Origin of the sequence: Corynebacterium sp., from assembly GCF_030538285.1 — a bacterium.
Classification (GTDB): domain Bacteria; phylum Actinomycetota; class Actinomycetes; order Mycobacteriales; family Mycobacteriaceae; genus Corynebacterium.
Map to the genome: position 1 here is coordinate 55,499 of NZ_JAUNUG010000003.1, position 57,671 is coordinate 113,169.

The 57,671-nt window shown below is 65.2% G+C and carries 49 protein-coding genes (2 of these 49 running past the window's edge); 27 read left to right on the forward strand and 22 right to left on the reverse strand.

Features of this window, described 5'->3' with window-relative positions:
- Positions 1-844, forward strand: the 3' portion of a protein-coding gene (locus tag Q4G50_RS01895; RefSeq protein ID WP_303375946.1) for a hypothetical protein. 14 nt of this gene lie to the left of the window's left edge; only the last 844 of its 858 coding nucleotides appear in the window; its start codon lies off the left edge, out of view; it ends in the stop codon at positions 842-844.
- Positions 845-847: 3 nt separating this feature from the next.
- Here the strand turns inward: Q4G50_RS01895 and Q4G50_RS01900 are convergent, their stop codons facing one another.
- The 4 genes from Q4G50_RS01900 to Q4G50_RS01915 form a co-directional block, all read right to left on the reverse strand.
- Entirely contained in the window at positions 848-1,906 is a 1,059-nt protein-coding gene (locus Q4G50_RS01900) for a hypothetical protein (RefSeq protein ID WP_303375947.1), read from the reverse strand.
- Positions 1,907-1,908: 2 nt separating this feature from the next.
- Positions 1,909-3,687 carry a maltose alpha-D-glucosyltransferase gene (gene treS / locus Q4G50_RS01905; protein WP_303376009.1) on the reverse strand — a complete coding sequence of 593 codons (1,779 nt, stop codon included), beginning with the start codon at positions 3,685-3,687 and terminating at the stop codon, positions 1,909-1,911.
- Between the two features lie 85 nt (positions 3,688-3,772).
- Positions 3,773-4,894, reverse strand: a complete 1,122-nt coding sequence (locus tag Q4G50_RS01910) for a MalY/PatB family protein (RefSeq protein ID WP_303375948.1) — start codon at positions 4,892-4,894, stop codon at positions 3,773-3,775.
- A 10-nt stretch (positions 4,895-4,904) separates the two neighbouring features.
- Entirely contained in the window at positions 4,905-6,773 is a 1,869-nt protein-coding gene (locus tag Q4G50_RS01915) for an ABC transporter ATP-binding protein (RefSeq protein WP_303375949.1), read from the reverse strand.
- Between the two features lie 100 nt (positions 6,774-6,873).
- On the opposite strand from Q4G50_RS01915, the gene Q4G50_RS01920 reads away from it, so the two are divergent.
- The 4 genes from Q4G50_RS01920 to idi all read left to right on the forward strand — a co-directional run bounded on the left by Q4G50_RS01920 (position 6,874) and on the right by idi (position 10,653).
- On the forward strand, positions 6,874-7,392 hold the full coding sequence (locus Q4G50_RS01920; protein ID WP_303375950.1) for a hypothetical protein: 519 nt from the start codon (positions 6,874-6,876) through the stop codon (positions 7,390-7,392).
- Between the two features lie 466 nt (positions 7,393-7,858).
- Entirely contained in the window at positions 7,859-8,455 is a 597-nt protein-coding gene (locus tag Q4G50_RS01925) for a DUF3558 family protein (RefSeq protein WP_303375951.1), read from the forward strand.
- Positions 8,456-8,534: 79 nt separating this feature from the next.
- Positions 8,535-10,079, forward strand: a complete 1,545-nt coding sequence (locus tag Q4G50_RS01930) for a hypothetical protein (protein ID WP_303375952.1) — start codon at positions 8,535-8,537, stop codon at positions 10,077-10,079.
- A 19-nt stretch (positions 10,080-10,098) separates the two neighbouring features.
- The gene (gene idi / locus Q4G50_RS01935; RefSeq protein ID WP_303375953.1) at positions 10,099-10,653 is read left to right on the forward strand and encodes an isopentenyl-diphosphate Delta-isomerase; all 555 of its coding nucleotides are present in this window, start codon (positions 10,099-10,101) and stop codon (positions 10,651-10,653) included.
- Here idi and Q4G50_RS01940 read toward each other — a convergent pair.
- The 3 genes from Q4G50_RS01940 to Q4G50_RS01950 form a co-directional block, all read right to left on the reverse strand.
- Positions 10,642-11,856, reverse strand: a complete 1,215-nt coding sequence (locus tag Q4G50_RS01940) for a hypothetical protein (protein ID WP_303375954.1) — start codon at positions 11,854-11,856, stop codon at positions 10,642-10,644. The genes idi and Q4G50_RS01940 overlap by 12 nt on opposite strands.
- Positions 11,857-11,951: 95 nt before the next feature.
- Positions 11,952-13,136, reverse strand: coding sequence for a hypothetical protein (locus tag Q4G50_RS01945; protein WP_303375955.1), 1,185 nt, complete (start codon positions 13,134-13,136; stop codon positions 11,952-11,954).
- Between the two features lie 21 nt (positions 13,137-13,157).
- Positions 13,158-14,444 carry a carboxylesterase family protein gene (locus tag Q4G50_RS01950; protein ID WP_303375956.1) on the reverse strand — a complete coding sequence of 429 codons (1,287 nt, stop codon included), beginning with the start codon at positions 14,442-14,444 and terminating at the stop codon, positions 13,158-13,160.
- 28 nt (positions 14,445-14,472) lie between these two features.
- Between Q4G50_RS01950 and Q4G50_RS01955 the strand changes: the two genes are divergently transcribed.
- From Q4G50_RS01955 to Q4G50_RS01965, 3 genes are read left to right on the forward strand one after another with little or no spacing between them, the layout of a single operon-like run.
- Positions 14,473-16,467, forward strand: a complete 1,995-nt coding sequence (locus Q4G50_RS01955) for a M3 family metallopeptidase (protein WP_303375957.1) — start codon at positions 14,473-14,475, stop codon at positions 16,465-16,467.
- A gap of 11 nt (positions 16,468-16,478) precedes the next feature.
- Entirely contained in the window at positions 16,479-16,667 is a 189-nt protein-coding gene (locus Q4G50_RS01960; protein ID WP_303375958.1) for a hypothetical protein, read from the forward strand.
- 9 nt (positions 16,668-16,676) lie between these two features.
- Entirely contained in the window at positions 16,677-16,817 is a 141-nt protein-coding gene (locus tag Q4G50_RS01965) for a hypothetical protein (protein WP_303375959.1), read from the forward strand.
- 857 nt (positions 16,818-17,674) lie between these two features.
- Here the strand turns inward: Q4G50_RS01965 and malQ are convergent.
- Entirely contained in the window at positions 17,675-19,810 is a 2,136-nt protein-coding gene (gene malQ / locus Q4G50_RS01970) for a 4-alpha-glucanotransferase (protein WP_303375960.1), read from the reverse strand.
- A gap of 110 nt (positions 19,811-19,920) precedes the next feature.
- On the opposite strand from malQ, the gene Q4G50_RS01975 reads away from it, so the two are divergent.
- Positions 19,921-21,768 carry a long-chain fatty acid--CoA ligase gene (locus Q4G50_RS01975; RefSeq protein WP_303375961.1) on the forward strand — a complete coding sequence of 616 codons (1,848 nt, stop codon included), beginning with the start codon at positions 19,921-19,923 and terminating at the stop codon, positions 21,766-21,768.
- Between the two features lie 18 nt (positions 21,769-21,786).
- Positions 21,787-23,004 carry a hypothetical protein gene (locus Q4G50_RS01980; protein WP_303375962.1) on the forward strand — a complete coding sequence of 406 codons (1,218 nt, stop codon included), beginning with the start codon at positions 21,787-21,789 and terminating at the stop codon, positions 23,002-23,004.
- Here Q4G50_RS01980 and Q4G50_RS01985 read toward each other — a convergent pair.
- The 3 genes from Q4G50_RS01985 to Q4G50_RS01995 are packed head-to-tail and all read right to left on the reverse strand — an operon-like array spanning position 22,905 to position 24,624.
- Positions 22,905-23,609, reverse strand: a complete 705-nt coding sequence (locus Q4G50_RS01985; protein ID WP_303375963.1) for a hypothetical protein — start codon at positions 23,607-23,609, stop codon at positions 22,905-22,907. The two genes, Q4G50_RS01980 and Q4G50_RS01985, sit on opposite strands and share 100 nt — an antisense overlap.
- On the reverse strand, positions 23,606-24,091 hold the full coding sequence (locus Q4G50_RS01990; RefSeq protein ID WP_303375964.1) for a hypothetical protein: 486 nt from the start codon (positions 24,089-24,091) through the stop codon (positions 23,606-23,608). The genes Q4G50_RS01985 and Q4G50_RS01990 overlap by 4 nt, the downstream gene beginning before the upstream one ends.
- On the reverse strand, positions 24,088-24,624 hold the full coding sequence (locus tag Q4G50_RS01995) for a hypothetical protein (protein ID WP_303375965.1): 537 nt from the start codon (positions 24,622-24,624) through the stop codon (positions 24,088-24,090). The genes Q4G50_RS01990 and Q4G50_RS01995 overlap by 4 nt, the downstream gene beginning before the upstream one ends.
- A 98-nt stretch (positions 24,625-24,722) precedes the next feature.
- Here Q4G50_RS01995 and Q4G50_RS02000 point away from each other — a divergent pair, with 98 nt between their 5' ends.
- From Q4G50_RS02000 to Q4G50_RS02015, 4 genes are read left to right on the forward strand one after another with little or no spacing between them, the layout of a single operon-like run.
- Positions 24,723-25,367: a hypothetical protein gene (locus tag Q4G50_RS02000; protein WP_303375966.1), complete on the forward strand. Its 645-nt coding sequence runs from the start codon at positions 24,723-24,725 to the stop codon at positions 25,365-25,367.
- Positions 25,368-25,377: 10 nt separating this feature from the next.
- Positions 25,378-26,490 (forward strand): radical SAM family heme chaperone HemW, encoded by a 1,113-nt coding sequence (gene hemW, locus Q4G50_RS02005; protein ID WP_303375967.1) that lies wholly within the window; start codon positions 25,378-25,380, stop codon positions 26,488-26,490.
- Positions 26,487-27,164 (forward strand): hypothetical protein, encoded by a 678-nt coding sequence (locus tag Q4G50_RS02010; RefSeq protein ID WP_303375968.1) that lies wholly within the window; start codon positions 26,487-26,489, stop codon positions 27,162-27,164. The genes hemW and Q4G50_RS02010 overlap by 4 nt, the downstream gene beginning before the upstream one ends.
- Before the next feature lie 46 nt (positions 27,165-27,210).
- Entirely contained in the window at positions 27,211-28,542 is a 1,332-nt protein-coding gene (locus Q4G50_RS02015; protein ID WP_303375969.1) for a hypothetical protein, read from the forward strand.
- Here the strand turns inward: Q4G50_RS02015 and Q4G50_RS02020 are convergent.
- From Q4G50_RS02020 to Q4G50_RS02060, 9 genes are read right to left on the reverse strand one after another with little or no spacing between them, the layout of a single operon-like run.
- Positions 28,539-29,009 (reverse strand): hypothetical protein, encoded by a 471-nt coding sequence (locus Q4G50_RS02020; protein ID WP_303375970.1) that lies wholly within the window; start codon positions 29,007-29,009, stop codon positions 28,539-28,541. The two genes, Q4G50_RS02015 and Q4G50_RS02020, sit on opposite strands and share 4 nt — an antisense overlap.
- Positions 29,006-30,022: a hypothetical protein gene (locus Q4G50_RS02025; protein ID WP_303375971.1), complete on the reverse strand. Its 1,017-nt coding sequence runs from the start codon at positions 30,020-30,022 to the stop codon at positions 29,006-29,008. The genes Q4G50_RS02020 and Q4G50_RS02025 overlap by 4 nt, the downstream gene beginning before the upstream one ends.
- Positions 30,019-30,981 carry a hypothetical protein gene (locus tag Q4G50_RS02030; protein WP_303375972.1) on the reverse strand — a complete coding sequence of 321 codons (963 nt, stop codon included), beginning with the start codon at positions 30,979-30,981 and terminating at the stop codon, positions 30,019-30,021. The genes Q4G50_RS02025 and Q4G50_RS02030 overlap by 4 nt, the downstream gene beginning before the upstream one ends.
- 3 nt (positions 30,982-30,984) lie before the next feature.
- Complete coding sequence (locus tag Q4G50_RS02035; RefSeq protein ID WP_303375973.1) at positions 30,985-32,373, reverse strand: hypothetical protein; 1,389 nt, start codon at positions 32,371-32,373, stop codon at positions 30,985-30,987.
- Positions 32,370-34,469, reverse strand: coding sequence for a hypothetical protein (locus tag Q4G50_RS02040; RefSeq protein ID WP_303375974.1), 2,100 nt, complete (start codon positions 34,467-34,469; stop codon positions 32,370-32,372). The genes Q4G50_RS02035 and Q4G50_RS02040 overlap by 4 nt, the downstream gene beginning before the upstream one ends.
- A 10-nt stretch (positions 34,470-34,479) precedes the next feature.
- On the reverse strand, positions 34,480-37,224 hold the full coding sequence (locus tag Q4G50_RS02045; RefSeq protein WP_303375975.1) for a hypothetical protein: 2,745 nt from the start codon (positions 37,222-37,224) through the stop codon (positions 34,480-34,482).
- Complete coding sequence (locus Q4G50_RS02050) at positions 37,224-40,853, reverse strand: tubulin-like doman-containing protein (protein WP_303375976.1); 3,630 nt, start codon at positions 40,851-40,853, stop codon at positions 37,224-37,226. Before Q4G50_RS02050 ends, Q4G50_RS02045 begins: the two co-directional genes overlap by 1 nt.
- 32 nt (positions 40,854-40,885) lie before the next feature.
- Complete coding sequence (locus tag Q4G50_RS02055) at positions 40,886-43,354, reverse strand: vWA domain-containing protein (protein WP_303375977.1); 2,469 nt, start codon at positions 43,352-43,354, stop codon at positions 40,886-40,888.
- A gap of 1 nt (position 43,355) precedes the next feature.
- Complete coding sequence (locus tag Q4G50_RS02060; protein WP_303375978.1) at positions 43,356-43,703, reverse strand: hypothetical protein; 348 nt, start codon at positions 43,701-43,703, stop codon at positions 43,356-43,358.
- Between the two features lie 321 nt (positions 43,704-44,024).
- On the opposite strand from Q4G50_RS02060, the gene hrcA reads away from it, so the two are divergent.
- From hrcA to Q4G50_RS02120, 12 genes are all read left to right on the forward strand, one after another.
- Entirely contained in the window at positions 44,025-45,032 is a 1,008-nt protein-coding gene (gene hrcA / locus Q4G50_RS02065; RefSeq protein ID WP_303375979.1) for a heat-inducible transcriptional repressor HrcA, read from the forward strand.
- A gap of 46 nt (positions 45,033-45,078) precedes the next feature.
- Complete coding sequence (gene dnaJ, locus Q4G50_RS02070) at positions 45,079-46,206, forward strand: molecular chaperone DnaJ (RefSeq protein WP_303375980.1); 1,128 nt, start codon at positions 45,079-45,081, stop codon at positions 46,204-46,206.
- On the forward strand, positions 46,203-46,916 hold the full coding sequence (locus Q4G50_RS02075; protein WP_303375981.1) for a 16S rRNA (uracil(1498)-N(3))-methyltransferase: 714 nt from the start codon (positions 46,203-46,205) through the stop codon (positions 46,914-46,916). The genes dnaJ and Q4G50_RS02075 overlap by 4 nt, the downstream gene beginning before the upstream one ends.
- A gap of 34 nt (positions 46,917-46,950) precedes the next feature.
- Positions 46,951-47,913 carry a PhoH family protein gene (locus tag Q4G50_RS02080; RefSeq protein ID WP_303375982.1) on the forward strand — a complete coding sequence of 321 codons (963 nt, stop codon included), beginning with the start codon at positions 46,951-46,953 and terminating at the stop codon, positions 47,911-47,913.
- The gene (ybeY, locus tag Q4G50_RS02085) at positions 47,910-48,470 is read left to right on the forward strand and encodes an rRNA maturation RNase YbeY (RefSeq protein ID WP_303375983.1); all 561 of its coding nucleotides are present in this window, start codon (positions 47,910-47,912) and stop codon (positions 48,468-48,470) included. The genes Q4G50_RS02080 and ybeY overlap by 4 nt, the downstream gene beginning before the upstream one ends.
- Entirely contained in the window at positions 48,470-49,798 is a 1,329-nt protein-coding gene (locus tag Q4G50_RS02090) for a hemolysin family protein (RefSeq protein ID WP_303375984.1), read from the forward strand. Before ybeY ends, Q4G50_RS02090 begins: the two co-directional genes overlap by 1 nt.
- Positions 49,799-49,835: 37 nt before the next feature.
- Positions 49,836-50,687 carry a pyridoxal kinase PdxY gene (gene pdxY, locus Q4G50_RS02095; protein ID WP_303375985.1) on the forward strand — a complete coding sequence of 284 codons (852 nt, stop codon included), beginning with the start codon at positions 49,836-49,838 and terminating at the stop codon, positions 50,685-50,687.
- A gap of 31 nt (positions 50,688-50,718) precedes the next feature.
- Positions 50,719-51,630, forward strand: coding sequence for a GTPase Era (era, locus tag Q4G50_RS02100; RefSeq protein WP_303376010.1), 912 nt, complete (start codon positions 50,719-50,721; stop codon positions 51,628-51,630).
- 1 nt (position 51,631) lies between these two features.
- Positions 51,632-52,372 (forward strand): DNA repair protein RecO, encoded by a 741-nt coding sequence (gene recO, locus Q4G50_RS02105; RefSeq protein ID WP_303375986.1) that lies wholly within the window; start codon positions 51,632-51,634, stop codon positions 52,370-52,372.
- A gap of 1 nt (position 52,373) precedes the next feature.
- Positions 52,374-53,111: an isoprenyl transferase gene (locus tag Q4G50_RS02110; protein ID WP_303376011.1), complete on the forward strand. Its 738-nt coding sequence runs from the start codon at positions 52,374-52,376 to the stop codon at positions 53,109-53,111.
- Positions 53,111-54,217 carry a VIT1/CCC1 transporter family protein gene (locus Q4G50_RS02115; protein WP_303375987.1) on the forward strand — a complete coding sequence of 369 codons (1,107 nt, stop codon included), beginning with the start codon at positions 53,111-53,113 and terminating at the stop codon, positions 54,215-54,217. The genes Q4G50_RS02110 and Q4G50_RS02115 overlap by 1 nt, the downstream gene beginning before the upstream one ends.
- An 88-nt stretch (positions 54,218-54,305) precedes the next feature.
- Positions 54,306-55,598 carry an HNH endonuclease signature motif containing protein gene (locus tag Q4G50_RS02120; RefSeq protein ID WP_303375988.1) on the forward strand — a complete coding sequence of 431 codons (1,293 nt, stop codon included), beginning with the start codon at positions 54,306-54,308 and terminating at the stop codon, positions 55,596-55,598.
- On the opposite strand, the gene Q4G50_RS02125 is transcribed toward Q4G50_RS02120, so the two are convergent.
- Positions 55,595-56,011, reverse strand: coding sequence for a Fur family transcriptional regulator (locus Q4G50_RS02125; protein WP_303375989.1), 417 nt, complete (start codon positions 56,009-56,011; stop codon positions 55,595-55,597). The two genes, Q4G50_RS02120 and Q4G50_RS02125, sit on opposite strands and share 4 nt — an antisense overlap.
- Positions 56,012-56,093: 82 nt before the next feature.
- Complete coding sequence (locus tag Q4G50_RS02130) at positions 56,094-56,573, reverse strand: helix-turn-helix transcriptional regulator (RefSeq protein WP_303375990.1); 480 nt, start codon at positions 56,571-56,573, stop codon at positions 56,094-56,096.
- A 290-nt stretch (positions 56,574-56,863) separates the two neighbouring features.
- On the opposite strand from Q4G50_RS02130, the gene Q4G50_RS02135 reads away from it, so the two are divergent.
- Positions 56,864-57,671, forward strand: the 5' portion of a protein-coding gene (locus tag Q4G50_RS02135) for a glycine--tRNA ligase (RefSeq protein ID WP_303375991.1). Its footprint extends 572 nt past the window's final position; the window shows 808 of its 1,380 coding nt (coding positions 1-808); it begins with the start codon at positions 56,864-56,866; its stop codon lies off the right edge, out of view.

Consider the following 57,671-nt stretch of genomic DNA (forward strand, 5'->3'; position numbering starts at 1 on the left):
CATCGAGGCCGCCTCTCTGGCGCCGTCCGCTCACAACGCTCAGCCCTGGCAGCCCCGCATCATCGATGAGCACACCGTGGAGCTCGGCGTCGACCCGCAGCGTCGCCTTCCCGTCGCCGACCCCCACGACCACGACCTGCTTCTCGGGCTGGGCTGTTGGGTGGAGGCTTTCGCCATCGGTGTGGGCCGCGCGGTGGAGGTGGAGGGGACCACGGTGCGGATTACAGCCGAACCATACCCCTGGCCATATACCGTGGATGACCTGCGCCACCGGCAGGTTGACCGCGGGCGACTCACCCCCGACCGCCTGGCCGTGGAGGAGGTGATGCGCGCAGAGGAGGAGTTGCGCGTGATCCCGGAGGCTTTGTGGCGGAGCCTGGCTCCCCGCGCCACGGCACATATGGCCAGCTCGCGGGAAATGCTGGCCGAAACCTTCGGGTGGCTGCGTCTGAACCCGCGCGATCCCCGCTACCGGCAGGACGGACTGACGGCGGAGTGCCTACGTATCCCGCGACCCGTGGCATGGATGCTGCATCACCTCCAGCCATCTCTGCTGCGCAGCAGGAGGGTGTGGCGGCCCCTGCTCAACATCACCTGGCCTGCCGGGGAATCACCGACCAGACTGGTGCTGGCCGGCGAACCTGGCATTGCCAAGGGGCGGCAGTTGCTGCGGATCTGGCTGGCGCTGGATGCCCGCGGCCTGCGAGTGGCCGTACACTCAGAGTTCAAGGACCAGCCGGAGTGCGCGGCGCAGCTGGCTCAGTGGTTGGGCGACACACCGTGTGCGGTGTTCTCCGCCGGCCGTTCGACGTCGGCGACGGTGCCGCGGGCGGGGCGTCGATAAGCGTTAATCCAGGATCCGCCGCACGGCCGCCAGAGGAATCTCGACCCAGTCGGGGCGGTTATTCGACTCGTACACCACCTCGTAGAGGGCCTTGTCGAGGACGTAGGCGTCGAGAAGCGGCGAGCGCTTCACCCCGTAGCCATCGAGGAAGGCATCCCCGGCGGCCTCCGCCCACTCCGGATCAGCCCCGGCGACGGCCGCGGCGTAGTCGAGGGAGCGCAGGATACCCGCCACATCACGCAGCGGCGAATCCGGGCGGCGCCGTTCGGACAGCGGTCGGGCGGGCTCACCCTCGAAGTCGATGAGGATGTAAGTGTCCGGGGTGCGCAGCACCTGCCCCAGGTGCAGATCACCGTGGACACGCTGCACCTCTACCTCCTCTCCCAGGCCCTCATAGAAAGCACGCGCCCGGTCGGCGAACTCCTCCAGCACCGGCGCGCGGGCCACCAGGTCATCCAGGGAAGCCAGGAAAGAAGGCTTATCGACGCCCCGCTCAAAAGCCCCCGCCAATGCCTCATGCACGCAGCGCGTCGACTCGCCCAAAAGTGAGGCCTCCGGCCCGAAGGAAGCTGCGTGCTCGGCGAAACCGAGGGCGTAGCGCCAACCGTCGTCGGCATCGGGCACAAAGTCCTGGACCATCGCCAAGGTGTGCTCCTCACCGTCGATCGTCTCCGACACCCAGTTGCGCACCGGGGCAATGTTGGGGCAGTCCGCGATCTGCGAGAGCAGCTCCACGTCCGGGTTCAACCCCGGCTCCAGGTGGCGGAAGACCTTCACCATCTGGTCGCCGACGATGAGTGAGGTGTTTGACTGCTCCCCGTCGATCGCCTTCGTCTCACCTTGCGGCAGGTCGCGGGCCGCCAGGTAGAGCTCCGGTGAGTCGGTGAGGACGTCGCGGCCGTCGGCATCGACAAGCACCTGGTAGAGGTGCCGACCATTGACCCGCAGGATCAGCAGCCGGGCCTCGCCCGCCGGGGTCTCGGAAACTATGTCGACCGCATCGATGGGCTCGGACTTGGCGCCGTAGAAACGGGCGTCGGCAAGCATGTGTGCCAGATCCATGATCACTCCTTCGAGATGTCGAACCAGAAGTAACCGTGCGGTGCGAGGGTGACCACCCACGGGTAATGCTTGATTGGCGGGAAGGACTCACCACCGGAAAGCTCGCGCGGGATGACACCGGAGAACTCCGACAGGTCCAGAGCCACAGCCTGCGGGCGATCCGAGAGGTTGTTCACGCACAGGATCGTCTCGTCCTTGTACTCACGCAGGTAGGTGAGCACGGCCTCGTTCTCCGAGTCGATCTCCCGGTAGGTGCCCAGGCCGAAGGCCTTGTACTGCTGGCGCACCTTGATCTGGCTGCGCACCCAGTGCAGCAGCGAGTTGTCCCGCTTCATGGCGTTCTCGACGTTGACCGTCTGATAACCGTACTGGTCATTCTGGATCGCCGGCAGGTACAGACGCTCCGGATCAGCCTTGGAGAAACCACCGTTGCGGTCATTCGACCACTGCATCGGGGTGCGCACGCCATCGCGATCGTAGAGCCAGATGTTGTCGCCCATGCCGATCTCATCGCCGTAGTAGAGCACCGGCGAGCCGGGCAGCGACAGCAGGAGGCCATGAACCAGCTCCAGCTTGTTGCGGTCACCGCCCAGCAGGGGAGCGAGGCGACGGCGGATGCCCACGTTGGCGCGCATCCGCGGCTCTCGCGCGAAATGCTTGTACATGTACGCGCGCTCCTCATCGGTGACCATCTCCAGGGTCAGCTCATCGTGGTTGCGCAGGAAGATGCCCCACTGGGCGGTCTTCGGGATCGGCGGGGTGTCCGCCAGGATCTCCGAGATCGGGGCGCGCGACTGCTGGTGCACACCCATGAAAATGCGCGGCATGACCGGGAAGTGGAAGGCCATGTGACACTCGTCGCCGACCTCCGGCTCCCCGAAGTACTCGACGACATCATCGGGGAGCTGATTCGCCTCCGCGAGCAGCACACGACCCGGGTACTCATCCTCGATGACACCACGGACCTGCTTGAGGAACTCATGGGTCTCGGCCAGGTTCTCGCAGTTCGTGCCCTCCCGCTCATAGAGGTAGGGCACCGCGTCCAGGCGGAAACCGTCCAGGCCCAGGTCCAGCCAGAAACGCATGACATCCAGCATCGCGGCGCGCACCGGCGGATGGTCGTAGTTGAGGTCCGGCTGGTGGGAGAAGAAACGATGCCAGAAGTACTGCTTGCGCACCGGGTCGTAGGTCCAGTTGGACTCTTCGGTGTCGATGAAGATGATGCGGGCGTCCGAGTACTCGTCGTCGTTGTCGCGCCACACATAGAAATCGCCGTAGGGGCCCTCCGGGTCGCGGCGGGACTCCTGGAACCAGGCGTGCTGGTCGGAGGTGTGGTTCATCACCAGATCGGTGATGACACGGATGCCCCGCTTGTGGGCCTCGTCCATGAGCTCGACGAAATCATCGACCGTGCCGAACTCCGGCAGCACCTCACGGAAATTGCGGATGTCATAGCCGCCGTCGCGCAGCGGGGAATCATAGAAAGGCGGCAGCCAGATGCAGTCGATGCCCAACCACTGCAGGTAGTCGAGCTTCTCCGTCACGCCCCTGAGGCAACCTGAGCCGGTGCCCTCCGGATCATAGAAGGCACGGACCAGCACCTCGTAGAAGACGGCCTCTTTGTACCACTCGGGTTCCGGGCGCTCCCAGGGGGCATCACCGGGAGCCGGGGTCGGGGTCTCGAACTCCTCGGACTCCGGCTCGACGAGATAGCCCTCGGCGTCAGTCCTCGGGCGCTCGGGGTTCTGGTCAGGTTCGGGGCCAGCACCCAGCGGGCCCATGGACAAGCCGGGGCCGGGCGGTGCGGTCGGGGTCACGGGTAGGTCGTCGTGTCGCTCTTCTGTCATGCATTCCAGGTTAGGGAAATCACAGGGAGAGTGCAGACTCCAGCCTGCGGACCGCCTCCTGCAGGATCTCCCGCGAGGTGGCGAAGTTCAACCGCGCGTGGTGCAGACCCCCGGGCCCGAAGTGCAGACCGTCGTTGAAAGCCACTTTCGCGTGCTCCCGCAGCCAGATCGCCGGGCGTTCCTGATCACCGATCTTGGTGTCCGAGAAATCCAGCCACATAAGGTACGTAGCTTCCGGGTTGGTCACGCGGATACCGGGGATGCGCTTGGGCAACTCCTCCACCAGCCAGTCGCGGTTGGACTTGAGGTAGGCGACCTGCTCATCGAGGAACTCCCCGCCCTCGCGGTAGCAGGCGATCGCCGCCCAGATCCCCAGGGTGGAGGTGCCGTCCTTGGCTACCCCGGTCATCTTCTTCCACGTGTCCATGTCGGCCGGGTTGCTGAAGATCATCTGCGCGCATTTGAGGCCCGCGATGTTCCACGCCTTCGACGTGGCGGTGACGGTGACACACACGTCCGGGTTTATGGCCGCCGCGCACACGTGGGTGCCCTCGTAGACCAGCGGAGCGTGGATCTCATCGACCAGCACGCGGGCGTCATAACGTGCGGCCAGGTCGCACAGCTGCTCCAGGAACTGGGCATCCAGGGTGTAGCCGAGCGGGTTGTTGGGGGCGCAGAGCAGGATTGATCCGGCACCGTCCGAAAAGTGCTTCTCGACGTCGCCTAAGTCAATGCCACCATATGCGTCAATGTGATGCATGCGGCGGCGCGTGGCTTCCGGCAGTTCCAGGAAGGGCGGGTAGGCCGGCACCGGCACAATGACGCCCGAGTCGGGGCGGGTCAGGTACTCAATCGCCAGGGCCAGGCCGCGCACCACATCCGGAACCGCGACGATCATCGCCGGGTCCGGGCGCCAGCCGTAGCGCTCGGCATAGAAATCCGACACCGCATCCGGCAGGTCGGAGGTGGCCGGGGTGTAGCCGAAGGACTCCCGGTCGATGGCATCGGCGATGGCCTGCTTCACCGGCGGGCAGGTGAAGAAATCGCTCTCCGCGATCCACAGGGGCAAAACGTCATCGTCGTAGACCGTCCACTTGCGGGTGCGACGGTCCTTGAGCTGGTCGAGGGTGGGGAACTGCATGCCAGACAGATTAGTCCCCTTCCTCTTCCTCGTGGCCATCCACGACGAGTCCGTAGCGCTTCAGGCGGGCCCGGTCGGCGGCCGAGGAGGAGGCCGTGAGCTGCAGAAGCTCGGCGTAGATACCGCCCGAGGAGGCCAGCTCGTCCGGTGAACCTATTTCATCGATCTCGCCCTCGCGGAGGGTGACGATGGTGTCCACGTTCGCGATCGTCGACAAGCGGTGCGCGATAATCAGCGTCGTGCGGTCCTTCATCAACTCGTCCAAACCCGCCTGGACGGCACGCTCGGCCTTGGTGTCGAGGGCGGAGGTCGCTTCGTCGAGAAGCAAAATCGGGGCATCTTTGAGCATGGCGCGCGCCACGGCGACGCGCTGCTTCTGCCCGCCCGATAAGCGCAGGCCGCGCTCACCGATGACGGTGTCGTAGCCGTCGGGGAAGCGCATGATGAAATCGTGCGCGTTCGCGCGGCGGGCGACCTCGACGATCTCCTCCGCGCTCGCGCCGGGGCGGCCGTAGGCGATGTTCTCGCGCACCGTTCCGGAGAACAGAGCGGCCTCCTGGAAGACGACGCCGACGCTGGCGCGCAGCTGCGCCGCCGAGAGATCGCGGATGTCGCGGCCACACACCTGCAGGGTGCCCTCGTTAATGGGGTAGAGCCCCAGCAGCAAGTTGACCAGCGTGGACTTGCCGCCGCCTGACTCGCCGACCAGCGCGATCTTCTCGCCTTCCCGCGCTTCGAAGGAGACGTCGCGGATCACCGGATCTCCCTCGGTGTAGGCGAAGGTGACATCGTCGAAACGCACGACGGGGGCGTCGGCGCGCAGCGGTCGAGCAGGGGTGAGATCAAGGACAGGCACTCCCGAAGCCTCCGTGGCGGCGACGAGCTCAGCATTGGCCGTCGGCTCGAACTCCTCCTCCATGACCTTGAAGTAGTCCTTCGATCCCGCCATGGCGCGCTGTGCAGCGTCGACGATCCAACTCATCATATGCACCGGCTGCTTGGCCATGTTCACCAGCTGAATGAGCATAACCATGTCACCGAGTGAGAACTGACCGTTCAGGGTACGGAAGAACAACACCAGATAGATACCAAAGAAGATGAGGTTGAGAGCAGCGCCGCGGGCGGTGTCCATAGAGTGCCACCAGCGGGACTGCGGGCGAGTGATCTCCACCGTCTTGCCGTAGCGGCTGCCGAAATCATTGAGCTCACGGACCTCAGAGACGAAGGACTTGACCACCTTCACCTGGCCGATGACCTCCGCGAAACGGCCGTTCGCCAGGTCGATCTGCTCGTTCTTCTCACCTTCGAGCTTCTGCCAGCGTTTCGACGTCAGCGTCGTCAGCCACATGTACACCGGGAACAACAGGGCCAGCAGAATCGTCAGCGGCCAGTAGTACCAGGCCGTGATCGCCAGCACCGCCACCACCTGGATGAGCATGGGGAAAAAGCTGTTGGAGAAAGACTGCAGGAACTGTGTGATCGACGTGATCGAACGGTCCAACCGCGCAATGACCGTGCCCGTGACCTGGTTATCGAAGTAACGCTGCGGCAAAGCCAGCAGCTTCGCGTAATAGCGGGTGGACAGGATCTGGCGCATACGCATCGCCATGACATCACCGATGTAACCGCCGACATTGGTCATCGCGGTGTTGAGGAGATCCGCCACAAACAGGCCGATAGCCAGCCACAACAGGATCATCGTGACATCCGGGACCGGGACATCCCCATGCACCGCCGAGACAATCGTGTCCGTCGCCTCCCGGAGAATGAACGGCGAAACCAGGGCCAATGCAGCAGCAGCGGTGGAAATGAGCACCACGCCGAGGTAGTACGGCCACAGAGCCGAAGCGCTGCGGATGATGCGGGTGAGAGAGTTCAACGTTCTCCAATACCTTGGTGTGAAGACAGGGCAGTCACGTTCACGGCTAGACTATGAGAGCTACCCCGAACATCTTAGGCCGGTACGAAAGGCAGGCATCGTGTCACGACTACGCCCCGCCCTTGTCATCCTCTCATCCGCACTTCTTCTCACCGCCTGCGGGACAGACGAAACGGAATCTCCTGAGGAGGGCCTCGTCGTCACCACCTCCCAAACCCCCGAGGCCCAGCCCGAGGCAGTCGACCCCGTCCAGGCCGAGTCGCTCCGTGGCTCCACCGAAGACCCCGGTTTGGGCGTCGAATGGATTTACCAGGGCGTTCGCTCGGCCCCGACCGGCGGCAGTGTGGTGACCGTGCTGGTGACCAACCTCAACGATGAGCCGCTCCCGCCCTCCGCCATCCCCCAACCCACCCTGCGCTATAACTCCGGCGGCGGCACCATGGTCGACGCCGACCCCGTCGCCAACGAGGACACTGATCTTCCCCTCGGCCTTGATCTCCCGCTCGGTCCCGGCGCTTCGACTAACCTGCGCTACGCCTTCAGCGTCAGCCCCGGCAACATGTGGGACGCCGAACTCCAGGTGGGCAACGTCATCTGGGAGGGCAACCTCAACTTCTAGGGGTGTGGGGTGGGGCTGTGGGGTCTGTTGCCTGATTCCCTGATGTAGCACCATTTCTGACCTGGGGTTTTGTGCGGGCGAGGTGTTCCTGTCCGCTTAGTGGCGGGCGGGCCTGGGTCTGGTGGGCTCGCGGGGGGTTGCTGTGAGGGGTGTCGCCTGATTCTCTGACATAGCACCATTTCTGACCTGGGGTTTTGTGAGGGCGAGGTGTTCCAGGTGTGAGAGAATCAGGCGGGCCTGGGTCTGGTGGGTTCGCGGGGGTTGCTGCGAGGGGTGTCGCCTGATTCTCTGACGTAGTACCATTTTTGACCTGGGGTTATGTAGAGGTGAGGACTTCCTGACGTAAGAGAATCAGGGCCCTAGAAAAAATCTTTGGAAACCAGGGAACCTTTCGGTCATTTTCGGAGTCTAAGTGTGTCGGGTGCGGAATTCCTCCGCGCCCTCGACCACCACAAGAGGGGACTCCATGCCCGTCCGCCGCATTCTGCCCTGCGCCCTCGCAGCACTTCTGCTCGCCGCCTGCACTGACAGCGACACACAACCCATCGCCAGCACTGTCCCCGCCACGACCGCTACATCGGCCGCAGCGGAACCAGTGATCGAACTTGGGGACTTTGACCCCGAGGGCGATTTCACCGTGTTCGACCCGTGCACCGAAATCCCGGCGGAAGTACTCGCGGAAGCGGGGCTGGGTGAACCGGTCGGGGAGCCCTACTACGACGGGAACATGTCAGTGTTGTGTTCCGGGAGGTTGACCACTCCCGATCACTCAGGTGTTGTCGGGCTTTCCGGCGATAGGTTCTCGAAGGAAAGAATTGAGGAGCTCAATCTCATCCTTGGGGAGGCTTCTGGCACTGACCTTGATGGGGCATATCTGCATGCACTTCCTGGCGATGCTGGAAACGACTGTTCCGCGGCCATTAGCACGACCCGCGGCCGGTTCGTCGTTAACTACAACGAACCTCTATTCAGTGGCGATCGTCAAGAATTATGCTCCGTCGCGTTGTCCAAACTCGAAATCATCGTCAAGAAAATGGGGGAAATTAATGGAAATCTATCTTGATCAAGGGTCAGTTCTACGAGGGGTTGATCAGCTGCGAGAAATCGGAACAGATGCCGTTGAAGTAGCGCATGCTGCGCGGATGGCAACACTTAACGCCAGCTTTTCGGGTGTGTCCGGGCTGGATCAGCTCGGGGGCAGTCATGGTGGGGTTATTAATGGGGGACCGGGGTCGGCGATCACGGTGATGCAGTCGTATGCGGAGCAGGTGGAGTGGCTGAGTGGGGCGCTGGCGGCGAGCTATGAGGCGTTGACGGGGCAGAATGCTTTCGTGACGCGGGGGATGGATATCGCTGATGAGGGTGGTGTTGTCGGTGATGGTGGGGTGAGTTTTCCGCCGCGGCCGCGTCCTCGTTTTGAGAGCTTTACGTTCACTCCGCCGATGGTGATGCCGGCGTTGTCGATCAACCAGTTGAACAACGATTTCATGGGGACGCGGATCGGGGAGTTGATTCAGGCGTCGCAGATGTGGCACAAGATGTCGGCGGATGTGGCGGGTATTGCGGGGCGTCTGCAGTCGGTGGTGTCGGATTTGTCGGCGCGGAATCGGGGGGACGTGATTGAGGCGGCGATCGGGAAGATTTCCGAGGTGGCTCAGGCGGGGGAGACGTTCGCGGCGAATTCGACGACGATGGGTAACACGGTGCAGACGATCAATGTCATTCAGCAGCAGGGGGCGGTTACCGTTGCTGCGGCGATGCCGGTGATCAATGCGATTCCGAATCCGTTGGCGCGGGCGGCGGCGGAGCGTTCTTTCCTGGCGTCGTTCCCTGCGAGCTATAACCCGGCGGTGGCGATGGGTGTGCCGCCGATCCGCAATCTCATGGTGATGGATCCGGCGCCGGACGGTGGTGGTGAGGTCGCTATGGGGATGGGGTCCGTCGAGGGGCAGGGCCGCAAGCATGATGCGACGGGCCTGCGCGCGCCGGGTGCGCCGCTGGAGATCCTCGGTGGTCTGCAGCGTGCGGTCGAAGCCGGCAGCTTCAACACTGTGCAGGAGGGTGTGCATCAGTTGGCGGGAGTTGATGGGGCTGGTCTGGTGCAGGCCGGGGATGTGGGGACGTTGGCTGCGGGGCATACGCCGGTGTCGATGCCTGCGGGGCTCGGGTCGATGGGCATGCCGGCGACAGGTGGTGTGCCCTCCGCGGGTACGGCTATCGCACCGGGTTCTTTGGGTTCACCGGCGCTGTCCACCCCGATGCCGGGGATGCCGGTGTCTTTGGGGCAGTCGCAGACCACGGCGGCAGGTGCGGGGCGTTCCGCTTCTGGGCTGGGCAGCACTATGGGAGGTGTGCCTGTCGGTGGCATGGGCCCCATCGGGGCTGGTCAGATGGCCCGTGGACGGGGTGTCGGCAGCGGGGCTGCGGAGCTCGCGGCCCCGGTGGCAACGGCAGCCCCGGTTACGGGGGCTGGAATTGGGGCTGGTGGGACGTCGAGAAGCACGGGCGGAATGGGACGCGGAATGATGCCCATGATGGGTGCCCCGATGGGCGCGCAACAGCAGTCGAAGTCCGCGAAGGTGAAGACGGTGACGTCGGCGGTGGAGGAGGATGCGAATGTGTCCGCGCTGCTCGGTGAGCGCCAGCCTGTGGTACCCGGCGTGATCGGAGCGTGGGCCCGCGGTTGACCCTGGGTAGGGTGGTGGCATGACAAACGACGTTGAACTGGTGGTCCTGGCCGACGAGCACGGTGAGGCCACCGGCACCGCGCCGAAGGCCACCATCCACTCCGGGGACACCCCACTGCATTTCGCTTTCTCCTGCTGGGTACTCAACGCGGAGGGCAAGCTGCTGGTGACCCGACGGGCCCTGTCGAAAAAGACCTGGCCTGGGGTATGGACGAATAGCTTCTGCGGGCACCCTGGCCCCGGGGAATCTAACGAGGAGGCGGTGGCTCGCCGCAGCGTCGAGGAACTCGGTTTCGTGCCGGGAGCCCTCACAGACATCACGGTGGTGTTACCGGAGTTCCGTTACCGGGCGGTGGATTCTAGTGGGATCGTCGAGAATGAGTTTTGCCCCGTGTTCGTCGCCCGCCTGGGGGAGGGGGAGCAGCCGGATCCGCGACCGGAAGAGATCGATTCTCTGGCGTGGGTGAACCCTGCCGAGCTGATCGCCGCGGCGGACGCCACCCCCTTCGCATTCAGTCCCTGGCTGGTGGAGGAGCTGGCTGATCAGCGTCTGCGAGACGCGTTACTCCTTTAGCCGGAGGAACTCCGACTGGGTGTTGTTCATGGTGAACGGCGGTGCAGTCGCGCGGAAGAACTCGAGGAACTCAAGGGGAACGAGGGGCTGCCCACCGGTGCGGTGTGTCTCGATGTAAACCTCTTCGCAGATTTTGTCGAGGACATAGACGAACAACAGTGGCGAAATCAGAGGGTGTTCGTAGCCCTCCATAATCGATTTCATCATTTCGGTGCACCAGGCCAAGTTGCCTTCGGAGGCCCAGAACAAGGACCGCTGGAGGGAGGCCAGATCTTCGAGTGCGCAACCGGGCACGATGCGCTCCGGCACTGACAAGCGAATGTCACCCTCCCAACCGCCGATCAGCCAAGCGTCATCCTCCTCCAACCACAGTTGCTCGAGGCAGATGTTGCCGTGGGTTCGTTGGACGAGCACCTCGCCGTCGAGAAGCCGGTACCATTCGCGAATCATTGGGGCGAAGGGAATGAGGACGGGGGTTGATTCGGCGAAACGATCCAGACGCTCACTGAGGCGCTCGGTGACACAGGCGGCGGGAATCCAGTCATATCCGAAGGCCATGAGCATGGAGTCGTGGATGAGCCGCAGGGTCTTGCCAAGCTGGAAGCCATCAGCATAGGAGTACATATTGGCGGCCGCGTGGTTGCGGACCTGATTCCAGGCATTCATCCCGCTGGGCAGGCGACGTAGCGTGCCCAGGATGTAAGTGCGGTCCTGCGTGGTGAGTTCGATGCGGCCGATGAGGTCAGGGGAGTAGCTGCCGATGAGGGTGGACAGCAATTCCACCTCAGGGGGCACGCCGGGCCAGACCCGTCGATAGAAGGTGAAGGCGTACTTCTCGATCTCGGGCCACTGCTCGTCATCCGTGAGGAAAATATCGATGCGATTCTCGTCCCGCGTGCTGCGGACGAAACAGAGCGATTCGGGCATGGAGCCGAGATAGGTGCCGATGCCAACGAAGTCTCCACTGCTCACACCGCGAGCGATGTCGAAACCCGTGGCGAGGGCGTCGTCTTTGACCATCTGAAAGTTCTCGTCGAGCAAGAACTGGTACAGGGTGGGGTCGTCCGGGTCAGGCGAAAAACCGGCGACATGGCGCGCACCCGGAACATTAGAGCTAGCGACAATTTTCAGGTCATCGGGCGAGGGAATATCCGACGTCAACTGCTCTACGGAACGCGCTGGGTCGAGCTGGTCGGTGGGCACGGAGGAAGACCTTTCGGGCGGTGAGATAGATGCCAGAACCTTATCAGAAGCTGAGCGGCAATTAAGGTAATGATGCGGAAAAGTTATTGTTTTGCTTACCGCATAAACTCGGATGGCGCCATCTGGGGACGTGTCTCCAGGGCGTTTTCGCGGAACCATTCGAGGAACGCCAGCGGCAATTCGGGCTTGCCATCCTCGCCGTCCTTCTCGCGAACCAGCTCTTCGCAGGCGCGGTCCAGGACGAAAGCGCTAAACGGCACTGACATCATCGGTTCGCCGTAGCCGTCGAAAATGGCTCCCATTGCCTGGATACACCACGCCTTGTTGCCGCCACAGGCCCAGAACATGGAGCGCTGCAAAGTGGCCAGATCCTCCAGCGGGGAGCCGCTGAGCGTGCGTTGCTCGATGGGTAGGCGCACGTCACCTTCCCAGCCCCCGATAAACCAACTGCTGTCTTCCTCGATCCACATCTCCCGCAGGTTGATGTTGCCGTGCAGTCGCTGCACCAGCATTGATCCGCTGAGGTGTTCATACCATTCGCGGATCCACGACTCATAGGGGGCAAGTTCCGGGGCCGCGGCCACAAAAATATCCAGGCGATCGATCAGCCGCAGGGCCACCGTCTCGGCCGGAACCCACTCGTAGGGGAAGGCCATGAGGAAGGAATCGTGAATGTAGCGCAGCGTCTGCCCGAGATTGGAGCATTGGGAATGGGAGATGACCTGTGCGGCCACCTCCTGTTTGGTCTGCTCGAAGGCATTGACGCCCTGGGGGAGTCGGCGCAAGGTGCCCAGGACGTAGGTCCGATTCTTGTGCCGATACTCGAAGTGGCCGAGCAGGTCGGGGCTATAGGGGCCGGTGAGGGTGCGCAGAGCCTCCACCTCAACGGGCAATCCCGGCCAGATATGACGATAGAGCGAAACGACATACTTTGCGACGTCCGCTCGCTCACTGTCGTCAGTGACATACAGGTCGATGCGGTAGGTATCGCGCGAATGGTCAACGTAGAACAGTTCCCCGGGGGCGTGGCCGACGAAGACTCCGCCGCCGACCGTTTTTCCATTGTGCAGAACCGTGAGGAGCTTGGACTCATCGAAGCTGGTGGCGTCGATGTAGCCGCCGTTATCGTCCACTAGGAACTGGTAGAGGGATTCGTCATCCTCATCTTCAAGCTCCATAACTACGTGGTTACCTTCGGGGAAGCGGTGGATACTCACCTGCCGGAGATCTTCGTAGTCCGGGATCCAGTCGCCGAAGGAGTGGCCCGCGGGGAGTCCCATCGGCCGCACCTTTCCATCTTTTTAGGGGTTGAACGCCTCCCGCACCATACGGAGCGGATCTATAGACAATCTTACGCGAGCGGAGTCGAGCGAGAGCTCCCGGGTCTGTCTATCTGTCGTTTGATCGTATTCCGCCCAATCGGGGGTATATCCCCTGGCGAATGCGACAAGCAGCTCTCGAATCTTATCCGATTTAGTTTCTGACACACCAAACATAGGGGAGATTTCCGCACAATGCACGGCGGTGCCCTCATCAGCGGTGAACTCCACCATCCACACTGGTCCGGGCACCTCGTCGCCGGCCTGGGACACCCACCGGCGGTTGGCTGCATCGCCTATCAGTCGTCCCATCGGGCGCTGCGGGTCGATTGACGCGACCTCCTTGAGATAGTCCGCGACGGATCCCCGCACCCCCATGCGGCGTGCCAACAGTCGGGCTGCGGCCGAACCCAGGCCACGCTGGTCGATCTTTCTTCCCGCTGGCATGTCATAGTGCTCGTCGCGAGTGGAGCCCAGTATGAGGGGCATGTCGGAGAGCTCGGCGCCGTCGAAACCCGTCGGCCCGAGCGCCATATCCATGCCGTGTATGCTGCGGAAACGTGCATACGCCTTGGCCAGGGCGGTGGGGTTGTCCTCTGCCAACTGGGTCAGGGAGGTGCGGGTGACGGGCTTGCCCAGCACCATTCTCAAGGAAGCTTTGCGGCGCTCAAAGCTCTCCCGCGGAAAGCAGGGGGAAAGGGCGATGACACGTCGGAAAGCGCCGCGGTAGTGATCGCGCCGCATCAGCCACAAGGCGGTGGTAGCCCCGGCGGACTGGCCGATGAGGGTGACATTGGTCGGATCGCCGCCGAAGGCCTCGATGTTGCGCTGGACCCATTCGAGGGCCAGCTGGCAGTCATCGATGCCGCGGAAGTGATCGGGTTCATCATCGTGGAAACGCGCGAAGCCCTGCAGCTTGGTGCGGTAGCCGATGTGCACGGTGATGATGCCGTCGCGGGCGTTGGCGGTGCCGTCAGCGCGGCGGTCGCCGTGGGTTCCATTTTCGAAACGACCGCCGTGGATATAGACCACAACGGGGAGGTCGGCGAGTTCCCGCGCATTATCCGGGGTGACAATCGACAGGGCGATGGTGTCGGGGCGGTAGACGGTGGCGTCGATAAGCTGCTTTTGCTCGATGCGGCGCGCATCCTCGAAAGGCCCCGGGATGTGGGAGTAGGGGATGGAATGGAAGCGCTTGATCTCCCCGTCGTGGACGCCGGTGATCTTCCCGGCTGGGCAGGTCACGGTCACACGTGCTGGATCGCTCATGGGGCCCACGGTACTAGGCTGATGTGCCATGACCTCCAATCCGTTGCTCGTTCCTTCCGCACTGCCTTATGAACTGCCCGATTTTCAGGCGATTCGCCTGGAGCATGCGGTCGAGGCGATGGACATCGCGTTGGCTGAGCAACAGGCGGAAATAGAGGCCATCGTCACTAACGAAGCCACCCCCACCTGGGAGAACACCGTCGAAGCACTGGAGATCTCCGGCGCCACCCTCGACCGCGTCACCGCCTGGTTGTTCAACCTGCAGGGCACGGATGCGGACGAGGAGATGGACGCCGCCATCGCCGAGATCGTCCCGCGCCTGTCCGCGCATTCGGACGCGATCTACCAGAATAAGGCCCTCTACCAGCGGCTTCTTCGCGCCCCCGCCCCCGCCGACCCCGAGTCCGCCCGCCTCCACGATCTCCTGGTCAGGCGCTTCGAGCGCCGCGGCGCGCGCCTCGATCGGGCCGGCAAGCAGCGCCTCGCGGAGATCAATCAGCGCCTGAGTTCGCTTTCGGAGGCCTTTGGTCGCCAGCTGCTGGCTGATACCCGTCGCCTGGCTGTCCGCTTCGACGATGAGGAGCTCCTGCAGGGGCTGTCGCAGTCGCGTAAGGATTCCGCGGCCGACGGCGAGGGCTGGGTACTGCCCATCGAGCTGCCCACCGTCCAGTCCGATCAGCTCGTGCTTGAACGCCCCGAGGCCCGCGCCGCCCTCTACAAGGCTTCCCAGGCCCGGGGTGCCGAATCCAACCGCGAGAACCTCCTGGAGCAGGTACGTCTGCGCGCCGAGCGCGCCCGCCTGCTCGGTTTTGAGACCCACGCCGATTACGTCATCGCCGAGGAGACCGCTGGCACCGCCGACGCCGCCCGCCAACTGCTCTTTGACCTGGCCCCGGCTGCCGCCGCCAACGCCGATGCCGAGCGCAAACTCGCCGCTGAGCTCGCCGACACCGAGTTGAGCGCCGCGGACTGGCCCTATTGGCAGGCGAAGGTCCGCGAGCGGGACTACTCCCTCGACGAGGAAGAGCTCTCCCAGTACTTCCCCCTGCGCCAGGTGCTCGTGGACGGCGTTTTCCATGCCGCTCACCTGCTCTACGGAATCACGGTCACCCAGCGCCCGGACCTGCAGGGTTATGCCGAGGGTGTCGACGTCTGGGAGGTCCTGGATACCGACGGCACCGGCCTCGGCCTGCTACTCACCGACTATCGGGCGCGCCCCTCCAAACGGGGTGGTGCCTGGATGAGCTCCTTCGTCGGCCAGTCCGGGCTGCAGAATCGGCGCCCCGTCGTGGTCAACGTCATGTCGATTACCCACCCCGTCGACGGCTCGCAACCGCTGCTCACCATCGACCAGGTGACCACGCTGTTCCATGAGTTCGGCCACGCCCTCCACGGCCTGCTCTCCGACGTGCGTTATCCCACGCTGGCCGGCACCAACGTGCCGCGCGACTGGGTCGAGTTCCCCTCCCAGATCAATGAGAATTGGGCTTTCGACCCGGACATCGCTCGCAATTACGCCCGCCATGTCGACAGCGGTGAAGTTATCCCGCAGAAGCTTCTCGACGCCGTCCTCGCCGCCCGCCAGTTCGGCCAGGGCTTCGCCACCTCCGAGTACCTCGCCGCCGCCATCATCGACCTGGCATGGCACTCGCTGACGGTGGAGGAGGCGGGGAAGATGGCGTCGATAAGCGAATTCGAACAGAAAGCACTTGAAGACGCGGGTCTCGTGGTGGATGACCTCGCGCCCCGCTACCGCTCCACCTACTTCAACCACATCTTCGGTGGCGGTTACTCCGCCGGCTACTACTCCTACCTGTGGGCTGAAGCGCTCGATGCTGACGGATTCGACTGGTTCAGCGCCGCGCCGGATAAGCGCGCCGCTGGGCAGGCTTTCCGCGAGCACATCCTCTCGCGCGGCGCGTCCCTCGACTACACAGATGCTTTCCGACGCCTACGCGGCCGCGACAAGGACGTCACCCCGCTGTTGCGACGCCGTGGACTCGCCGGCGTTGAACTGGGGTAGATTGATCCGACATGGACGCCATCACCCAGTTTCTGCTCAGCGCCCCGCTGTGGCTGCAGATCCCTCTGGTGATGGCCAGCGCCGTCCCGCTGGCGACGATCGGTGCGGTCGTTCTCGTGCGTGTCATCGACATGATCGCGCTGGCGGGGGAGCGGGTATGGCGGGCAACCGTCGGCACCACAAATGACACAAGCGAGTAGAGGAGAACCATGGCTAACCCTGAGGAACTGCGCAAAGAGGACCAGAAGCTGCCCAAGGCGCGCCGCAAGTACCCGCAGTCGCGGGTCACGCAGTCACTGTGGGTTCTGCTGGCGATCGTGCTGATCGCCTGGTTGATCTCCCTGCTCTAGGCTACTACCACGCAGTTTGCCTAGAGTGCCTCCGCTGCCATTTCAGGCGGGGATCAGCGTTCGTGACCTGGCGGACACGACTTCCGTAGAGAGCCCAGTTCGGATGACCTGGTCCGAGGGCAGTGAGGACAGCGATCATGTCCATCAGTCGATTCTTGCCCTTGACTTCCAAGAGGTTTTCGTGGTGAGACACGCGATTCCTTAGCTCCCGTAGGCGTTCAAGTCGCTGACCCACATAGATGCGGCCGTTGTCATTCTGGAAAGCACCTGGGAAAGCGAATCTCAATGCGTCATTCCAGAGAACTTGGGAGTTCTGAACGGCACTGGGAGCCATGTTCTTACGGCATCCTAGAAGTGAGGTCCAGTTTCCGAAAGTCAGTTGTGCCAACACGTCGTCGTGGGTAACGGCCGAATTCTGTCTTGGGTGGCCCGGTCGCCTATTACTCATATTCTGTTTGGCAAGTTTGCGGGCTTGCTTCAGGCTATGCCCCATAGAATTGAACAGTAGTTGTCCTGCGCATCCTGAAAGCGACCAGCCGGAAGGCATGCCCTGACCGACATTCCATGAGGTTAGTGCTCGATCGATTCTGTTGCGGCACATAATCTCTACGTATGAAAGCTGGGAATGCAGAGCTCCCGCGAAATCTGCGTTCCAGCGGTAGAGCTCTACCGCGCGATCGAGATCAGCGCTGGCGGCCTCGAGATAAGGTGCCAGTCGAGGGGCACTGATGAAATCTTCAATGAGGGACGCGTGAGCATTTGTCCGGTGCTAGTCTAGGTTCGCGTGCAGCAATGTAGATTGCTGCTCTTCCATTTCGGGTGCCCCTGGCGATTGTCGCCAGGGGCACCTTGCTGATTTAACGCTTACTCGCCTGCGCGATGCGGTGGAACAGCTCCACCTGTGGCAGATCCTCGACGAGAACCGGGGTGCCCTCGGCGTCGCACAGCGGGATACACCAGTTCGGGTACTGGTCCTTCGTGGTGCCCGGCTGATTCTGGGAGCGGACGTCACCGACCATGTCCACCAAGGAAATGCAGGTCAGGGCGGAGGGAGTGCCGGCGATGAAGCGGTGGATGCCCTCCATGAGCTCGCCGACATCACCACGTTCTGCACGCTCCAGACCCTCGAACTCGGTCTCGGCGAGCTCCGAGCCCGCGAAGCAGCCGGTCTCCCGGATCCGGTCGAGCACCTTGGCCTGCCAGGCCAAGTCCTCGGCGTCCTCGTCGGCGGCGTCGCGGGTGAACAGGCCCAGGCGGTCACGCAGCTCGATGTGCTCGCCGGCGAGGAAGCCCGCGGTCGGCGGCAGATCGTGGGTGGTCACTGAGCTCAGCGCCAGCTGACGATACTCATGCTGCAGGCGCGGGCCCTCCACGGTGGGGGAGCCCTCGAACCACAGGATGGAGGTGCCCATGACGCCCTTCGCGGCGAGCACATCCTGCACCCACGACTCGAAGGTGCCCAGGTCCTCGCCGACGACGACGGCTCCGGCCCGCTCGGCCTCCAGCGCCAGGATGCCCACCAGCGCCTCGTGATCGAAGCGGACATAGGTGCCGGTGGTCGGCGGCTTCATGCGCTCCATGACGAAAAGGCGGAACAGCCCGAGAACGTGGTCGACGCGGATACCACCGGAGTGGCGCAGCACCGTCGACAACAGGTTGCGCCACGGCAGGTAACCGGCCTCAGCGAGCTTGGCCGGGTGCCACGGCGGCTGGGACCAGTCCTGGCCCTGCTGGTTATAGCCGTCCGGCGGGGCGCCGACGGAGACATCCGGCGCCAGCCACGGGGCCAGGTTGTGGGCGTCCGCGCCACCGGGGTGGACGCCGACGGCCAGGTCAGCCATGATGCCGATCTGCATGCCAGCGGCCTTCGCGCGGGCCTGCGCAGCGGCGAGCTGCTCGTCGCACAGGAACTGCAGCCACATGTAGAAGTTGATCGCATCGTCCATACCCGGGGCGATGCCGTGGGCCCGCTTATCGTGGATCTGCTCGTACTCGCGCTGCGCACACCAGGCGGCGAAGTCGACCAGGCCCTGGCCCTCGCGTTCGATGTAGGCGCGGAAGGCCTCCTCCCGCTCCGGGGTGCGGCCGTGGTGGTGCATCTCGTGCAGCACATCCAGCTTCGCCTGGTAGACGGGGTTGCGTTCGATAATCTCATTGGAGCGGTTGAGCTCGCGCAGTTCCGCGGCCAGCTCGGCGATGTCGGCGTGGGTGGCCTCATCCAGCTGCGCCATCTCCGGGATATCCTCGATGCGCAGGTAGATCGGGTTGATGAAACGGCGCGTGGTCGGTAGATAGGGGGAATCCTCCGCCGGGGGGAAGGGCTCCGCCGCGTGCATCGGGTTGACCAGCAGGAAGTCCGCGCCGGCCTCCTTCGCCAGCACCTCCGCCAGAAGGCCCATGTCGTGGAAGTCACCGAGGCCCCAGGAGTTCTCGGAACGCACCGAGTACATCTGTGCCATGACACCGGTCACCGGGTTGTCTACGTAGCGGTCCGTGGTGGACAGGCGGGCCGGGGTGATGATGAGCGCACACTCGTGGCGGATATCACCGGAGAGCAGCTCGAGGCGGTGCCACCCCAGAGGCAAATCCCCCGGCAGGCGGAAGGTGGCCTCGCCCCACGGCTGGCCGTCGACGTTCACCGGGGCGTTCCAGTTCTCCTCCTGGTACACCTCGCGCTGCGAGCCGTCCTCCAACAGGATGCTCACCTCGGCCGGGGCGCCGTCGTGGACATGGACGTTGAAGGTGCGTTCATCGCCGGCCACGGCGACCACGCAGGCCGGCAGCGGGCGGATCGACTCCGCCACCCGGTGGGACTCGAGCACCGATGCGAGTTCGTCCTCGTCGGGGGCGTCGGAAAGCGCGACACCGAACGCACGCAATGTTGTCAGCAGCGTGTCGTCGGTGACCACCACCTCCTCGCCGTCGCTTGCGGTGTAATGCGTTGCGACGCCGTGCGCGTCCGCGAGTTCTCTCAGCACGTCCTGGTAAGTCACACCCGTTATCCTGCCATCTTGGTCCCGGCTTTGCTGCCAGCACAGGGGGTGTGGCCCACATCTGATGTGGTTGCAGGGGTAACGTTTAGAGGAAACCTTCATATACCCCGATGCGAGAGGACGCACCCGTGCAGGAGTTCCACACCCCGGCCGACTATGAGATCGCCCCCGGCGAGACCTGCCTGACCGCCATGCTCGACACCGCACGCAGGTACCCGCATGGCGTCATGTTCACCCGCCCCGCCAACTTTGAGTGGGTCAACGTCACTTCCGCGGAGTTCGTCGCGGAGGTCTACGAGGTGGCCAAGGGACTCATCGCCTCCGGGGTGGAGGCCGGCGACCGCGTGGCGCTGATCTCTGCCACCCGCTATGAGTGGTCGCTGATGGACTTCGCCATCTGGGCCGCCGGAGCCGTTAGCGTGCCCGTCTACCCCTCATCCTCGCTGTCGCAGATGCAGTGGATCATCGAGGACTCCGGTGCGGTGCTCGCCATCTCCGAGACCCGCGATCACACCGAGCTCATCTCCCACCTGGTCCTCGCCGAGGATGGCTCCCCGCGCCTGCAGGGCTCGCCGTCGCAGCTGCGCCGCGTGCTGGAGATTAACTCCTCCGCCATCGCCACCCTGAAGTTCGAGGGCCGCGAGATTCCATCCGAGGAGGTCGATAACCGTATCGCCCACACCTCCACCGATGATCTGGCCTCCCTGGTCTACACCTCCGGTACCACCGGCCAGCCCAAGGGCTGCAAGATCACCCACCGCAATTGGCTCGCCGAGGTCCGCGGCGTGCTCAGTCACCCCATTGGCGGGATCGCCGTGCCCGGCACCCGGGTGCTCACCTTCCTGCCCATGGCTCATGTCCTCTCCCGCGCGGTGTCCCTGGCCGTGGTCATCGGTGGTGCCACCCAGAACCACTGGTCGGACTTCTCCACCCTGTCGGTTGAGTTCGCTCGCTCCCGCCCGAACCTCATCCTCGGTGTGCCCCGCGTCTTTGAGAAGGTGCGCAACTCCGCAGCCGCCAACGCCGCCGACGGGGGGCCCGTCAAGGAGCGTATTTTCGCCGGCGCCGAGAAGACCGCCATCGAATACTCCCGTGCCCTGGATACCCCCGAGGGCCCCTCCCGCGCACTCCTGGCCAAGCGCAGGGTCTTCGACAAGCTCGTCTACTCCAAGATCCGTTCCGCCATCGGTGACTCCGTGAAGTACTGCATCACCGGTGGCTCCGCCATGAGCCACGAGCTGCTGCACTTCTTCCGCGGCATCGGCGTGCCCGTCTACGAGGGTTACGGCCTGACCGAGACCGCCGCGGCGGCCGCCGTCGACTTTGACGATCAGAAGATCGGCACCGTCGGCCGCCCGCTGGGTGGGGTGACGATCCGCATTAACGACGCCGGCGAAATCCTGGTCAAGGGCCCGATCCTCTTCGACGGTTACTGGAAGAACGACGAGGCCACCGCCGAGTCGATGGAAGGCGAGTGGTACAACACCGGTGACCTCGGCGAACTGCTCGAGTCCGGGCACCTGGTGATCACCGGCCGTAAAAAGGACCTCATCGTCACCGCCGGAGGCAAGAATGTCTCGCCCGGCCCGATGGAGGATTCGCTGCGCGCCCACCCGCTTATCTCCCAGGCGATGGTCGTCGGCGACGGCAAGCCTTTCATCGGTCTGCTGGTCACCCTCGACGAGGATGCGCTCAACCGTTGGAAGCTCAACCGCAACATCGACGAGGACACCTCCGTCAAGGACCTGGCCATGGATCCGTCCCTGCGGGCGGAGATCCAGGACGCCGTCAACACCGTCAACGCCACCGTCTCTCAGGCGGAGGGCATCCGGAAGTTCTACATCCTCGACCGGGATCTCACGGAGGAGGAGAACGAGCTCACCCCGACGATGAAGGTCAAGCGCAACGTCGTCGCCCAGCGCTACGCGGATGCGATCAGCCACCTGTACAAGCGCTGATGCCGATATAATCCGCCTGTGGACTATGTGATCTCGGCGGTTCGACGCACCGCGGCCATCCCCCTGGATGCGCTGCGGTTGCTGGCCCGCCATTGGGCCGCTCTACTGACTGTCATCGCCCTCGGCCTGGGGCTGCGCGCCCTGGTGATCTGGGCGGCGGTCATTGTCTCCGGGTGGTCTTCGCTGGCGGCGGTGTTTCTCATCCCGCTCGCCCCGATCGCGGTGATGACCTCGCTGATCACTGCCCTGTGGCTCCTGCGGCCCTCGCTGCCATATCTCTCAAGGGCTGTGAGCGACCCCACGCAAGGGTCCACCCATGTCCGCTTGCTCACCATCGGCGGGCTGCTCATCCCTTTCCTCACGGTGTATTCTTCCAACGGACTGCTAAGGGAGGACACCCGCGCCTACATCCACGACGCCACTCTGACGGAGACCTCCCGCAACCTGTTCACCGCCGATTTCGGGCGCTCCAACTTCGAGATCACCTGGGTGCTCATCAGCCTCATCGTGGTGGCCCTCGTGCTGCGCAAGATCATCGGCGTGTTCGCCCTGGGGGAGCGCTCGGTCGGTTGGGCGGGGGCCTCGGCCTACCTGGAGGTGCTGTGGATGGTGACTTTCTCGGTCATCCTCACCGGCGGCATCGCCTGGGTGCGGGACTGGGTGTTCTCCCGCGCGGTTCTGGCCCCGGTGATCGGCGGGTGGGACGTGATTCGAGGTTTTTCCGGGCCCGTGGGGGACGTCTTCTCCTGGTTGGTAGCCCTGGTGTCGCGGGCCGATGACGTCATCATCATCCCCGTCGCCTGGCTGACTCTGGGAGCCACGATTTATGGGGCGCAGCTGGCGGCGAAGGGGGCGTCGGCAAGCAATAGTCCCCGTAACCGCCTACAGGTAGAAGCCCGGAAGGCACTCGACGAAGCCGCGCAACCGCTGCTGGGGCCGGTGAAATCCACCATGGCGTCCCTGGGCCGGATCGCCGCCGCCGGCCTGGGGCCGATGGTCATGTTCTGCCTGCTGTTCACGCTGGCCAAGAGCACCGAGATAGGGGTGCTCTACCTTGGCCGCGCCATCGTCGGCCCGCTGGACCGGTGGGATGCGGTGGCCGTCGACCCCTACATCCTCGTCATCGCCCGCCTCGTCTACTTCGCGGCGGCGCTGGTGTTCATCGCCCCCGCGCTGGACAGGCTGCTCAGGGCGAGCTCCGCGGAGTCGAGCGAGACGCCGGTGAATTCCAGGTAGGTGGGGGTCTGCCAGATCACCTCGACGGATCCGGGGCGGGTGCCCGCCGGGACCACGAAATAGACGGTGGTCGACCAGGATTCCGGGCGTGGGGGATCTTGGTAGTCACTGACCCCGAGATCAACACCCATGTCCATGAACGGGCCCGGGGTGTCCTCGGGGGCGCAGTAATAGGTGTTGGTGAGCTCAGGTGGGGCCCCGCTCAGTCGGGCGCCCAGACGCGGGGCGGGCAGATACGGGGTGCCATCTTCGGTCAGCAGTCGCATATCGCAGGTGCGCAGCGGCGATTCCGGGGGCGCCGACCAGTCGAAGTCGACGGCGATGACATCGATCTCCGTATCGCCCAGGGAAGGCGTGTCTTCGGCGCGCACCAGGGCCGCGTGGGTGAGGGTGACATCGGCGACGATGAGGTTATCCACCCCCTCCACCTCCGCGGTCTGCTCGATGTGCAGCGTCTCACCGGCCGCCCCGGAGATCGGGTCGCTGGGTGAATTGGGCAGAGCGATGTCCACGTAGCGGAAGGAGGAGGCCGCCAGGGCAAAGGCGATGGCCGGGACCACCGCCGCATACCAGTGCCAGGAGCGGTGGCGCGCATGGTGGCTCATAGGACCTCCTCGAGCAACGCGTCCAGATCGGCGACGATGAATTCGCGCTCGGCCAACACATTGTCGCGCGCGATGTGCAGCGTGGAGCCGGCCAGCGCAGTGGGGTCCATCTCGAAGGCCAGGATGCACGGGAATTCCAGGCCCGGCTGCTGGATGCCGCATTGGCTCATGGAGTGGCGTTGTACGTCGCGCCCGGCGCCGTCGATAAGTGTGGCGTCCAGGGTAAGCGGTTCCGGGACGTCCGTCGCCTGCAGCGTCACCACCAGGAAAATGCCCTGTGTGGGCTGTTCGCGGTAGACCTCGTGGGCAGCCACATCTGAGACTGTGACCGTGCCGATCCGCTCCGCGCTGCCCGTGCGCAGGTAGGGGCGATCGAGGACGGACTGTGGCGCGGGGAACAGACCGGAGATCCAGGTGCCCAGGGAAATTGCCACGAGGATGAACACGAACAGCACCGACTGCTGTGTGGTGGGCAGCCTCATAGAACCACCTCCGCCACGGGCGTGGGATCGAAGAACTGCATCGAACCGTCGAGGTTACTGGCCCGCCAGGTCATCGAATTGATCACCAGCACCGCCGCACCATCCGGCAGCTGCACGCTGATGTCCACCGGTACCCCCGGATTGAGCACTCCCACCGAGGATCCGTCGGTGCGCAGGGTGGTGGCGAAGGTGGACTCCTCCTGCCCCTCCCACCCCAGAATCTGGCCGAGTGTGAGGGCATCGACGGGGCGCGTGCCGGCATTGGTCACCGTCAGGTTGACGGTGTCGATCTCCCCGCCGAAAAAGTCGGTGATCGGCCCGGTGCCGTGGACGACGACGTCGACGGGGGCGGCGGTGATGGGGGAGGGGGCGTCGATAAGCGGGTAGCGCGGTGTGTCACTGTCGGCGGCCTGGAAACCGCCGAATAGGCCTAGTACGCCGACCAGCGCGAGACCCGCGAGGATCTTGAGGTTCGACCTGCTCAGCAGATCAGCGCGGAGGGCGTCGGCCACCCGCCGGACAGGGGTGCTCATGAGAGACAAGAATAGTGCACGGCGAGTCCTCCCGACCGGCTTCGGGAACTGGCCTAAAGTCAGGCTCGATCCAGGAAAAAGACAGGGGGTAGCCCACGATGCAGAAGATCGCCGCTGAGCTGCGCCATCGCGAGCTCACCCAGGAGATCTACAACATCGGCGATGAGGTCGCCGAGTACATCGAGCACCTCCTGCAGTCCATCCGCGACTGGGACGGCGAACTCACGGTTGACTGCCTCGCGGAATTCGACGAGATCCTCGCCGACGCCCGCCGCGATTCCCGCCACATCATCGGCGAACTTCTCGGCCTGCGCCAGGCACTGACGTCCGGACTGCGTTCGGGGGTGCTGTCGGCTGCTGCCACGCGTTCTTCGCAGCTGGTGGAACCGGAGCTTCTCGACGCCGCCTCCCTCGAGGAGCTTTTCGACAACTCCGAGCTGGATTCCCGCACCGCGCTCGTCGTGGAGCATCTCGGGGAAATCGTCGAATGGGTCCTCGCGCAGACGGACATGGTCGCCCACAACCTCGATGCGGTGAGCCTGCCGCATCTTTATGCCCGCGTCGGCACGCATGTCACCATCGCCGTGGAGGGCTGGCTGATCACGGTCGCGCAAGCTTTCCCGGGCTACACCCGCTCCATGCGCGGGGACAATCCGCCGGAGTTCCTCGTTGAGCGCGCGCGTATCGACGCCGTCGTCGCCCGCGTCGCCGCCAAGCGTGCCCGCCGCGGTGCCGCCAGCTAATCTGGCTGGAATGTTCGGCGTTTACCTTCACGTCCCCTTCTGCAGCACCCGGTGCGGCTACTGCGACTTCAACACCTACACCCCGGGTGAGCTTGACATGGCACCCGTCGCCTACCTCGATTCCCTGGCCCGGGAGCTCGAACTCGCTGAGGGCCCGCCGGCGGACACCGTCTTCATCGGCGGGGGCACCCCCTCCCTGCTGGGGGCGGAGGGATTAACGCGCATCCTGGAGTTGGTGCGCGAGAATTTCGGCCTGGCGCCCGACGCCGAGATCACCACCGAGTCCAACCCGGAGTCCACCTCGCCCGAGTTTTTTTCGCAGCTTCTCGACGCCGGCTTCACCCGCATCTCCCTCGGCATGCAGTCCGCCTCCCCCGCCGTGCTGCGGGTGCTGGACCGCACGCACACCCCCGGCCGGGCCGTCGAGGCAGCGCAGGAGGCCCGCGCCGCCGGTTTCGAACACGTCAACCTCGACATGATCTACGGCACTCCCACCGAAACCGACCAGGATGTGGCTGACACTCTCGACGCCGTACTCTCCGCGGGGGTGGACCACGTCTCCGCCTACTCCCTCATCGTCGAGGACGGCACCGCCATGGCCCGCAAGGTCCGCCGCGGGGAGCTGCCCGCCCCTGACGACGACGTCTACGCCCACCGCTACGAGATGATCGCCGACCGCCTGGCCGCCGCCGGTTTCGACTGGTACGAGGTGTCCAACTGGGCCAAGCCAGGGGGGCAGTGCCGCCACAACGAGATCTACTGGCGCGACGGCGACTGGTGGGGGGCTGGCCCCGGGGCGCATTCCCATATCGGCAACCGCCGCTTCCACAACGTCAAACACCCCGCCCGCTATGCCAGGATGCTCGCCGAGGGCCAGCTGCCGATCGCCGGGGAGGAAACACTCAGCGACGATGACCGGCACACCGAGAAGATCATGCTCGGCCTGCGCCTGCGCGAAGGCATCCCCTTCGCCTCGATTCGGCAGGGGGGACACGGGGTCGTGATCAAGCACATCGACGGTGGATTGCTGCAATGTGTCGGAGACCGCATCGCGTTGACCGACGCCGGGCGTCTGTTGGCCGACGGCATCATCACGGACATTCTGGTGGCGGAGGAGACATGATCAAGAAACTGCGTGCCGCAGCCGATGTGCGCACCTCGGGGATCGACCCGGGAGAACTCCTCGCCTACCTGCACGCTCAGACCCCTCAGCACCCGGAGCTCGGGCGGGAGGTCATGGCTTTCGGGCTCGGCAGCGGGGACCCGGACCTGGTGCAGAAAGGCCGGCGGTGGGCGGCGACGGCCCATTACGCCCGGGCCCGCGACGAGACCCTGCCCGCCCGGCAGCGGATCACCCACGCCCTCGAGGTGGCGCTCCTAGAGAGCGGGAACGAATTCGCCCACCAGGCCCGCCTGCTGGCCGGTGAACTGGAGATGACCGATGGTGACCCCGACCATGCGACCGAGCATCTGGAGGCGGTGTACCGGGAGGCGGACTGGAATCGTTCCTTGCCCACGGTGGTGTCAGCGGCGATCGGTTTGTCGAACTTGTACCGGAAGCAGGAGCGACGTCGAGAAGCGGCGGAACTGTTCGTGCAGATCCTCGGGCAGGTGGATCCGGATCGAATCCAGGAAACCACAGCGCAGATCGCCTACGCCTATGCACTGGTGGAGCTGGCGGCGATGCACCGGGAGGCAGGACGCACCGACCTGCAGCGGCAACTGATCCGCCGGGCCGCCGACTATCTGCGCCAACACGGGGAAGAAGAATTGGCTGTGTGGGCGGAAAACCGCTGAAGAAACTATGCTGGGGGAAGTTTTCCACGCTGAAGAAGGATGAGAAGTGCAGGACACCGAAAAACTGCGGAGCCTGGTCTCCGGAATGCGCCAGAACCGGCACGCCGGATATATGCACAGCGTGGGACCCAGCGTCGATGCGAACCTCCGCGGCTACGACACCCTCGCCGCCGTCCAGGACGACGCGGACCTCCTCCTCGAGGCCGCCCGCCTCATGCAGGCCACCGAACTGGCAGAGATCTCCGGGGACGGGGCGCTGCAGTACCCCTTCGCCCGCATCCACGCGGAAAACCTCACGGCTCTCGGGCTGGCCGCCGGGGACCCGGAGATGGTGTTCCTGGGAAAGGTGAACCTGCTGGTCACCGAGATCCTGCAGACGAAGGACCGCAGCCGCGTCAACCAGCTCATGGAAAGGGCGGACTGGCTGGTCAACCACCCTTTACGCCAGGAGAATGAATCCCTCAACTCCCGTATCTTCCAGGCCCTGGACCACGTGGAGTCTCTCCTGCCGGATCCGGTGGACCCCCAGCTGGCCGCCATTGACGCCGAGGTGGCCGAGTGGGTGGCGTCCCGGTCGATCGGGCGGAGCCAAATCGACCACGTCGTGGAAGTCATCGGCGATCTGGGGGCGGAACTGAACTTCGACTCCATGCAGTATCTCTATGACGCGGTGAGCGGGGTTATCGATCCGGAGGATAAGACCTTGGGCACCCTGGTTGACCGGTTCCGGATGGCCTATGAGTATTATGCGGCCCTGCGGTTCGTCAACCGCGGTCGAGCCCTGCAGGAACTGGCATCCGCCGCTGGCCCCTTGGCCGATGCGGAGGAGGCCGACGTGCGAGTGATCCTCGGTGCGGAAGGCGCGGCCTTGCTGCACATCGGCCAGGCGGGGCGCCAAGCGGTGATCAACTCACCGCAGTGGCGCGCACCCCTGGCCCGGGCCAAAGAGCTTCTCGACGGCGAAGACGCCCGCGCCGACTACATCGACGCCCTCATCCACGAGGGCGAGTTCCTCATGCGGGAGAATGATCCCCGCGAGGCCTTCGCCACCCTCAACCAGGCTTATACCCTCGCGATGGCCGAGGAGTACCTGCCGGCCCTGGTCGTGGCGAGTATCGATCTGGCCAGCCTGTATTTCCTCCGTGACATGCATCGGGAGGCGGCGGCGCTGTTCCTCAACCTGCTGCAGGCCCACCCGCTGGAGAGACAGGAGGAGCGCAGCGATATCCTCGCGGTCGCCTTAGCCGAGGCGGAGTTGGCCCTGATGTATCGCTTCGCCGGTGACCAGGCCACCTACGAGACCATGCTGGGCCGATCGACGCGCGCTTTGCGGGAGCTGGGCCTGCATTCCCTGGCGAACCAGGCCGCGGAGCGTTAGAAACCGAACCAGGCGTGGCCGCGCGGCAACCACAGCGCAATCACGGCACCAAGCCCGAGCAGGGTGGCCGGCCACATGCCGGGCATGATCACCACGAGGATGCCGATGACGGAGACCACCGTCAGCCCGTAGCGCCCCCACGGCTGGGCCAGCAACATCGCGCCGACCAGCACCAGGATCCCCGCCAGCGCCACCACCTTGAGCACCACCATCTCCCAGAAGAAGTCGTGGCGGGTGAGCTCGGTGGTGGAGTTGATATCGACGATGATGAGGTACGCCAGGTACAACACCGCGATAAGGTACAGGGCGCCCGCGATGAGCAGGTTCCACGGGGCCTGCAGCGGGTTAGTGCCGCGGGCGGAGACCTGGAAGCGCTCCGGGAGAGCGCCGGGGCGGCCGTAGACGTAGCTTTCCCCACCGCCGGTCGGCTGCTCGGTTGGTTCGTCCCACCCGATCTTCTCGGTCATGACCACTCACTCACCTGCGGTTGTTCGAAGACTCCGTGCTGTTGGAAGTGCCAGCGCAGCGGATCGGTCGTGCGGAACGGGGCGATGCCCTGGCGGCTGAGGTGCTCGCCGGTGGGGGATTCGCCCAGCGCGGAGACCGCGAAGAAGTGGCGGCGGTGCGCATCGGGGTAGAGCTGCTCGATCTGGTTGAGCAGGTTATCGGCCTTGATGTGGCGCAGGAGGGCCTCGATCTCCATGTTGAGCATGATCTGGTCGTGTTCCTCGTAGTCCCAGCCGGTGTCACGGCGGAAGCTGGATCCCTCGTTGCCCATGATGGCGCGCCACTCGCCATCGGGGAGCGAGGCCAGCTTCTGCAGCGTGTCGAACTTGGAGATCGTCACCGCCAGCGCCGGGCGGGCAGTGCCGAGCACCCGCTGGAGGTTGTCCAGCACGTCCTGCGGGTTGCCGCCGAGGCTGGCCTGATGGGGGATGAGTCCGGAGAGGTATGTGCTGATCTGCGGCACCTTCAGCGGATCGAAAAGGAAGATCACCAGGTCGGCGTAACGGAAGAAATCGAGGTCCTCGACGGGGGTCTGGAAGTTCTCCAGGTCCTCCCCGGCGACGTCGCGCAGCACCAGGTAGTGGGGTCGGGTGACGCCGTCGGGGGCGGGCCAGTCACCGAGGGTGAAAATCAGCGGGTCGCGCTGGTAGGCGTCGGTGCTCGAACTGGTCGGGGTGGGCGCCATGTGGCGCATTTCGACATACAGCGGGGTTTCGTAGTGGGTGGTGTAGCGCTCGCGGGTCGATTCGTCGAGCGGCCGGATCTGCTTCTTGAAACGGTGGGCCAGCAGCTCGAGCTGCTTGATCACCACGGCCGTGTACAGCGACTTTCCGGACGCGCGGGCGCCGGCCATCGCGAAGCAGTGGGTCACGCCCTCGGACCAGCCGGCGGGCAGTTCCAGCCCGGTGTGGGGGCTGACGGTGGTGCCGGGGTCGAGGGGGCGGAAGGTGTGCGGGCAGCGTGCATAGCTCATGCATTGCCTCCTGTGCTGGTCAGGACATCCGCGAGGGTGTCGGCGGGGGAGGAGATGGCGGCGGCGTTGCCGTCCTCGAGGGCTTGGAGGAGGTCGTCGTCCAGGGCGATGTAGCCGGCCCGTGCGCCGTGGGTGTTGAGTTCGAACAGCTGCTTCTCGACGCCCGCCGTCGGCCCATACGCCAGCACCAGGCTGGGATGGTCCGGGTCGACCATGGACGCGCGCGGCGCGGGGGTGAGGTGGATGACGAGGGTGTCGTCGCTGACCCGCGGCAGCCGGCCCGACCCGATGCGGGTGGCCCCGCCCGCGAGCTCCTCACTGAGCAGGTCGGACAGTCGGTCGAAGGTGGCGGGCTGCTGGCCGACACGCACCTCATCGAGGGCCAGGGCAGTGGCCAGGCCGACGATCATGTTCGCCGCCCCGGAGAGCACTCGGGGGTCGGCGAGGCGGGTGGCCGTTGCGGAGGCGTCCGCGCACACCAGAACTGAGGACACCCCGCTCGCGCCGGCCATGCGGCTGCGCAGTGAGGACAACACGACCATGGACTCGCGGCCCAGGTTGGTGGATTCATCCGAGCCGTAGGCGGTGAGCAGGTACTGCTCGCCGGAGTTGCTGATCTCGCCGATGATCTTCTCGCTGACACCGTCGACACGCACGAGCGGGAACTCGATGGTGACGTTGTGCTGGTCGCTCGCCCCGCTGCGGGTGATGGTCACGCGCAGCGACTGGTCCGGCCCGAATTCTCCACCCGCCGCCGGGGCGACGATGATGCTGGCGCGTTGTGGACACGACATCAGGAAGACGCAAGCGTCGCTAGCGGTGTTGACCTGTAGTTGTTCACCGGTGACGCTGACCCGGACCGGCTGGGCGCCCGCGCCGACGGCGAAAGCGTCGATGCGCAGGTACCCACCCAGCGGGATCGCGTGGGTGTCATTGGCGCTGAGAGTGATGATGGACATGGCTTAGTTCCTCACCTGGTTCTTGTGCGTGTGCATCCAGCTGGTCTGGGCCAGCACCTGGTCATTATGCTTCGCGACGATCCGTTCCAGCAGGTCATTCACCGGCAGGCTCGTGTCCTGGGGGACGGCGAATCGTCGATTGGTGGGCAGCTGCGCGGCCGCGTCGGCGCAGATCTGCTCCTCGATGTCTGCGGGGGCGTCGAAAAGCCAGCCGAAAACGGTGACGACGTGGCTGCACCCGGGTTTGAGCGCCTCCGCGGCGAGCACCATCGCCCGGGTCCGCGCCCCGATGAACGACGTCGGGGGGAACAGGAGGAAACCGAGGATATCCGGCACGGTGAGCGGATCCTCCTCCTCGCCGGACAGGGTATGCACCCAGCGGGTCACCTCCCCGCGGCGGAGGAATTCCGCCTGCCGCGGGCTCGGGCTCAGCGCCAGACCAACCGTGAGGTGGGAATCGGGCCCTTGCTGAGCGAGGAACGCCGAGACCTCCTCCCACTGCTCCGCCAGGTCGGCGCGCAGGGGCGCCGGCTCCGGCGCTTCGCTGGCGAAGGGGTTGGCCAGCGCGGTCCCCAGGTCGGGGACCTTAGGCTCCGGGACAGGAGCGGCAGGCACCTCGTCGGTGGTGGCCAGGACGGTGAGATCGGCGTGCTGGGCGCGCACCCGCTCCAGATCCTGTGGCGGGATGATGACCAGCCGGGCGCCGCGGGCGAGGGTGTCGGCGACGGAGGTGGTGCGTTCGATCGTCGAGAAGCAGAAGTCGATGCCTGCGGCGGCGACCGCGGCCACCCACAGGGTGGATTCCGCGGACGGCGCCGCCAGGACCACCGACTGCCCGGAACCGAGCGCGGCCGCCAGGTAGGCAACCATGTCGCGGCGGCGGGAGTTGGAGATCCCGGTGAAGGCCTCCGGCAGGGGGGACTCCTCGTCATCCCAACCATCGAGGAACACAGGAATCAGCTCGGCGACCGGGCCGGAGGCCTGCGGCCACTCCGGGATGCGGGCGGCCTCGGTCTCGCGCGGGCCGAAAGGCGTCGGGATATCCGGGCTGTGCAGCGCGGCGACCGGCATGCGGGTGTCCGCGGTGACGGCCACATAGGTGAAGACGTTGCCCGGGCGGCCCGTCGCATCCGGACCGGCCGGCACGGAGGCGAAGAATACCCGCAGCCGCGGATCCCACGGGGCGGGCAGCCATGCGTAACGACGCACCAGGTGTGCCCGCTGCGAGCGGTCCGGGTACGAGGGGATGGCGGTACCGTCACCCAGCTGGGTGGGCACGGCCTCCAGCAGGGAACGCACCTGCTCCTCGCTCAAGGAACCGAGCTTTTCACCGATCTGCCAGCCACCCTGACCGCGGGTGAAGGAGGCGAAACTCAACGCTGCGGTGGTCACCAGGAACCTCCCCGGGAGTTGCGGACCCGCAGGCGGGACGCCACGTCCTTCTCCACGACCACCTTGCCGGCGACGGTGTCGTCCGTCTCCTGCTCATCGTCGAGAAGGAACAGCCGGACGTAACCGCCTACCTCCGGCGGCTGCTGCACCCACCAGGTGTACGGGTTCTCGTCCTCCTGGGCGGGCTTGCCGTTGGGCAGGCCGTGCGAGGGGACGATGACCGGCCCCTGGGTGTTGCGATTCTCCTCAATGTCCCGCACGTTCGAGCACTGCAGCGCCGTGCCGTCGTGGGAGTGCAGCGGCAGGGCCCGCGGGTTGTACACCATGGTAAAACGCGGTGGGTTACGGTCCTCCGACTCGTTGCGCCACACCGTCAGCCTCATCCCGCCCTCATCGGGGCGCAGATCATAGGAGTAGCTCTTCAGACCGCGGTACCGCAGGTGGGTGGGCTCGGCGGTGGTGTCCCGGCCCGCGTACCAGGACTTCGGGGTGAGCGTGATGTCCTCGCCCGTGTGCTCCAGGTTGACGCGGATGCCACCCTGGCGGCGGTAATCCTCCTCCAACAGCTCCTGCACCGTCGGGTTGTTCGACGTCTCGATCTGCACCATCGTCGCGCCCGACGGCCAGTCGAAGGTGATCAGCTGGCTCGACAGACGCTCCACCAGGCGCACATCCGAGATCGGGGACACCCGTTGCAGCACCTCACTGGGGCCAGCCCACGCCTTCTCACCGTCGATGTTGACGGCCGTGATGTAGACCTCGTGCCACCCCTCCGGCCACGTCATCGTCGTGTCGGCGGTGGTGCCCGCGGGCGCCTCGCTGGTGTCGGTGGGGATCTCCCCGATGAACGCCGGATCGTCCTCGATCCACGTGTACTCCACCGGCTCGACCATCAGACCCGGGCGTGGCGGGATCTGGGACAAGAAGATCTTCACGCTGCCCGTCGGTGGGGCCGTCCAGGAGATGAGGATGCGCTCGTTCTTGCCGTCGTTGAACTGCTGCGGGGTGTTGAGCTGCACCTGCTTGATGTCCGCGCTCGTCGACTGGGTGAGTACCTCCGAGCCCTTGCCCAGTACCTGCGAGCCCCGGAACTGGGCGGCCGGCACCAGCTGGAACTGGTAGCGGCGACCGCGCTCGGAGGCCTCGAAGATGAAACGGCGGTCGCGGACGTCGTTGATCAGCTGGTTCGCTGGGGTGCGCAGCTCCACGGGGGACTGCTCGAGCTTCGCGTACACGCGCATCTCCGTGTGCCCCGGCAGCGGATCCCACGTACCCGTGATCGTGCCCTTCGACTCGACCAGCTGGAAATTCTCCGGCGGGAACACCACCATCTGCTCACCCACCAGTGTCGGCTGCTCACGCAACGCCTGGGCGAGGGAGGAGGCGTGGACATTCGCCCACACCATGTAGTGGCGGACACCGTTGAGACCGAGCTGGTCGTCGAGGAACGCGGTACCCAGCGTGGTCACCAGCGTCTGCAGATTGTCCGGGGAGGCGGTGACCTCGCGGTCGGCGGCGACGACACGGTAGATGACGTGATAGCCGGCCGGAACCTCCAGCGGGCGCCAGGAGATGAGCACCGAATCCTCCCCGGTCGGCTCGCCGTTCTCGTCGACGGGCGCCGACAGGTGCTCCACCGACATGCCCGGCGGGGTGTGATCCGGGGACATTCCGAACTGGTACGCCGCGAACAGCGAAGGATCGATGTCGAGGAAGAGCGACGGGTCGACCTGCTGCCGGGCGGTCTCCGCGGCGGTCTTGCCCTTGAGCTCCTCCTCCAGGGCGCGCGCCAGATCCGCCAGGGACTGCGCGGCGGGTGCAGGTTCGGGCTCGGGCTCGGGATCCCGGGAGGACAGTGCGCTGAAAGGGTTCGACCTACGTGGCTCAGGTTCAGGTTCGGGCACAGGCTCGGGCTGACGTTCGGGAAACGCGGGGGAGCTGGCGGGCTGGCCGCTCAGCAGGGCGAGGATGTCATCGGTGAGGTGCCGGGCGTTGTCCGGCAGGAGGGCTGCGACAGAATCCCGGTCGGGGTTATGCAGGGCGGCGATCTCGCGGAGCGCCGGCAGCGGGATCTCGCTGAGTGTCAGGTTGGTCATCGGATTCGTCCTAGATCAGGGAGTCCCAGTCGGGGGTGTTATTCGTTTCCTGCTGGGTCGGCGGGGTGCCGGGGGACGCCGGCTCCTGCCAGGTGGGGGACGCCGGGGCGGCGGCCTGCTGGTCGGCGAGATTCTCCAAGCGGGTGAAGTTGCCGAACTGGACCACGCTCACTGAGCTGGTCAGGGTGCCGGCGGTCTGGGCATCAGCCGGGGCGGTGAAGGTACCGCTGATTGCCGGGTCGACTGCGGTGGCACCCGCGTTCACGCCTTCGTTGTTGAGCGAACGGTTGGAGAAGTGGTGGCTGCCGTGGTCTGCGTCGCGCAGATCAGACCGGAAATCCTCCCGGCTGACGCTGACGCGTTGGCCGTCGCGGTAGAGCTCGATGGCGGCGTCACGCTGGTCGAAACGCGAGGCGATGCCATGGCCGCTGATGGCCTTCGCCCAGACCCGATCGGCGTGGCTGCGGTCATCCGCCCCACCCTCCGCGACGAGGGTGGACAGCTTATCCAGCGGGGATCGGGAACCGGTGCCCGCCTGGCCGTGCAGTTCGTTGACGGAGGCAATGCGGGTGCCGTCGACGTGCTGGAGCTCGGCGGCGGCGTCGTCGACAAGCTGGGTGAGTGCGCGGTCTGCCCAGTCCCGCGGGAAGGCGGCGCGGCGCAGGTCGTTGACCATGCGCTGCTGCTCCTCAGACGGCAGGATCGCACGCCCCAGGCGGGTCGTGCGCGGCAGCCCGGAACTCGGGATGGTGACGGCGCTGTGATCGTGGTCGACCCGGCCCAGCGGCTGGGAGATCGCGCGCCCTAGCAGCTTCGACCAGGACAGGAACTGGTGGTAGGAGCGGGCGAGCCGCTCGACGTCATTGAGCGCCGAGTTGGAGTTGTGGCGGGCGATCTCTTCGTTGGCCACGAGCAGTCGCATCTGTTCCATGTCCTGGAGCACCCCGCGGCGGGCCCGCGCGAAGACGAGCATCTGTATACCCATGATGATCACCGTGGTGAGGAATACCAGCAGCAACGTCCACCTCCAGTCGATGCCGCTCAGCCAGTCAGCGAAACGGTATTTCGGCTGGTAATGCGCCAAGGTGAGGTATCCGATGACCAGCATGAGCACGGCCCACAAGGCAGTGAACATGCGCAGGGTACGGGTGAGGCGACGGTTCTCGGAGTTGTAGTCGCGGCCTTCATAACCTTGGAGCGAGTCAGCGGTGTTCCGGTGGGTGTCACGCCAATGGCGGGCGTTGTCCTGCGCCTGCTTGAGCATCCACGTCAGGCGCTCACCCGTCTGCCAGGCGAAGGACGTGGAGACGCGGGAGACCCATTCGTTGAAACGCTCACTGAGCGCCAGGACGTTGCGGTCCGAGGTCTGCGTCACCGCGAAATCCAGGCCCTCCTTGTACAGGCGGGCGTGGTGCGAATCGTAAGGGCTGATGACGGCGTTCTCCGGTTGCAGGCCGAGGATGTCCGTCAGCTGCGGGTGGTAGCCCTCGAAGGTGTCGGCCGGGTCGGGCACGGACATCCAGCCCTGCTCGACGATGGCGGGATTGTGCTGATTATCGCGCGGGGCGTCGAATTCATCGCCGAGGTAGTTGGTGCCGTCGACAAGCATGAGCGAGACGCGACGGTAACCGTTCCACAGGTCGGGCAGGCTCGGCGGATCCTCGATTCGCAGGCCGCGGGAACGGGCCGAGTCCTTGAGGTCGGCGGTGGCCTCGGTCAGCTCGAACAGCCCCGGATCGGTGAAACGACCTTGGTAGGTGCCGCACACGATGTCGACTGCCGCACCCTGCCCATAGAGTGTGTTCTGCACGGCCTTGCCGATGGCGGAGTTGATCGCATGGCCCTGGGCGTCCTTCCAGTCCTTCGGCGTGCCTATCGACGCGCGGAAGAACTCACCCAGGAACTTCTTCAGCGCCGCCCAGGCGGAAGGCTTGATCGTCTCCAGCGTCTGCAGCGGGCGGGCCGGGGTGATGAGGGAATCGCGGTAGCGGTTGAGTAGCGCATCAGCCAGCTGGCCGCTCGTGGCCTGCGGGTTCGGCATGCGCACCACCTGACGGCTGTCCTCGACCATGGGCAGCGGTAGCTGCGCGGTGACGTCGAAGACCTGCTCGCGGATCTCGGCCTCGATCTCCGAGGCATCGACCGTGCGGTGGTAGGCGCGCACGAGGCGGAAGGTGTACTCGTCGCCGGTGGAGACGGCGCGGCCCTGGTCGTCGAGAAGCGGGGCGCGCTCGGCGGAACGCCACAGACCGGTCAGTGTCGCCAAGGTGGACGCGGCGAGCTGAGAGATGGCCTGCGGATCATCGGAACGGTTGATCGGGGTCACCGAGGAGGTCGGGGAATCCGAGTCCTCCGGGGCGATGGCCACCGTGGCCCAACCCATCTCGGGGGCCGGAACGAGGGTGTCCAGCGGCAGTCGGGGCAGCAGTACCCGCACGCGCGGGTTCGTGCCGGGGACGCGGGCGTCAATGGCACCGGTCCACCGCTGCACCGCGGACATATCGAAATCCTCGAGCGGATCCAGGGCGACGAGCAGGACGTTGCCATCGATGTCACGCAGCACCTCATCAAGGGTGGACACGGACAACATCTCACCATCCGGGCGGCACACTCGCACCGCCGGCTGATCGGAGTCCAGGCGCGGGTCCACCCACGCGAAGGGCCGGACGAGTGACATCGCGGCCAGGTCCTGCAGGTGGGCACGGACCTGGTCGGCGATGGCGCCGGAACCGAAGAACATCACGGTGGGCAGCATCAGATCAGGCCTCCGCCGAAGTCGGGCAGCTGGGGTTCATTGGTGGTGGGACGGGTCGGATCCGGCCGGGTGGCGCCGGGGAAGGGATCGAAACTGACCGGGGCATCGGCCTGCTTCTTCGCCTCCTCGAGGCGGGCCAGCAGATCCTCGGAGACGGCCACGACATCGGGTGCCATGTCGCGGTACAGCGGCATCCGCTTGGCGTACTCTCGGCTGGTCACCTGCGCCCACGGCTTCTCCTCCGGCTGGGAACCCGGCAGGGCCGAGCGGTTGTCGGTGACGAAGGTGGAGGCATTCTGGTGCGACTTCAGCAGTGCGGAACGTAGCAGCTCATAGCGCTCGTCGACGTCGGCCCCCAGGGTGTCCTGGGAGGGGCGGGCGCCGGTGCGCAGGAACTCCGCCAGGTGGGTGACCACCGGATGATTGACCACGCCACCAGTCGTGGGACCGGAACGGGCATCGTCGTAGATGCCGCGCAGCAGGTGGTAGGGGCGCAGGGAGCTACCCTGGCGGCCGTGCTCATCGGTGAGCGCGACGTTGGCGTAGGCCAGCAGCACAGACTCGATGACAGCGGGCATCCAGTCGATGGCGGCCTGCATCTCGGTCGGAGGGGTCAGCATCGGGCTCGGGAAATCCACCCACGCCTGGGCCGCATTGTCGAAGATGTGCGCCGCCGCTTGCGGGGTATTGGGCTGCGAGATATGGATCTGACCGGTGGTGACACCGATGATCCAACCCGCAACCATTGCACGACGCTCATCGTCGGAAAGCGGCAACGCGGCCGGCAGTGGACGGGAACGGCGCAGGGACCAGAAGCCCTCCTGCCCCTTGCGGCGCGCCCACTCGCGGGAGATCGGGGCCAGCAGGGAGGAGAAGACCAGCGGTGAGTAGTTCGGGTAGGAGCCGAACACGTCGATGTGGCGGACCTTCTCACCCAGGCTGAGCACCTTGGTGAACTCCCCGAGGGTGGTGTCGTCGAGGTTGTTCTTCGCGTCGAGGATCTCCTTGAGAGCATCACCCGCGCGGGTGTCCTTGAGGGGGATCTCCGAGAAGGTGAAGCGGGAGAGGTCCGGGCGGTTGTGGATGGTGGAGACCAGGTTCGCGTCGACGGCGGCCAGCGGGCGGGCCTGGGCCAGCGCCTCATTGAAGGCGGCGCGCAGGCGGGTCATGCGGTTCTGCGCCTCGATATCATTGATCGTCGCCTCGGTCATGTAGCTGCGCAGATCAGCGGAAATGAAGTTGGAGAAGTGATCGTTCGGGCGCGCGATCCAGCTGCGTGCACGGCCGAGGATATCCGCCGGGCGGATGCGGGCCCGGAACTGACCGGGGCGGGACTCGCGGGTTTCACCGCCGGTCGGGGAGTGCAGCAGGTGCTTGGAGATCCATCCGGCGCGGTTGCCACCGGTACGTCCCTCAATGGGGCGCGGGGCGAGAGTGTCCGCGGGAGCCTTCTCCGCAGCCTGGGTGTTCCACTTGCCGACGATGATCGAGCGCGAGGCGATCTTCGTGGCTTCGCGGTAGTCGAAGACACCCGGGTCATCGACCTGGATGGTCTGCAACAAATGCGCCTCGTAGTCCTGGGGGAAAGACTCCACCTCGGTGATGAGGATCTCGTTCTGGGAGCCCTTGAAACGATCGGCGATGCGCTCATCGTTGTCGTTGGGCCAGGCGACCGGCTCGTTGGTGGCCACATCCGCGAGGTTGGTGCGGGCGCGGGCGGAGGAATCGGCGATTTCGAGGGTGGCGTGGGCGGAGCGCAGCTCGTCGTCGAGACGCCCGATGACGGAACGGACGAAGTCCTCCAGGACCGGCTCCAGGTAGGAGGCGACGGAGACGAGGAAGAACTGGTGGAGCTGCCCGCGGTAGAGGTCTGCGATGGAATCCAGCAGCTGCGCCGACTGGCTGACGTTGCCGCGCCCGCTGAGCGGGGAGAGACGCTCATCCAGACCCTGCGGGGTAGCCAGGGCCGCCCGCCCGCGGGACTCGGACAGGAGTGTCTGCATCGGCTGGATGACACGCTGGGTGTAGATGTCACGCAGCTGGCTGAGGATGGCCTCCAGGTAGGGCACACCGTGGGCGGCGAGCTCATCCTCGGACATGTCGATGAGATTGTTGGTGAGGTTGTCGGCGAACTCGTAGACCGCGGCGTAGGCGGAGGAGCCCAGCTGACGCGAGATCTCGTCGTTGAGACGCGGGTCGGCGAGACGGGTGCGGATGAGCTGTGAGAACTCCTGGGACTTCATGCCGTCACCGGTGGGCAGCTGCTCCCGCAGCATCGCGGTGGCCGAACCGGAGGCGGGAGTGGCGTACTTCTCGAACACTGCGCCGAGCCAACCGCGCAGGTTGTCACTGTTCGGGGTGGCCTGGTTGAAACGCGGGTCCAGGTCGAGGCGGGTGAGCACGGCGGGGAAACGCTCGGACAGGCGGGCCTGGAGCTGCTCCTCGCCGGTTGCCGGGTTGGAGGCGTCGAGGTGACCGCGCATGAGACGCTCGAAGGCGGTCTTGGCCAGACGCTGCGCGGAGTACTCCGCGTAGCGGTCGCGGCCCATGCTCAGCTGGGCATAACCCCAGGTGGCCCAGGGCATGACATCCCACGGCAGCTTGTCGCGGTCGCCCCAGCCGAGGAAGGAGCGGTCGGCGTCCGGGGAACCGGTGTTGGCCAACAGGTAGGAGGCGAAGGAGTTCGAGGCCTCCTCAGAGGCCATGAGGGCGGCCAGCGCGCGGCCGACGCCGCGGTAGACGGTGTTGGGGGTGCCGTCGCCGAAGACGGTGCCCTGGGAACCCATGCGTGCTCCGAGGGGGAAGAGACGGGCGAAGGTCTGGTGACTGCCGAGGGACTCAATGCCGGCAGCCTTGAAGATGGCCTGGTCATTGGCGGTGGCCGCACCGGTCTGGGCGGCCAGGGCCTCACCGAACATGGCCAGGGAGTTCGGCCAGGTACCCACGACGGCGGAATCGGCCAACGTCTCGAAGATCTCCGGGGTATACATGAACACCGCAGTGTTCTTAGGATCGCCGTTCGGCAGGGTGGACAGGGCACGGCAGACGTCGACGAACATCGAGGCACCCGCGCCACCGGCCATGGAGGAGATCACCAGGATGATGGGAGTGGAGGCGGAAAGATCCTGACGACGCCCCGTCAGTTTCTCACTCAGCGCGTTGATCTCGGAGTCCGTGTCCGCGTCGAAGAGGTCGGACAGGGCGTTGTTGAGCTCGGTGCGGATCTTGCGGAGCGAGTTGATGGTGAGCATGCGGCCCAGGGCGCGGTACTGGCCGGCGCCATCAGAGATCGGGGTGGTGATGCGCTCCGGCTGGCGGGGAGCCCACGTGGCGATCTCCCCGAGTGCTCCCTTGGCCCCGAGGCCTGCGGAGACACCGGCGTCGAAGGTGGAGTACTGCTGGTCAGAGCCGATGCTGACATAACGGCCACCGCTTTCGGGCACGTTGCCCAGACCGGACGGGCCCGGCTCCGGGGTGCCGGCGACGTCGATGGTGACAAACTGCCATGCCTTCGGTAGTTGCGTGAGCGACGGGTCGACGCTGCGCAGCATCGCCTTGAGCTGGTCGATCATGTAGGCCTGCGTTTTGGCTCCGGAACCGCCACAGCCGACTACCAGGAATTTCTTCAACGTGAATCCTCTTCTTCTCTATCGGTGAAATATCAGGAAGTGGAGCGGGGGCCCCAGCCGGTGTCCGTGTCAGGTCCCCAGCCGGTGTCCGGTGAGGGAGCACTCCAGCCCTCACTGACGGGGTCGGGGTCGGGGGAACTGGGGGCCTCAGGGGCCTTATCCAGTGCCCGGTCGAGCCGGTCGGCTCCCTTGGATGCGATGTCGCTGACCAGTGAATCGAGGGAGTCGCGGGTGGTGAGCTCGTCCACGAGCAGGACGATATGGCCCTGGTCCTTCGACCCCGGGGTGGCCTCCGCGTACCAGTGGTTGTGCACGGCCAAAGGCAGAGTGTCTCCGCCCTGGTCGGTCATGACGGTGCCGGGGATTCCCACGCGCGCCGGGGTGAAGGGGTTGGCTCCCAGCTGCACGGACAGTGCGCGGCCAGCGGCGGTGAGCGAGCGACCGTTGTGGCTCAGGCGCTGGGTGTTGTTGATCACCTCGTCGAAGGTGGCGGTGAAATCGCCGCCGGTATCGGTGCGCAGCAGGCGACCGTTCTCCACCTTGACGGGGAATGACACCGCGTGCAGTCCCGGGGACTTCGGCACGGTGCCGGTCAGGTACTTGAGCAGGTACAGCAGCCCCAGCGGAATGAGCAGGGCCAGCAGCAGTGCGACGACGAGCGCCAGGCCGAACGCGGAGGCGCTGACGGGGGCGCGCATGGAGCCGTTCAGGGGAACCGACACCGGTTCGTCGGTGTCGCCCTCCGCGGAGATCAGGTGGAGAACCGGTTCGAGGGCCACGGGGCCGTCGGCAAGCGTGTCAGTGGAGGCGGTGACCTCCAGCTCACCGGACTCGCCCTCGGCGAGCTGGAGTGCCGTCTCGGGGGAGTTGTACGGAGAGGTGAGGCGGAGGCTGTCGATGCCGGAGGGCAGCACGCCAGCCAGCTCACCCTCCTCCATCCACACCGCGCCGGGGCCGGACACGGGGACAGCGAACGTCGTCTCGGTCTCCTCGAAGTCGACATTGATGGTGCCGGGGATGCGCGGCATGTTCACCGGGGTGACGGTGATGCCGTGGGTCGATAGGACCGGGGTGAGCCTCGTCCCGGGATCGCCCTGGGTGGTGATGTCGGCGCGCAGGGTCAGCTCACCGGTCAGCGGGCGGTCGACGTTGTCCAGGGAGACGACCGCGGTGCCCCCGGCGATGGACTGCACCTGCCCGAGAACCACCTCGGTGCCGTCAGTGCCGGTGATCACGGCTGTGAGGTCGGCAGTGCCGGCTAGTTCGGCGACGCTGCCGTCACCGCGCACGAGGGAGACGTGCAACGGGTCGGTGCTGCGCAGACCTTCCGCGGTGGATTCCTCCACCTGCAAGGTCAGGCCGGGGGAAATCTGGACCGCCGCGGAGTACTCGCCGGTATCCTCCCCGTCGACGCGGTAGCCGAGTTCCCACTGCCCGGCCCAGGAGCCGCCGTCGGCAAGCTCCATGGTGCCGTCGAACATACCGGGCAGACTTTCAACCTCGGTGACGGTGACCGTGGCGTCGCCGAGGGTGTGCTCACCGGCGCTCAGATCCAGGGTCTGGCCGTCGGGGGCGGTGAGGACGGGGGTGAGGGCGGCGTCGATACGCGAGGTCGGCTGCGCGGAAATACGCACCGGGTCAATCGAATCGTCGAGTACGAAGGCGAAAGGCTCCCGGATATCCTGCGTGGCGCCGACGGAGCCGGGGGACGGGATGATGTTGCGGAACGCGGAGAACAGGCCCGCGGGATCCGTGCCGGCGTTGAAGAACGCGCCGTTGGCGGTGGTGCCGGTCACGCAGCCGTCCTCCTCGGAGATGTTGCGCAGCAATTCTTCGGGGGTGTCGGCGGACGTCGGCATGAGGCCAACGCTGAACATCTGGATACCGGCGCGGCGCATGGTGCCGATGGGACTGTCGGCAGAGCAGATCGCGGCGCGGGCGGCCGCGTCATCGGCCTCCGTACCTTCCACGGTGAGGATGCCGTCGGTGAAGAACAGGGTGGCCTTGCAGGATCCGGCCTCGGAGTGGCGGGCAAATTCGCCCAGCATGCCGTCGAAGGCGGCGCCGTAGGTGGTGTAGGAATCATTTGCCCGCTCCCGGAAGCCGTCGATTGGCCCAGCCAGCTTATCGACGCCGTCCTGCGCGTTCGTCCACTCCCCGTAGGTGGCGGGGTCGGAGCGGTAATGCTGGCCGAAGCCAGCGAGCTTGATGTTGATGTCGGCGTCGAGGTCGCCGGCCAGCTTCTCGAATTGGGCGACCAGGTCACGGGTGGCCTCGACGCGCACGTGTTCGGGATCGGTGGGGGCATCCACCCCGGCCCCGGACAGGGAACCGGATTCGTCGAGGACAAAAAGGACGTCTGCCTTCTTCGTGGTGGCCAGGCAGGAACCGAAGTCCGCCAGGCTGTCCTGGGCGCGGTCGCTGAGCTGCTGCGCGCCGGCACCCGGAGCGAGGATGAGGGTGGTGGCTGCTGCCGCCGCGATGATGCGTGAGAATTTCATGTCAACCTCCGAAGGCCTTGCCGAACCACAGTGCGATCTCCACTGCGGTGATGAGGACGCCGACCACGCCGAGGCCCAGTGCCGCGAAGTAGAGCATTGCCTGCGTGGGGTTGGAGATGTACAAGCTCTCCGCCTGGCGCTTCGTGTCCGCCGAGATGTGCAATCCGGCGAGGATGAAGGTGACGATGCCCGCCAGCACCCAACCGGCGACCGCCAACGTCAACCACAGAGACTCGGTGGCGGTGGAGGTCAGCCACGCCGCCAAGCCCAGGCCGACGCCCACGACGGAGGTGATCAGGGCGGCGATGATGAAGGGCCAGGGGCCGCTCGTGGCCCGGACGGGGCCCACCCCCGGGAGGGGGGCCTGCTCAGACGATCCCCATCCCTGGGCGGAGGGGGGTGGGGGAGGGGTGCCGAATGGATTGCCTCCCCCGGAGCCGGGGGGTGTGGGGGGCGGGGGCATGGTGCCCCCACCGGGGCCGAAAGGGTTAGACATGGCTGCTCCGGGGGGAGAATCGACGTGCCGGATTGTGGCAGGGGATCATCACAATCGGCGGGGTGTACCCATCAAGTAGATCAGAAACGGCGGATTACCGCTGCGCAATTGGGGACTGGTCCCCACCCGCCGATCCCGGATACAATGCTGGCAATTAAGGGAGGAGAGTGCCAGATGGCTAGTTCGACGGACCGCCGCCGCCAGGAGGTGCTGCGCGCGATCGTGGCGGACTATATCGCCTCCCAGGAGCCGGTCGGCTCGAAGGCACTGCTGGAAAGGCATCAGCTGCAGGTCTCCAGCGCGACAATCCGCAATGATATGGCGGTGCTGGAGTCGGAGGGTTACATCGTCCAGCAGCACGCCAGCTCCGGGCGTATCCCGACGGAGAAGGGCTACCGGCAGTTCGTCGACCACATCCACGATCTCAAGCCTTTGTCCGCTCCGGAACGGCGCGCGATTTTGACGTTCCTCGAGGACGGCGTCGACCTGGAGGATGTGCTGCGCCGTTCGGTGACCCTGCTCGCGCAGCTCACCCGCCAGGCCGCGGTGATCCAGCTGCCGAACCTCAAGGTGGCCCGTGTCAAACACATTGAGGTTGTCTCGCTGGGGCCGACGCGCCTGCTGCTGGTGCTCATCACGGACACCGGGCGGGTGGATCAGCGCAATGTCGAGCTCGATGAGCTTCTCGACGCCGAGGGGGTCCTCCTCCTGCGCGATCTCCTCAATGGTGCGCTGGTGGACCGTACGCTGCCGGAGGGCTCGTCCTCGCTGGCGGAGCTCGTCGCAAAGGCACCACCGCGCATCAGCCATGCACTTAACCGCGCGGCGAACCGTCTCATCGAGACTCTCGTGGATCAGCCCACGGACCGTCTCATCCTGGCGGGCGCCTCCAATCTCACGCTCGGTCTACCTGGTGTCATCGAGGCGCTGGAGGAGCAGGTCACCGTGCTCAAACTCCTGGCCAATGTCCCCGACCTGGGCAATGTGCACGTGCTCATCGGGGAGGAGAATGAGGACGAGGATCTGCGCGATGCCTCCGTGGTGGCCACCGCCTACGGCTCCGATGGGCATCCGCTCGGCGGGTTGGGTGTGGTCGGGCCCACGTTCATGGACTACCCGGGAACAATTTCCAAGGTGTCCGCCGTTGCACGGTATGTGAGTCGGGTTCTGGCCGGCGAGTAACATTCATTCGGTTATCTATCAGTCGTTGTAAGGAAAGCAATTCACCGTGGCTCGTGACTATTACGGAATTCTGGGCGTGACCAAGTCCGCGTCGGATGCGGAAATCAAGAAGGCCTACCGCAAACTGGCCCGCCAGTACCACCCGGATGTCAACCCCTCCGAGGAGGCGGCGGAGAAGTTCCGTGAGGCATCGGTGGCGCACGAGGTGCTCACCGACCCGGAGAAGCGTCGCATCGTCGACATGGGCGGTGATCCGATGGAGCAGGCCCAGAGTGGTTACGGTGGCGCCCAGGGTGGTTTCGGCGATATCTTCGAGGCGTTTTTCGGTGGGGGTGGCGGTTCCCGTGGCCCGCGTTCGCGCGTCCAGCCGGGCAATGACGCTCTCCTGCGCGCCTCCATCACCCTGGAGGAGGCTTTCGCGGGTGTGAAGAAGGACATCACCGTCGACACGGCCGTCGTGTGTGATCACTGCACGGGCTCTGGTTCGGAGTCGAAGGCTAAGCCCGTCACCTGTGGCCAGTGCCACGGCCAGGGTGAGGTACAGGAGGTGCAGCGTTCCTTCCTGGGCAACATCATGACCTCGCGCCCCTGCCCGGCGTGTGACGGCTTCGGCGAGATCATCCAGGATCCGTGCACCCGCTGTTCCGGCCAGGGGCGGATGAAAAAGCGCCGCGATCTCATCGTCAACGTGCCTGCCGGCATCTCCAACGGCATGCGCATCCGCATGGCCGGGCAGGGCGAGGTCGGCCACGGTGGTGGCCCGGCCGGTGACCTCTACGTGGAGATCTCCACCCGCCCGCACCCGGTCTTCCAGCGCGAGGGTGATCACCTGCATCTCACCGTCCAGGTCCCGGTGGTCGACGCCACCTTGGGTACCCAGGTCACGGTGGAGGATCTGGCGGGTAAGGAACTGGTCATCGACATCCCCGCCGGCACCCAGCCCACCGAGGTGTTGCACATGTCCGGGCAGGGTATGCCGCGTCTGCGTACCGAGGGCCGCGGTGATCTGCACACCCACGTCCAGGTGGTCGTGCCCACCGAGATTGACGAGCATACCCGCGAGCTGCTGGAGCAGATCCGCGAACACCGGGCCGACCAGGCGGCCGTCAACCGCGAAGGCGAGGACGGCTCCGGCTTCTTCTCCCGCCTGAAGGGCAAGTTCCGCAACCGATGAGCCTGCCCGTCTTCATCCACCCCGGCCCCTTCGACGGCACCGTCACCCTCGACGGAGCGGAGGGCCGTCATGCGGTGTCCGTGAAGCGCATTGTCGCCGGTGAAAAGATCGTGCTTATCGACGGCCGCGGCACCCACGCCACCGTCACCGTCACCGCCACGCGCGGTAAGGAAGAACTGACTGGGGTGGTGGAGGAACGGGGCGTCGATAAGCAACCGACACCGCGGCTGACCATCGTGCAGGCGCTGCCGAAGGCGGAGCGCTCGGAGCTGGCCGTCGACTTGGCGACGCAGGCCGGGGCCGATGCGATCGTGCCGTGGCAGGCCGAGCGGTGTGTGGCGAAATGGGTCGGCCCGAAGGCTGCCAAGGGTGTGGCCAAGTGGGAGGCGGCGGCCACGGCGGCGGCGAAGCAGTCCCGGCGCACCCGCATTCCGGTGATCCACGAGCCGCTGACCACCGCGCAGCTCGCGGAGTTCCTGGAAGACAAGACTGCGTTGGTCCTCCACGAGGACGCCACCACATCACTGCGGGACATCGACCTGGATGTCGAGGAACTGGTTCTCATCATCGGCCCCGAGGGCGGGATCGGGGCCGAGGAACTGGCGAAGCTTGGTGCGCGGGCCGTGAAACTGGGCCCGGAGGTCCTGCGCACCGCCAGTGCCGCGATGGTGGCACTATCGGCCATCGGGGTGCTCACCGGGCGCTGGTAGAGTTCCCTCTAACATTCGATAAGGAAGCAGGCCCTTGGCAGCACAGGTCATCACGAGGAAAATCGAGCTCGATTCGGCATACACCCAGGCGGTGTTGGGGATCAACGACGAAAACCTGCGGGTCCTCGACAACCAGATCGACGCGGACTTTCACGCCCGCGGCCACCAGGTCACCGTCACCGGACCCGACCACGAGGTGGCGCGCGCCGTGAAGGTGCTGGAGGAACTCGAGTCCATCGCCCGCCGCGGGCACGTCATCTCCCCGGACTCGGTCAAGCACGCCGTCTCCATCGTCACGGTCGAAGCCCCGCAGTCCGTTACCGAGGTCCTGGCTAGTGACATTGTCTCCCGCCGCGGCAAAACCATCCGCGCGAAGACCCTCGGTCAAAAGAACTACGTCGACGCCATCGACGAACACACCATCGTCTTTGGAGTCGGGCCCGCCGGCTCCGGCAAGACCTACCTGGCGGTGGCGAAGGCGGTGCAGGCCCTGCAATCCAAGCAGGTCACCCGCATCATCCTCACCCGCCCCGCAGTGGAGGCCGGTGAGAAGCTCGGCTTTTTGCCCGGCACCCTCAACGACAAGATCGACCCGTATCTGCGCCCGCTGTATGACGCCCTGCGTGACATGCTCGACCCGGAGATGATCCCCAAGCTCATGGAGGCCGGGGTCATCGAGGTTGCCCCGCTGGCGTATATGCGCGGGCGCACCCTCAATGATGCTTTCGTCATCCTCGACGAGGCGCAGAACACCACCGCGGCGCAAATGAAGATGTTCCTCACCCGCCTGGGCTTCGGCTCCAAGATGATCGTTACGGGTGATATCACTCAGGTCGACTTGCCCACAGGCCAGAAGTCCGGCCTCCGGCTGGTGCGCCAGATCCTGCGCGGGGTGGAGGGCATCCACTTCGCGGAACTGTCCAGCAAGGACGTGGTCCGTCACTCGCTCGTCGGCCGCATCGTCGACGCTTATGATGCCTTCGAGGAGAAACAATGAGCATCGAGGTCTTCAACGAATCCGGTTATGAGGGAGTCAACGAGGAGATGCTTATCGACGTCGCCTCCTTCGCCCTCGGCGAAATGGACATCCACCCAGACGCGGAGGCATCCATCCACATCGTCGACCTCAAGACGATCGCCGACCTGCATGTCCGCTGGCTCGACCTGGAGGGCCCGACCGATGTCATGACCTTCCCCATGGATGAGCTCACCCCCGGCTCTGGCTCGGCCCTCGGCGCGCGCCCCGACTCCAAGGGGCCGGGCCCGGCGCTGCTCGGCGACATCGTCCTGTGCCCGGAGTTCGCAGCCAAGCAGGCGAAGGCAGCCGGCCACGGACTCGACCACGAACTCGCGCTACTCACCGTCCACGGCTGCCTGCACCTGCTCGGCTACGATCACGCCACCCCCACCGAGGAACGCGAGATGTTCGCCCTGCAGAACGAGCTGCTCGCCGACTGGTACGACGACGTCGCCCGCCGCGGCGCCACGTTCCCGCCGAAGCCCACCGGCCCACAGGCGTTCCCCTCGGCCGCCGACCGCGCCGGTGAACCCTGATGGAGGTTGACACCGTCTGGCTGAGCGTCGTCACAGTGGTGGCGCTGGCGCTGTCCGGTCTGGTCGGCACCGTCGAGTCGGCCGTCAGCTCGATCTCCCGCGCCCGCGTGGAGGGCATGGTCAAAGACGAGGTCGGCGGTTCCCGCGCGCTGCTCAAGGTCATCGACCACCGCGCCGACAACATCAACCTGCTCATCCTCCTCAAGACCGTGCTGGACGCCACGGCAGCAGTGTTCGCCGCTGCGCTGGCCCGCGACGTCTTCGAATCCGAGGTCTGGGCGATCGTGCTGGCCATCGTGGCCGTCGCCCTGATCACCTACGCAGTTGTCGGCGTTTTCGCCCGCACCATGGGTCGCAAGAACCCGTACTCCATCTCCCTGCGCTCCGCGGTGGTGCTGCAGGCCGTGGCCTATGTCCTCGGCCCCATCGCTCGGATCCTCATCTGGGTGGGCAACCTCATCGCGCCGGGCAGTGGCTTCCGGCACGGGCCCTACGCCACCGAAGTCGAGCTGCGGGAGATGGTCGACATCGCCCAGGAGCACGGCATCGTCGAGGTGGAGGAACGGCGCATGATCCAGTCGGTCTTCGACCTCGCCTCCACCACCGCGCGTCAGGTCATGGTGCCGCGCACCGAGATGATCTGGATCGAGGACGGTAAGCACGCCGGCCAGGCCACCACCTTGTGCGTGCGCTCCGGGCATTCCCGCGTGCCGGTGGTCGGTGAGAACATCGACGACATCCTCGGCGTGGTCTACATCAAAGACCTGGTGCGGCACACTTACCACCTCACCGACGGCGGGGCCTCCGTCGCGGTCACCGAGGTCATGCGCCCGCCGACCTTCGTGCCCGATTCGAAAAACCTCGACGAACTGCTCCACGAGATGCAGCGCGACAAGATCCACATGGCGATGCTCGTCGACGAATACGGCGGCATCGCCGGGCTGATCACCATGGAGGACATCCTCGAGGAGATCGTCGGTGAGATCGCCGATGAATACGACATCGCCGAGGTTGCCCCCATCGAGCTCATCGGCGACCGCACCTACCGCGCCGTCTCCCGCCTGTCCCTGGAAGACCTGCAGGATCAGATCGATGATGACTATGACATCGAGATCCACTTCACCGAAGAGATCGAGGACCAGGTCGAATCCGTGGGCGGCCTCATCGGCTACGAGATCGGGCGCGTGCCACTGCCCAACTCCACCGTGGAGACCTGCGGACTGCGCCTGACCGCCGAGGGCGGGCGTGATCGCCGCGGGCGCATGCGCGTGCGCTCTGTGGTGGTGGAAGTCCTGGAGCGGGCGGACGAGGACGCCGTCGGGGAGTGATTGTGATTTCAACCCGCAAGAGAGCACAATAACCACCGTGAATATCCTCTCGATCCAGTCCTCCGTGGCCTACGGTCACGTCGGTAACTCCGCCGCAGTTTTCCCCCTCCAGCGCCTGGGGCACGAGGTGTGGCCGGTGTACACCGTCAACTTCTCCAACCACACCGGTTATGGCTCCTGGCGGGGGCCGATGATCCCGGCCGCTGATGTCGCGGACATCATCACCGGCATCGAGGAGCGCGGGGCGCTCGGCCAGGTCGACGCCGTGCTCTCCGGTTACCAGGGGGGCTCCGATATCGCCGATGTCATCATCGATGCTGTCGCCAAGGTCAAGGCCGCCAACCCCGACGCTGTCTACGCCTGCGACCCGGTGATGGGCAACGCCAAGTCCGGCTGCCACGTCTCTGATCTCATCCCGCCGCTGCTGCGCGATCGTGTCGTACCGGTTGCCGACATCATCACCCCCAACCAGTTCGAGCTGGGCTTCCTCACCGGGCGGGAGGCCTCCGACCTGGAATCCACCCTCGCCGCCGTGGACGCTGCCCGCGACATGGGCCCGTCGACCGTGCTGGTCACTTCCGTGGAGCGCCCGGAGCGCCCGGAGGGCACCATCGAGATGCTTGCCGTCAACGAGGCTGGCGCCTGGATCGTGCAGACCCCGTACCTGCCGTTCAAGCGCAACGGCTCCGGCGATGTCACCGCCGCGCTGTTCACCGGCCACTACGTCTCTACGGAGGACGCCGCCGACGCCCTGGCGAAAACCGCCTCCTCCGTCTTCGACCTCGTGGAGAACACCTACCGCGCGGATTCCCGCGAGCTGCTACTCATCGAGTCCCAGGATGCGTACGCGAACCCGCGGATGCAGTTCGAGGTCACGCAGGTTCGGTAATCTTAAATCTCACACAACCCTAGGAGTCCCCATCAGCTCATTCACCGACACCCCGGACGGCTTCCGTTCCGGTTTCGTCAGCTTCGTCGGCCGCCCGAATACGGGCAAGTCGACCCTTACCAATGCTCTGGTGGGGGAGAAGATCGCTATCACTGCCAACCAGCCGGAGACCACGCGTCATCCGATCCGGGGTCTGGTGCATCGTGAGAATGCGCAGATCGTGGTCGTGGATACGCCGGGTCTGCACAAGCCGCGGACACTGTTGGGTGAGCGGCTCAATGAGATCGTCAAGGATACCTACGCGGACGTCGACCTCATCGGGCTGACCGTGCCGGCGGACGAGAAAATCGGCCCGGGCGACCGCTGGATCCTGGAGAATCTGCGCAAGGTGGTGCCGGACACGCCGATCGTCGGTATCGTCACCAAGCTGGATAAGGCGAGCAAGGACCAGGTCGGCGCGCAGCTTCTGGCTCTCCATGAGCTGCTGGGCGGTAACTCCGAGGTTATTCCGGTGTCGGCCAAGGATGGCACCCAGGTGGAACTGCTTATCGACGTCCTCGCCTCCCTCCTTCCCGAAGGCCCTAAGTTCTACCCCGACGATCATGTCACCGACGATGACACCGAGAAGCGCATCTCCGAACTCATCCGCGAGGCCGCTCTGTCGGGGCTCAAGGACGAGCTGCCGCACTCCGTCGCCGTTGAGGTGGATGAGATGTTCACCGAGGACGGGAAGCTGGTCATCCACGCAATTCTCTACCTGGAGAGGGAAGGCCAGAAGGCGATTATTCAGGGCAAGGACGGGCGTCGCTTCGGGCGGATCATCCACAACTCGCGCCAGGAGATCATCAAACTCCTGGGCCAGAACGTCTTCCTCGACCTGCGTATCAAGGTGCTGAAGAACTGGCAGTCCGACCCGAAGTCGTTGGGTCGCCTGGGCTTTTAGCATGCGTGCGCAGCCGTACCGGGACCGGGCGCTGGTGGTGCGGACCTATGATTTCGGCGAGGCCGACCGCATCATCGTGCTGCTCACCCGCCACCACGGGATCCGGCGGGGGGTGGCGAAGGGGGTGCGGCGCGCGAAGTCGCGTTTCGGTTCGCGGTTGCAGCATTTCGTGGATATTGACGTCCAGCTCTACCCGGGCCGCAATCTGGAATCGATCACCGGGGCGGATACGGTGGCCTTCTACGGTGCCGGCATCATCGACCATTACGAGCGCTACACCGCAGCCTGCGCAGCCCTGGAAACGGCGGAACGTCTCGCCTCCGACGAGGACCCCTGGCTGTTCGACCACCTCACTGAGACTCTCGCCCGAATGCAGAGCAGCGAGCATCCCACCGTGGTTCTCGACGCTTTCCTCCTGCAGGCCATGGCCCATGCGGGTTGGGCGCCGAGCCTTTTCGACTGTGCCCAGTGCGGGGCACCCGGCCCGCACCATGCCTTCCACCCGGCAGTCGGGGGAGCGACCTGTGTGCAGTGCCGGCCCCCTGGTTCGGCGGAGGTGCCGGAGGAGTCCCTGCACCTCATGTGGTTGCTTATGCACGCGCACTGGCCGGCGGCGATGGCGATCGTCGATAAGCAGGACGGTAACCACCTGAGCGCGACCGCGCACCGACTCACCCGGGCGCACCTGCAATGGCATCTGGAACAGAAGGTCACCAGTCTCGGCGTAATGGACCAGACGTAGACTGGTCTGCGTGATCACGCCACCGGACATCCCCGCTCAGTTCATCCCCGCACATATCGCCCTGGTGATGGACGGTAATGGACGCTGGGCGCAGCAGCGCGGCCTCAAGCGCACCGAGGGGCACAAGCGCGGCGAGGCGGTCCTCATGGACGTCGTCGATGCCTGCCTGGCACTCGGAGTTCCCTACCTGTCGGCCTATGCCTTCTCGACGGAGAACTGGCGTCGCTCAGCCGACGAAGTTCGCTTCCTCATGGGATTCAACCGCGATGTCCTGCGTCGCCAGCGGGATGTACTCAACGAGAAAGGCGTGCGCGTGCGCTGGGTGGGCCGCCGCCCACGCCTGTGGCGTGCGGTTATCCGCGAGTTGGAGACCGCCGAGGAGATGACGAAAGACAACACCCGCATGACCCTGGCGATGTGCGTCAATTACGGCGGTCGCGCCGAGCTTGTCGACGCCGCCCGCGAGATCGCCCGCCGCGCCGCCGCCGGTCAGCTGCGCCCGGAGGAGATCACAGAGAAGAGTTTCCCGCAGTTCCTCGATGAGCCGGATATGCCGGATGTCGATCTGTTCCTGCGGCCCTCCGGTGAGAAGCGGACCTCCAACTTCCTGCCCTGGCAGTCGGCGTATGCCGAGATGGTCTACCAGGACAAGCTCTTCCCCGATTTCACCCAACAGGATCTTTTCGACGCCGTACTGGAGTATGCTTCCCGAGACCGTCGATTCGGGGGGACAAAGTAATGGTTGTCAGCAATCAGGAGCCGACGCGGGCGCAGATCAACCGGTGGCGTCGTTACCTGGCGAACGAGCGTGCCGAAGCCGCCCTGTACCGGGAACTGGCCCGCCGCAAGACCGGTGAAGAACGCGAGATCCTCCTCGCCCTGGCAGAATCCGAGTCCCGCCACGAGGAGTTCTGGCGCGGCAAACTCGGCGAATACGTAGGCTTTCCCCGCCAACCGGATCTGGGTACCCGGTTCATGGGATTTCTGGCCAAGAGCTTCGGCTCGGTGTTCACCTTGGCGCTCATGCAGTCGGCGGAGGCGCGCAGCCCCTACATCAAGGATGAGGACGCCCCCGAACAGATCGCGGCCGACGAGCGCATCCATGCCGAGGTGGTCCGCGGTCTGGCGGCCCGGGGCCGGGAGAAGATGTCGGGCGGGTTCCGCGCTGCAGTCTTTGGCGCCAACGATGGCTTGGTGTCCAACCTGGCGCTCGTCGTGGGTGTCATGGGTTCCGGCGTCTCCGCGAACATGATCCTGCTCACCGGCATCTCGGGTCTCCTGGCCGGCGCATTGTCGATGGCCGCAGGTGAGTACGTGTCCGTGACGTCCCAGCGGGAGCTGCTGGAGGCCTCCACCCCGCACCCCAAGGCGCATACACTTCTGCCATCGCTGGACGTCAACGCCAACGAGCTGGCGCTGGTGTACCGGGCACGCGGCATGGGGGAGAAGGAGGCCAAAGACAAGGCGCAGGCCGAGTTCTCGCGCATGGCCCTCGAACAAGCCATCGGCCTGGATAGAGAGGACTCCCTGGGCGAGGAAGAGGTATGGGCAGACCCGGCCGAAGTGGTTGGATCTCCGTGGGCGGCCGCTGGATCGAGCTTCCTCTTCTTTGCCGGCGGAGCCTTTATCCCCATCATTCCCTTCCTCTTCGGGGCCTCGCCGGTTATGGGTGCGGTGATCGCAATTATGCTGGTGTGCTGCGCTTTGATGTTTACGGGCGGCGTAGTCGGAGTGTTGTCCGGGAAGCCGCCGCTGTCACGGGCGATGCGGCAGTTGGCGATCGGTCTTGGCGCGGCCGGTATCACCTACCTGTTGGGCGTCGCTTTCGGTGTGGTTTTGGGATAGTTTCCCGCGGGGGGTTGCGGGGATCGAGTGGGTGTTCTAATGTGGGTGTCGAACAGGCGTCCGAGAACACCTGAAGGGGGTGGGGGACATGAAGATCGACATTGACAGCAACCTGAGCTTCGACTCCGCCGTCGAGCTGGAACTGGCCAAACTGCTGGGGCCGAAGAAGTACTACTCGTGTGCCTCGCCCTATGACAGGGTGAGTGTGCAGGGCACGCGACTGCGTCGCTCGGACTATCGGCTGTGGCAAGAGATGCTGCCCGATGCGGAGGCGGATATCGCGCTTGTTGTGGCTGGGCTCAAGCGGCAGCTGGGACGCGGTGACGGCTACATCACCTCCGCCCTGTACGCCCACCTGCGGATCACTGAGATGCCTCAGCTCCGCGCGCTGCAGGAGTCGATGTTTCACCTGGATCTTGATCGTCTCAAGGCGATCGACGCGGTGATGTCGAAGGCGGACACCACGGTGACGGAGAACCTGCATTTCATCGACGCGGAGATTACCGCCTACCTCACTCCTTCGCGCCCCAATCAGCTGCTGCCGAGCGCCGCTCAGATCCGCCGCAAGCTCAATGCCATCATCCAGGGGCTCGATGACTCTATTTCGACTGATGATTCGCCTGCACCCTCCGAGGGAAGCGTTGAAGCCGTGTATGACGGCGATCGAGCCTTCCTCAACGTGGAGATGGAGCCGATGCAGATCAAGGAGATCGAAAACCGCGTGCGCAAGCTGGCCAAGCGGGAGAAGATCTCCCAGGCGGAGGCTTTAAGGCGTCTGGTGCGCGGTGAGGGGAAGACCGACATCGTGCTCGACTTCTATCGTGCAACGGATGTTCCCGATGCCCCGGCCTGGGTACCGGGCGTGGGATGGATCCCGGCGGCGCAGGCGGATCGCCTCGTGCAGCAGGCCACCCTGACGCGCGACATGGACGCCCTCTACGACAAGGTGGTCGCGGATTATAAGACCCCGGCGGATATCCGCTCCGTGGTCATCGGGCTGGATGGGACGTGCTCAGACGGTGACTGCCTGTGCCACGAGGACCGTACCCAGATGGATCATCGCATTGACCACAAGGACGGCGGGCCCACCACCGCAGCGCACCTGGCGGCGTTATGCCCCACGCACCACAACATCAAGACCGATGGCCGGGTGTTCTACCTCATCGACCCGATCACCCGCGACAAGTACTTCCTCTATGAGGATGGGACCTGGGTGATGGTGGAGGCTAAGGGGCCACTCGCCCCGAAGACGAAGAACTGGCTGCAGACCTTCTCCCAGCGGGTGACCAAGCGCCGCCGCCGGATACGGGAAGAGTCACAGGCCAGGCGCGAAACGGAACATCCACCGCCACCCCCACCCGAAGAGCCGCCGCCGTTCTAGCTGGAGCACTCCGGGCAGGTGCCGTAGATCTCAGCGTCATGCCCGGTGAGAGTGAACCCATGCTTGTCGGCCACTTGCTTCGCCCAGGTCTCCACGCTGCCGCCGTCGATCTCTTCGGTGCGCCCACATTCCGTGCACACCAGATGATGATGATGGTGCGGTGATACGCATTGGCGGTACAGGGTTTCCCCGGAGGCCATGTGGAGCACATCGACGGCCTCGATCTCGGCGAGTGACTGTAGGGTGCGGTAAACAGTGGTCAGGCCGACCTGTAGTTCCCGATTCTCCAGCTCCCTGTGGATCTCTTTCGCGGAGGCGAAAGTGTCGATTTCGGAGAGGACATTGATCACCGCGGTGCGCTGACGGGTGTTGCGGGCGCCGAGCTTCGGCACACCGGAGGACGTGGGAGACATGTACGGGCTCTTCCTGGAAAAGGGATCGAGTACATATCCCATTATGTATGGCCGTGCTCAATATGGCAGGGCGAGTGAAGTGTCAGGAGACGGGCGGTACCGGGGCGGGGGCCGGAATCGTCTCATCGGCGTGCTCGGCGGCAGCAGCGGCCGGTGCGTGGGCGATCTGTCCGACAGGGTCTTCCTCGGTGCCTGAGCCGCGCTTGTCGGTGAGGTGTCCGATGTGGACGACATCCGCCACAGGCTGGATCGGTGCCTGATGGCGGTCGCGAGCGTAGAGGCCGAGGCGGACAGCGGACTCGATGATCTCTGCGGCCTGGGGCAGGACCAGGCGGTAGATAACCTCGCGGCCACGTCGTTCGGAGTCGACGATGCCGGAGCGTTTGAGGACGCGCAGGTGCTGGGAGATGAGCGGCTGGGATTTGCCGAGTCCGTCGACGAGTTCGTGGACGAAGTGGTCGCGGATCGAGAGGCGCCAGATGATCTGTACCCGCAAGCGCGAGTCCAGCGCACCGATGATGGCTTCACCGGCGTCAAGATCACTGTCCGAAAAGGTGTTCATCCCTGCTGCTCAGTTCTTTGTCTGTATCTGGTCCGGAGAGTGCCTGTAGGCGCTCATCTAGACCATTGACTACGTGGTTAATGTGCCGAAGCTCCGGCATAAGCCGGTTGGCGTGGTGATTCCCACATTATACCCCTACCGTATATCACTCTAGACATTTACCTACCTAATGGGGGAGGGGTCATTTTCTGCGCAGAATACCAGCCGGGTCAACCCCAGGAAATAGGTTGCGGCTAGACTCGTTGTGAATCATCAGCGACTTATCCCCTACCAGAGGAGTCTGAAGCCACATGGCGTCCGTCATCGATACCGTAGTCAACCTGTGCAAGCGCCGCGGTCTGGTGTACCAGGCCGGTGAGATTTACGGCGGTTCCCGCTCCGCATGGGACTACGGGCCGCTCGGTGTCGAGCTCAAGGAAAACATCAAGCGCCAGTGGTGGCGTCACATGGTCACTGCCCGCCCCGACGTGGTGGGCGTGGATACCTCCATCATTCAGCCGCGTCAGGTGTGGGTGACCTCCGGCCACGTCGAGGTCTTCACTGACCCGCTGGTCGAATCCCTGCACACCCACAAGCGCTACCGTGCCGATCACCTCCTCGAGGCTTATGAGGAGAAGCACGGCCACCCGCCGGCCAACGGCCTGGCCGATATCAACGATCCGGAGACCGGCCAGCCCGGCAACTGGACTGAGCCGCGTCCCTTCTCCGGTCTGCTGAAGACCTTCCTCGGTCCGGTTGACGATGAAGAGGGCCTGCACTACCTCCGCCCGGAGACCGCGCAGGGCATCTTCGTCAACTTCAAGAACGTCATGACTTCGGCGCGTATGAAGCCCCCGTTCGGTATCGCCAACATCGGTAAGTCCTTCCGTAACGAGATCACCCCGGGCAACTTCATCTTCCGCACCCGCGAGTTCGAGCAGATGGAGCTGGAGTTTTTCGTCAAGCCGGGCACCGATGAGGAGTGGCACCAGAAGTGGATCGACGACCGCATGGCCTGGTACGTCGAACTGGGTATTAACCCGGAGAACCTGCGCTTCTACGAGCACCCGCAGGAGGCGCTGTCGCACTACTCCAAGCGCACCGTCGATATCGAGTACG

Excerpts from the sequence above, each read along its gene's own strand:
- Q4G50_RS01900 (WP_303375947.1), bottom strand. The coding sequence starts at position 1,906 with ATGGATCTGGCACACATGCTTGCCGACGCCCGTTTCTACGGCGCCAAG.
- treS (WP_303376009.1), bottom strand. The coding sequence starts at position 3,687 with ATGGGCCCGCTGGGTGCTGGCCCCGAACCTGACCAGAACCCCGAGCGC.
- Q4G50_RS01910 (WP_303375948.1), bottom strand. The coding sequence starts at position 4,894 with ATGCAGTTCCCCACCCTCGACCAGCTCAAGGACCGTCGCACCCGCAAG.
- Q4G50_RS01925 (WP_303375951.1), top strand. The coding sequence starts at position 7,859 with ATGCCCGTCCGCCGCATTCTGCCCTGCGCCCTCGCAGCACTTCTGCTC.
- Q4G50_RS01930 (WP_303375952.1), top strand. The coding sequence starts at position 8,535 with ATGGCAACACTTAACGCCAGCTTTTCGGGTGTGTCCGGGCTGGATCAG.
- idi (WP_303375953.1), top strand. The coding sequence starts at position 10,099 with ATGACAAACGACGTTGAACTGGTGGTCCTGGCCGACGAGCACGGTGAG.
- Q4G50_RS01945 (WP_303375955.1), bottom strand. The coding sequence starts at position 13,136 with ATGGGACTCCCCGCGGGCCACTCCTTCGGCGACTGGATCCCGGACTAC.
- Q4G50_RS01950 (WP_303375956.1), bottom strand. The coding sequence starts at position 14,444 with ATGAGCGATCCAGCACGTGTGACCGTGACCTGCCCAGCCGGGAAGATC.
- Q4G50_RS01955 (WP_303375957.1), top strand. The coding sequence starts at position 14,473 with ATGACCTCCAATCCGTTGCTCGTTCCTTCCGCACTGCCTTATGAACTG.
- Q4G50_RS01960 (WP_303375958.1), top strand. The coding sequence starts at position 16,479 with ATGGACGCCATCACCCAGTTTCTGCTCAGCGCCCCGCTGTGGCTGCAG.
- Q4G50_RS01965 (WP_303375959.1), top strand. The coding sequence starts at position 16,677 with ATGGCTAACCCTGAGGAACTGCGCAAAGAGGACCAGAAGCTGCCCAAG.
- Q4G50_RS01975 (WP_303375961.1), top strand. The coding sequence starts at position 19,921 with ATGCGAGAGGACGCACCCGTGCAGGAGTTCCACACCCCGGCCGACTAT.
- Q4G50_RS01985 (WP_303375963.1), bottom strand. The coding sequence starts at position 23,609 with ATGAGCCACCATGCGCGCCACCGCTCCTGGCACTGGTATGCGGCGGTG.
- Q4G50_RS01990 (WP_303375964.1), bottom strand. The coding sequence starts at position 24,091 with ATGAGGCTGCCCACCACACAGCAGTCGGTGCTGTTCGTGTTCATCCTC.
- Q4G50_RS01995 (WP_303375965.1), bottom strand. The coding sequence starts at position 24,624 with ATGAGCACCCCTGTCCGGCGGGTGGCCGACGCCCTCCGCGCTGATCTG.
- Q4G50_RS02000 (WP_303375966.1), top strand. The coding sequence starts at position 24,723 with ATGCAGAAGATCGCCGCTGAGCTGCGCCATCGCGAGCTCACCCAGGAG.
- hemW (WP_303375967.1), top strand. The coding sequence starts at position 25,378 with ATGTTCGGCGTTTACCTTCACGTCCCCTTCTGCAGCACCCGGTGCGGC.
- Q4G50_RS02010 (WP_303375968.1), top strand. The coding sequence starts at position 26,487 with ATGATCAAGAAACTGCGTGCCGCAGCCGATGTGCGCACCTCGGGGATC.
- Q4G50_RS02020 (WP_303375970.1), bottom strand. The coding sequence starts at position 29,009 with ATGACCGAGAAGATCGGGTGGGACGAACCAACCGAGCAGCCGACCGGC.
- Q4G50_RS02025 (WP_303375971.1), bottom strand. The coding sequence starts at position 30,022 with ATGAGCTATGCACGCTGCCCGCACACCTTCCGCCCCCTCGACCCCGGC.
- Q4G50_RS02030 (WP_303375972.1), bottom strand. The coding sequence starts at position 30,981 with ATGTCCATCATCACTCTCAGCGCCAATGACACCCACGCGATCCCGCTG.
- Q4G50_RS02040 (WP_303375974.1), bottom strand. The coding sequence starts at position 34,469 with ATGACCAACCTGACACTCAGCGAGATCCCGCTGCCGGCGCTCCGCGAG.
- Q4G50_RS02045 (WP_303375975.1), bottom strand. The coding sequence starts at position 37,224 with ATGCTGCCCACCGTGATGTTCTTCGGTTCCGGCGCCATCGCCGACCAG.
- Q4G50_RS02055 (WP_303375977.1), bottom strand. The coding sequence starts at position 43,354 with ATGAAATTCTCACGCATCATCGCGGCGGCAGCAGCCACCACCCTCATC.
- hrcA (WP_303375979.1), top strand. The coding sequence starts at position 44,025 with ATGGCTAGTTCGACGGACCGCCGCCGCCAGGAGGTGCTGCGCGCGATC.
- Q4G50_RS02075 (WP_303375981.1), top strand. The coding sequence starts at position 46,203 with ATGAGCCTGCCCGTCTTCATCCACCCCGGCCCCTTCGACGGCACCGTC.
- ybeY (WP_303375983.1), top strand. The coding sequence starts at position 47,910 with ATGAGCATCGAGGTCTTCAACGAATCCGGTTATGAGGGAGTCAACGAG.
- Q4G50_RS02090 (WP_303375984.1), top strand. The coding sequence starts at position 48,470 with ATGGAGGTTGACACCGTCTGGCTGAGCGTCGTCACAGTGGTGGCGCTG.
- recO (WP_303375986.1), top strand. The coding sequence starts at position 51,632 with ATGCGTGCGCAGCCGTACCGGGACCGGGCGCTGGTGGTGCGGACCTAT.
- Q4G50_RS02115 (WP_303375987.1), top strand. The coding sequence starts at position 53,111 with ATGGTTGTCAGCAATCAGGAGCCGACGCGGGCGCAGATCAACCGGTGG.
- Q4G50_RS02120 (WP_303375988.1), top strand. The coding sequence starts at position 54,306 with ATGAAGATCGACATTGACAGCAACCTGAGCTTCGACTCCGCCGTCGAG.
- Q4G50_RS02125 (WP_303375989.1), bottom strand. The coding sequence starts at position 56,011 with ATGTCTCCCACGTCCTCCGGTGTGCCGAAGCTCGGCGCCCGCAACACC.
- Q4G50_RS02130 (WP_303375990.1), bottom strand. The coding sequence starts at position 56,573 with ATGAACACCTTTTCGGACAGTGATCTTGACGCCGGTGAAGCCATCATC.